The organism is Planktothrix sp. PCC 11201 (assembly GCF_900009135.1).
Taxonomy (GTDB): Bacteria; Cyanobacteriota; Cyanobacteriia; order Cyanobacteriales; family Microcoleaceae; genus Planktothrix.
Genome location: NZ_LT797701.1, coordinates 472,524 through 530,194, shown reverse-complemented (window position 1 = coordinate 530,194; position 57,671 = coordinate 472,524). Strand labels below are relative to the sequence as shown.

59 protein-coding genes, 1 rRNA gene and 1 pseudogene (2 of these 61 cut by a window edge) are annotated in these 57,671 nt (G+C 40.9%); 29 read left to right on the top strand and 32 right to left on the bottom strand.

Annotated features, from left to right (window positions below):
* Positions 1-1,258, bottom strand: the 5' portion of a protein-coding gene (locus PL11201_RS12575) for an aminopeptidase P family protein (protein ID WP_079679107.1). Its footprint begins 122 nt before the window's first position; the window shows 1,258 of its 1,380 coding nt (coding positions 1-1,258); its start codon is at positions 1,256-1,258; its stop codon lies off the left edge, out of view.
* A gap of 186 nt (positions 1,259-1,444) precedes the next feature.
* On the opposite strand from PL11201_RS12575, the gene PL11201_RS12570 reads away from it, so the two are divergent.
* Positions 1,445-1,879 (top strand): DUF4332 domain-containing protein, encoded by a 435-nt coding sequence (locus tag PL11201_RS12570; RefSeq protein WP_079679105.1) that lies wholly within the window; start codon positions 1,445-1,447, stop codon positions 1,877-1,879.
* A 7-nt stretch (positions 1,880-1,886) separates the two neighbouring features.
* Here the strand turns inward: PL11201_RS12570 and PL11201_RS12565 are convergent, their stop codons facing one another.
* The gene (locus PL11201_RS12565) at positions 1,887-2,495 is read right to left on the bottom strand and encodes a TetR/AcrR family transcriptional regulator (protein WP_079679103.1); all 609 of its coding nucleotides are present in this window, start codon (positions 2,493-2,495) and stop codon (positions 1,887-1,889) included.
* 290 nt (positions 2,496-2,785) lie between these two features.
* Between PL11201_RS12565 and PL11201_RS12560 the strand changes: the two genes are divergently transcribed.
* Positions 2,786-4,261: a M16 family metallopeptidase gene (locus PL11201_RS12560; RefSeq protein WP_339394363.1), complete on the top strand. Its 1,476-nt coding sequence runs from the start codon at positions 2,786-2,788 to the stop codon at positions 4,259-4,261.
* A gap of 61 nt (positions 4,262-4,322) precedes the next feature.
* Positions 4,323-5,804, top strand: a complete 1,482-nt coding sequence (locus PL11201_RS12555; RefSeq protein ID WP_079679100.1) for a M16 family metallopeptidase — start codon at positions 4,323-4,325, stop codon at positions 5,802-5,804.
* Here the strand turns inward: PL11201_RS12555 and PL11201_RS12550 are convergent.
* Both PL11201_RS12550 and miaA read right to left on the bottom strand, forming a co-directional pair.
* Positions 5,763-6,044: a hypothetical protein gene (locus PL11201_RS12550; RefSeq protein WP_144017740.1), complete on the bottom strand. Its 282-nt coding sequence runs from the start codon at positions 6,042-6,044 to the stop codon at positions 5,763-5,765. The two genes, PL11201_RS12555 and PL11201_RS12550, sit on opposite strands and share 42 nt — an antisense overlap.
* 251 nt (positions 6,045-6,295) lie before the next feature.
* Positions 6,296-7,213 (bottom strand): tRNA (adenosine(37)-N6)-dimethylallyltransferase MiaA, encoded by a 918-nt coding sequence (gene miaA / locus PL11201_RS12545; RefSeq protein WP_234996677.1) that lies wholly within the window; start codon positions 7,211-7,213, stop codon positions 6,296-6,298.
* Positions 7,214-7,396: 183 nt separating this feature from the next.
* Here miaA and PL11201_RS12540 point away from each other — a divergent pair, with 183 nt between their 5' ends.
* The 3 genes from PL11201_RS12540 to PL11201_RS12530 all read left to right on the top strand — a co-directional run bounded on the left by PL11201_RS12540 (position 7,397) and on the right by PL11201_RS12530 (position 12,594).
* Positions 7,397-11,707, top strand: a complete 4,311-nt coding sequence (locus PL11201_RS12540; protein WP_079679097.1) for an ATP-binding protein — start codon at positions 7,397-7,399, stop codon at positions 11,705-11,707.
* A gap of 201 nt (positions 11,708-11,908) precedes the next feature.
* Positions 11,909-12,244 carry a DUF5674 family protein gene (locus PL11201_RS12535; protein ID WP_079679096.1) on the top strand — a complete coding sequence of 112 codons (336 nt, stop codon included), beginning with the start codon at positions 11,909-11,911 and terminating at the stop codon, positions 12,242-12,244.
* Positions 12,241-12,594 (top strand): hypothetical protein, encoded by a 354-nt coding sequence (locus PL11201_RS12530; protein WP_079679094.1) that lies wholly within the window; start codon positions 12,241-12,243, stop codon positions 12,592-12,594. The genes PL11201_RS12535 and PL11201_RS12530 overlap by 4 nt, the downstream gene beginning before the upstream one ends.
* Positions 12,595-12,663: 69 nt before the next feature.
* Here PL11201_RS12530 and PL11201_RS12525 read toward each other — a convergent pair whose 3' ends face one another.
* The 5 genes from PL11201_RS12525 to PL11201_RS12505 all read right to left on the bottom strand — a co-directional run bounded on the left by PL11201_RS12525 (position 12,664) and on the right by PL11201_RS12505 (position 14,780).
* Positions 12,664-13,029: a pepsin/retropepsin-like aspartic protease family protein gene (locus PL11201_RS12525; RefSeq protein WP_369821838.1), complete on the bottom strand. Its 366-nt coding sequence runs from the start codon at positions 13,027-13,029 to the stop codon at positions 12,664-12,666.
* A gap of 55 nt (positions 13,030-13,084) precedes the next feature.
* Complete coding sequence (locus tag PL11201_RS12520) at positions 13,085-13,345, bottom strand: hypothetical protein (RefSeq protein WP_079679091.1); 261 nt, start codon at positions 13,343-13,345, stop codon at positions 13,085-13,087.
* A gap of 224 nt (positions 13,346-13,569) precedes the next feature.
* The gene (locus PL11201_RS12515; protein WP_079679089.1) at positions 13,570-13,902 is read right to left on the bottom strand and encodes a DUF5615 family PIN-like protein; all 333 of its coding nucleotides are present in this window, start codon (positions 13,900-13,902) and stop codon (positions 13,570-13,572) included.
* Positions 13,899-14,123, bottom strand: coding sequence for a DUF433 domain-containing protein (locus PL11201_RS12510; protein ID WP_079679087.1), 225 nt, complete (start codon positions 14,121-14,123; stop codon positions 13,899-13,901). The genes PL11201_RS12515 and PL11201_RS12510 overlap by 4 nt, the downstream gene beginning before the upstream one ends.
* A 309-nt stretch (positions 14,124-14,432) precedes the next feature.
* Positions 14,433-14,780, bottom strand: coding sequence for a hypothetical protein (locus PL11201_RS12505; RefSeq protein ID WP_079679085.1), 348 nt, complete (start codon positions 14,778-14,780; stop codon positions 14,433-14,435).
* 217 nt (positions 14,781-14,997) lie between these two features.
* Between PL11201_RS12505 and PL11201_RS12500 the strand changes: the two genes are divergently transcribed.
* The 3 genes from PL11201_RS12500 (at position 14,998) to PL11201_RS12490 (ending at position 18,144) form a co-directional block, all read left to right on the top strand.
* Positions 14,998-16,362, top strand: coding sequence for an NB-ARC domain-containing protein (locus PL11201_RS12500; protein ID WP_079679583.1), 1,365 nt, complete (start codon positions 14,998-15,000; stop codon positions 16,360-16,362).
* Between the two features lie 461 nt (positions 16,363-16,823).
* Positions 16,824-17,480, top strand: a complete 657-nt coding sequence (locus tag PL11201_RS12495) for a sigma-70 family RNA polymerase sigma factor (protein WP_079679083.1) — start codon at positions 16,824-16,826, stop codon at positions 17,478-17,480.
* A gap of 112 nt (positions 17,481-17,592) precedes the next feature.
* On the top strand, positions 17,593-18,144 hold the full coding sequence (locus PL11201_RS12490) for an anti-sigma factor family protein (RefSeq protein ID WP_079679082.1): 552 nt from the start codon (positions 17,593-17,595) through the stop codon (positions 18,142-18,144).
* Positions 18,145-18,199: 55 nt separating this feature from the next.
* On the opposite strand, the gene PL11201_RS12485 is transcribed toward PL11201_RS12490, so the two are convergent.
* Positions 18,200-18,607 (bottom strand): gamma-glutamylcyclotransferase family protein, encoded by a 408-nt coding sequence (locus PL11201_RS12485; RefSeq protein ID WP_200816760.1) that lies wholly within the window; start codon positions 18,605-18,607, stop codon positions 18,200-18,202.
* Between the two features lie 138 nt (positions 18,608-18,745).
* Here PL11201_RS12485 and PL11201_RS12480 point away from each other — a divergent pair, with 138 nt between their 5' ends.
* Positions 18,746-19,342: a VOC family protein gene (locus tag PL11201_RS12480; protein ID WP_079679581.1), complete on the top strand. Its 597-nt coding sequence runs from the start codon at positions 18,746-18,748 to the stop codon at positions 19,340-19,342.
* Between the two features lie 89 nt (positions 19,343-19,431).
* Here PL11201_RS12480 and PL11201_RS12475 read toward each other — a convergent pair whose 3' ends face one another.
* Both PL11201_RS12475 and PL11201_RS12470 read right to left on the bottom strand, forming a co-directional pair.
* On the bottom strand, positions 19,432-20,340 hold the full coding sequence (locus PL11201_RS12475; protein ID WP_079679080.1) for a diguanylate cyclase domain-containing protein: 909 nt from the start codon (positions 20,338-20,340) through the stop codon (positions 19,432-19,434).
* 317 nt (positions 20,341-20,657) lie between these two features.
* The gene (locus tag PL11201_RS12470; RefSeq protein WP_079679079.1) at positions 20,658-21,206 is read right to left on the bottom strand and encodes a DUF2854 domain-containing protein; all 549 of its coding nucleotides are present in this window, start codon (positions 21,204-21,206) and stop codon (positions 20,658-20,660) included.
* A 74-nt stretch (positions 21,207-21,280) separates the two neighbouring features.
* On the opposite strand from PL11201_RS12470, the gene PL11201_RS12465 reads away from it, so the two are divergent.
* Positions 21,281-21,547 (top strand): hypothetical protein, encoded by a 267-nt coding sequence (locus tag PL11201_RS12465; protein WP_079679077.1) that lies wholly within the window; start codon positions 21,281-21,283, stop codon positions 21,545-21,547.
* Between the two features lie 12 nt (positions 21,548-21,559).
* On the opposite strand, the gene PL11201_RS12460 is transcribed toward PL11201_RS12465, so the two are convergent.
* Positions 21,560-22,651, bottom strand: coding sequence for a saccharopine dehydrogenase family protein (locus tag PL11201_RS12460; RefSeq protein WP_079679076.1), 1,092 nt, complete (start codon positions 22,649-22,651; stop codon positions 21,560-21,562).
* A gap of 27 nt (positions 22,652-22,678) precedes the next feature.
* Entirely contained in the window at positions 22,679-23,467 is a 789-nt protein-coding gene (locus tag PL11201_RS12455) for a hypothetical protein (protein ID WP_079679074.1), read from the bottom strand.
* 190 nt (positions 23,468-23,657) lie between these two features.
* Here PL11201_RS12455 and PL11201_RS12450 point away from each other — a divergent pair, with 190 nt between their 5' ends.
* A complete protein-coding gene (locus PL11201_RS12450) occupies positions 23,658-24,089 on the top strand; it encodes a cobalamin biosynthesis protein (protein WP_234996676.1) in 432 nt (143 codons plus the stop codon).
* Between the two features lie 183 nt (positions 24,090-24,272).
* Positions 24,273-24,737 carry a hypothetical protein gene (locus PL11201_RS12445; RefSeq protein WP_079679580.1) on the top strand — a complete coding sequence of 155 codons (465 nt, stop codon included), beginning with the start codon at positions 24,273-24,275 and terminating at the stop codon, positions 24,735-24,737.
* A gap of 78 nt (positions 24,738-24,815) precedes the next feature.
* Here the strand turns inward: PL11201_RS12445 and PL11201_RS12440 are convergent, their stop codons facing one another.
* Positions 24,816-25,613 (bottom strand): Rpn family recombination-promoting nuclease/putative transposase, encoded by a 798-nt coding sequence (locus PL11201_RS12440; protein WP_079679071.1) that lies wholly within the window; start codon positions 25,611-25,613, stop codon positions 24,816-24,818.
* Between the two features lie 100 nt (positions 25,614-25,713).
* On the opposite strand from PL11201_RS12440, the gene PL11201_RS12435 reads away from it, so the two are divergent.
* On the top strand, positions 25,714-26,271 hold the full coding sequence (locus tag PL11201_RS12435) for a glutathione S-transferase family protein (protein WP_079679070.1): 558 nt from the start codon (positions 25,714-25,716) through the stop codon (positions 26,269-26,271).
* A 118-nt stretch (positions 26,272-26,389) separates the two neighbouring features.
* Here the strand turns inward: PL11201_RS12435 and PL11201_RS12430 are convergent, their stop codons facing one another.
* From PL11201_RS12430 to PL11201_RS12400, 7 genes are all read right to left on the bottom strand, one after another.
* Positions 26,390-26,527: a photosystem II reaction center protein K gene (locus tag PL11201_RS12430; protein ID WP_079679068.1), complete on the bottom strand. Its 138-nt coding sequence runs from the start codon at positions 26,525-26,527 to the stop codon at positions 26,390-26,392.
* A 208-nt stretch (positions 26,528-26,735) separates the two neighbouring features.
* The gene (locus PL11201_RS12425; protein WP_079679067.1) at positions 26,736-27,743 is read right to left on the bottom strand and encodes an alpha-E domain-containing protein; all 1,008 of its coding nucleotides are present in this window, start codon (positions 27,741-27,743) and stop codon (positions 26,736-26,738) included.
* 258 nt (positions 27,744-28,001) lie between these two features.
* The gene (locus tag PL11201_RS12420; RefSeq protein ID WP_079679065.1) at positions 28,002-29,435 is read right to left on the bottom strand and encodes a circularly permuted type 2 ATP-grasp protein; all 1,434 of its coding nucleotides are present in this window, start codon (positions 29,433-29,435) and stop codon (positions 28,002-28,004) included.
* Positions 29,436-29,706: 271 nt separating this feature from the next.
* The gene (locus PL11201_RS12415) at positions 29,707-30,480 is read right to left on the bottom strand and encodes an exosortase-dependent surface protein XDP2 (RefSeq protein ID WP_079679064.1); all 774 of its coding nucleotides are present in this window, start codon (positions 30,478-30,480) and stop codon (positions 29,707-29,709) included.
* Positions 30,481-30,968: 488 nt separating this feature from the next.
* Positions 30,969-31,742, bottom strand: a complete 774-nt coding sequence (locus PL11201_RS12410; RefSeq protein ID WP_079679062.1) for an exosortase-dependent surface protein XDP2 — start codon at positions 31,740-31,742, stop codon at positions 30,969-30,971.
* Positions 31,743-32,230: 488 nt separating this feature from the next.
* Complete coding sequence (locus PL11201_RS12405; protein ID WP_079679061.1) at positions 32,231-33,004, bottom strand: exosortase-dependent surface protein XDP2; 774 nt, start codon at positions 33,002-33,004, stop codon at positions 32,231-32,233.
* A gap of 443 nt (positions 33,005-33,447) precedes the next feature.
* Positions 33,448-33,657 carry an Hfq-related RNA-binding protein gene (locus tag PL11201_RS12400; RefSeq protein ID WP_079679059.1) on the bottom strand — a complete coding sequence of 70 codons (210 nt, stop codon included), beginning with the start codon at positions 33,655-33,657 and terminating at the stop codon, positions 33,448-33,450.
* Between the two features lie 122 nt (positions 33,658-33,779).
* On the opposite strand from PL11201_RS12400, the gene dapF reads away from it, so the two are divergent.
* Positions 33,780-34,628 (top strand): diaminopimelate epimerase, encoded by an 849-nt coding sequence (dapF, locus tag PL11201_RS12395; RefSeq protein WP_079679057.1) that lies wholly within the window; start codon positions 33,780-33,782, stop codon positions 34,626-34,628.
* Positions 34,629-34,671: 43 nt separating this feature from the next.
* Positions 34,672-35,838, top strand: coding sequence for a hypothetical protein (locus PL11201_RS12390; protein ID WP_079679056.1), 1,167 nt, complete (start codon positions 34,672-34,674; stop codon positions 35,836-35,838).
* 145 nt (positions 35,839-35,983) lie between these two features.
* Here the strand turns inward: PL11201_RS12390 and PL11201_RS27525 are convergent, their stop codons facing one another.
* Positions 35,984-36,067: a hypothetical protein gene (locus tag PL11201_RS27525; RefSeq protein ID WP_144017763.1), complete on the bottom strand. Its 84-nt coding sequence runs from the start codon at positions 36,065-36,067 to the stop codon at positions 35,984-35,986.
* On the opposite strand from PL11201_RS27525, the gene PL11201_RS12385 reads away from it, so the two are divergent.
* Entirely contained in the window at positions 36,038-36,439 is a 402-nt protein-coding gene (locus tag PL11201_RS12385) for a DUF4915 domain-containing protein (protein ID WP_234996675.1), read from the top strand. The two genes, PL11201_RS27525 and PL11201_RS12385, sit on opposite strands and share 30 nt — an antisense overlap.
* Before the next feature lie 76 nt (positions 36,440-36,515).
* On the opposite strand, the gene PL11201_RS12380 is transcribed toward PL11201_RS12385, so the two are convergent.
* From PL11201_RS12380 to PL11201_RS12355, 6 genes are all read right to left on the bottom strand, one after another.
* Positions 36,516-37,007: a YajQ family cyclic di-GMP-binding protein gene (locus tag PL11201_RS12380; protein WP_079679054.1), complete on the bottom strand. Its 492-nt coding sequence runs from the start codon at positions 37,005-37,007 to the stop codon at positions 36,516-36,518.
* A 95-nt stretch (positions 37,008-37,102) separates the two neighbouring features.
* Positions 37,103-37,606 (bottom strand): DNA recombination-mediator protein A, encoded by a 504-nt coding sequence (locus PL11201_RS12375; RefSeq protein WP_079679052.1) that lies wholly within the window; start codon positions 37,604-37,606, stop codon positions 37,103-37,105.
* 330 nt (positions 37,607-37,936) lie between these two features.
* Complete coding sequence (locus tag PL11201_RS12370; RefSeq protein WP_079679051.1) at positions 37,937-39,700, bottom strand: sensor histidine kinase; 1,764 nt, start codon at positions 39,698-39,700, stop codon at positions 37,937-37,939.
* 76 nt (positions 39,701-39,776) lie between these two features.
* A complete protein-coding gene (locus PL11201_RS12365) occupies positions 39,777-40,949 on the bottom strand; it encodes an RNA-guided endonuclease InsQ/TnpB family protein (protein WP_079679049.1) in 1,173 nt (390 codons plus the stop codon).
* A gap of 223 nt (positions 40,950-41,172) precedes the next feature.
* On the bottom strand, positions 41,173-41,400 hold the full coding sequence (locus PL11201_RS12360) for a type II toxin-antitoxin system CcdA family antitoxin (RefSeq protein ID WP_026788050.1): 228 nt from the start codon (positions 41,398-41,400) through the stop codon (positions 41,173-41,175).
* A 344-nt stretch (positions 41,401-41,744) separates the two neighbouring features.
* On the bottom strand, positions 41,745-43,559 hold the full coding sequence (locus tag PL11201_RS12355) for a transglycosylase domain-containing protein (protein ID WP_144017762.1): 1,815 nt from the start codon (positions 43,557-43,559) through the stop codon (positions 41,745-41,747).
* Between the two features lie 385 nt (positions 43,560-43,944).
* Between PL11201_RS12355 and tyrS the strand changes: the two genes are divergently transcribed.
* The 8 genes and pseudogenes from tyrS (at position 43,945) to PL11201_RS12320 (ending at position 49,854) form a co-directional block, all read left to right on the top strand.
* Positions 43,945-45,195, top strand: coding sequence for a tyrosine--tRNA ligase (tyrS, locus tag PL11201_RS12350; RefSeq protein ID WP_079679046.1), 1,251 nt, complete (start codon positions 43,945-43,947; stop codon positions 45,193-45,195).
* A gap of 88 nt (positions 45,196-45,283) precedes the next feature.
* A pseudogene (locus PL11201_RS27520) lies at positions 45,284-45,517 on the top strand (sulfatase-like hydrolase/transferase); the annotation flags it as partial.
* Positions 45,518-45,564: 47 nt separating this feature from the next.
* Positions 45,565-45,786, top strand: coding sequence for a hypothetical protein (locus tag PL11201_RS27420; RefSeq protein ID WP_144017739.1), 222 nt, complete (start codon positions 45,565-45,567; stop codon positions 45,784-45,786).
* A gap of 391 nt (positions 45,787-46,177) precedes the next feature.
* The gene (locus PL11201_RS12340; RefSeq protein WP_079679044.1) at positions 46,178-46,879 is read left to right on the top strand and encodes a V4R domain-containing protein; all 702 of its coding nucleotides are present in this window, start codon (positions 46,178-46,180) and stop codon (positions 46,877-46,879) included.
* Entirely contained in the window at positions 46,876-47,142 is a 267-nt protein-coding gene (locus tag PL11201_RS12335; RefSeq protein ID WP_079679043.1) for a hypothetical protein, read from the top strand. The genes PL11201_RS12340 and PL11201_RS12335 overlap by 4 nt, the downstream gene beginning before the upstream one ends.
* Before the next feature lie 133 nt (positions 47,143-47,275).
* The gene (locus tag PL11201_RS12330) at positions 47,276-47,737 is read left to right on the top strand and encodes a globin family protein (protein WP_079679041.1); all 462 of its coding nucleotides are present in this window, start codon (positions 47,276-47,278) and stop codon (positions 47,735-47,737) included.
* A 119-nt stretch (positions 47,738-47,856) separates the two neighbouring features.
* Positions 47,857-48,510 (top strand): V4R domain-containing protein, encoded by a 654-nt coding sequence (locus tag PL11201_RS12325; protein WP_079679040.1) that lies wholly within the window; start codon positions 47,857-47,859, stop codon positions 48,508-48,510.
* A gap of 183 nt (positions 48,511-48,693) precedes the next feature.
* The gene (locus PL11201_RS12320) at positions 48,694-49,854 is read left to right on the top strand and encodes a pentapeptide repeat-containing protein (protein WP_079679039.1); all 1,161 of its coding nucleotides are present in this window, start codon (positions 48,694-48,696) and stop codon (positions 49,852-49,854) included.
* A gap of 15 nt (positions 49,855-49,869) precedes the next feature.
* Here PL11201_RS12320 and PL11201_RS12315 read toward each other — a convergent pair whose 3' ends face one another.
* The 3 genes from PL11201_RS12315 to PL11201_RS12305 form a co-directional block, all read right to left on the bottom strand.
* On the bottom strand, positions 49,870-50,352 hold the full coding sequence (locus PL11201_RS12315; protein WP_079679038.1) for a globin family protein: 483 nt from the start codon (positions 50,350-50,352) through the stop codon (positions 49,870-49,872).
* 154 nt (positions 50,353-50,506) lie between these two features.
* Positions 50,507-50,998, bottom strand: a complete 492-nt coding sequence (locus tag PL11201_RS12310; RefSeq protein WP_079679037.1) for a 2Fe-2S iron-sulfur cluster-binding protein — start codon at positions 50,996-50,998, stop codon at positions 50,507-50,509.
* A 183-nt stretch (positions 50,999-51,181) separates the two neighbouring features.
* Positions 51,182-51,487, bottom strand: a complete 306-nt coding sequence (locus PL11201_RS12305) for a hypothetical protein (RefSeq protein ID WP_079679035.1) — start codon at positions 51,485-51,487, stop codon at positions 51,182-51,184.
* Between the two features lie 107 nt (positions 51,488-51,594).
* Here PL11201_RS12305 and PL11201_RS12300 point away from each other — a divergent pair, with 107 nt between their 5' ends.
* From PL11201_RS12300 to PL11201_RS12285, 4 genes are all read left to right on the top strand, one after another.
* Positions 51,595-53,532, top strand: coding sequence for a serine/threonine-protein kinase (locus tag PL11201_RS12300; protein WP_079679033.1), 1,938 nt, complete (start codon positions 51,595-51,597; stop codon positions 53,530-53,532).
* On the top strand, positions 53,529-55,247 hold the full coding sequence (locus PL11201_RS12295) for a hypothetical protein (protein ID WP_079679031.1): 1,719 nt from the start codon (positions 53,529-53,531) through the stop codon (positions 55,245-55,247). Before PL11201_RS12300 ends, PL11201_RS12295 begins: the two co-directional genes overlap by 4 nt.
* 92 nt (positions 55,248-55,339) lie before the next feature.
* Entirely contained in the window at positions 55,340-56,026 is a 687-nt protein-coding gene (locus PL11201_RS12290; RefSeq protein WP_079679029.1) for a GvpL/GvpF family gas vesicle protein, read from the top strand.
* A gap of 341 nt (positions 56,027-56,367) precedes the next feature.
* A 16S ribosomal RNA gene (locus PL11201_RS12285) occupies positions 56,368-57,671 on the top strand (it continues 187 nt past the right edge of the window).

Here is a 57,671-nt window from a genome sequence, read left to right as displayed (position 1 = left end):
ACTGTTCTAAACGTTCCCAATTAACAATATTTTGATATTGTTCTCGATTTTTAGGATCATTTAAAATAGCCGGAACTTGATAAAAACCTGGTTCTATTGTTACTAACATTCTGGGTTTTAAGGGACGATTTAACCGCAGAAAACACCAGCCAAACCGTTGACTTCTCACCCGTCCCAGTTCATATCCAGCTAAATCTCCCAAATCCTCCATGTCATGCACATCTAACCCTAATAAATGCCCGATTCCGTGAGGAAAAAATAAGGCATGGGCATCCTGTTCTACTAAATCCTCGGGATTCCCTCTTAATATTCCTAAATCTACTAATCCTTCGGCAATTATTGTTGCGGCAATTCGATGAATCTCTTGATATTCTATCCCTGGTTTGATAGAATTAATACAGCTATCATGAGCCTTTAAAACCACTTCATAAATATCTCGTTGCGTCGGGGAAAATATTCCCGAAACTGGCCAAGTTCGAGTAATATCCGCCGCCCATCCCATCGCCGTTTCTGCCCCCACATCAGCTAATAGTAAATCCCCTGGTCGTAAGGGATTATGATAATGTTGATTATGTAAAACTTCTCCCTGTATTGTCACAATACTATTATAGGAACAGGTCATATTATGACTAATAATTACCCCTTCCATCGCCCCGCGAACCTCCGCTTCTAACCGGGCTGTTTTTGTTACTTGCATCCCCCTTTTATGGGCTTTAATACTAACTTTTGTGGCTTGGCGTAACTCCTGTAACGCCAAATCATCATGGGTTAGACGCAAATAAATAATTGCCTGTGTTAATTCTAAATCAATTCCTTCGGGCTCTTGTGCTGATCTCAAAGGACAATTCAATAATTGACGTTGTTCGTTGGCAGTAATGGGATTTTGTACCACAATAGTCGCCGCATCTTCAAGATGATTAGATAATTCTGATAAGGGATAGGAAATATCTGCACCCATGAGTTCTGCAATTTGATTTCTGTGGGGGATTTCGACATGCCAAAGGGTACTACCTTGGGGGGCATCATCCATAAATAATTCTAAGCGACCTTCATACAAACGAATCGCTGCATTTTCTAAGGGAAATCCGGCAAAATAAAGAAAATGACTACTGGCACGAAAGGGATAAATATTAGCGGGAAAATTGCGAGAACTGGCACAACCCGACCACAAAATCGCCGGAAAATCAATTAAATAGCTGAGTTTTTGGCGTCGTTGGCGAAGGGTATCAATCAGAAATTGGGAATAATTAAATAACATGATTAAATCGAAATTTGGGTGATTTTAATTTAAGCGATGGTAGTGCTAGTATCATCGTTATCTCAAGTATAGGGTTTAAATCCTTAACAGCCTACCCTGAATTTTAGAAAAAAATAGGTTAGAATCAAACAGCACAAATTGAGGAGGATTAGACCGCCTCAACCTGAAACTAACAATAGCAAAACGATGACATCTTTTAAACCCAACTCCCATAACTCTATTCAAGGGGTTGATTGGCCGATTTCTCAACTGCCGGGCTTGAATTCGGACAATCAAACCCAATTAAACAATTATGGCATTAAAACCACCAGTCAACTGTTAAAACAAGGCAAAACTCCAGCCGAAAAAATGATTTTAGCCAATTTGCTCCAGATTAATATTAGAGATATTAACAAATGGATAGCAATGGCGGACTTAGCTAGAATTCCTGGCGTCGGTTGTCAATATTGTGGACTTTTGCTTCATGCGGGGGTGAGTTCAGTCAACCATTTAACCAAATTACCAATTCATCGTTTACATCAACAAATATTACGCTTTTATGTCGTTAATTTACAGCGTCGAGATCTATGTCCATCTGTTAATAAAATTCAAGAATGGGTACAACAAGCAAAATTTTTGTAATCTGTTTTTATTCTTTTGCTAACACTCCATTCAAGAAAATATCGGCTAATCCTTCAGCCATTTCTTTCATTTCTTGGGGGGAAGCATTGGGTTCAAGGAGAGTATTATAACTAAATCCGGCGATCGCAAACATTCCTAAAAAAACTTGGGCAACAATTTTAGGATTCATCGGACGATAAACTCCTTTTTGGATTGCCGTTTCAAAAAAAGCCTCGGTTACATCGATCATTTTATTAATAATTTCTGATTGAAGGCGATCGCGTAATTCTGGATGAAACTGAGCTTCTAAAAAACAAATTCGCATGATATCTGCATTTTTCTGTAGATTAATTAGACGTCGATGTAACAATTGTGCCACGGCTTTATAGTTACTCATCTCACTCAATTCTGTTAGTAAATCCGTTAAAATTTCCACCCATCCCTCAATCACAATGGCAGTCAAAATCGCTTTTTTATTAGCAAAATGTCGAAACAAAGTAGCTTCGGCGACCCCGGCGGCCGTCGCTAAATCACGAGTAGTGGTACTATCATAGCCTTTCTGGGCAAATAACCCCCGGGCTGCCAGTAGAATCTGGTTTTCTAATTCCGATGCTGTAGAGGAATGGAGATGCGACATAACTTTATTTATCTTATGTGGCTCTAATTTGAGCCTATCATTCATCTGGGAAGACTGATCGGAAACGATATAACTCTTAATGCTTTGATATTTTTTACGGTTAAAATTCTGATTTTGTGATATTTTAAGATAGATTAGACCTTAGTTGTTCTCGCATTTTTGTCAAGTTATACCGCTAAAAACCTATGTTTTGGGATTATTTTTTCCGAGGGAAACAAAGAACTCACAAACTATCCCCTGTGGGGAAACGTTTGTCCGTTGTGCTGTTAAGTCTATGTTTATTTTGGGTAATGGGATTTCAAGCCGTTTGGGGAGATGAAATTGCCCCTGCAAATTCTTCAATTCAACCGTATTTAAAACGAGTGCAGCGAGAAATTACCGAATTTACTCTTGATAATGGCATGAGATTTATTGTCTTAGAAAGACATCGAGCACCGGTTATTTCTTTCTTAATTTATGCCGATGTTGGAGGAGCCAATGAACCCGACGGACAAACGGGAGTCGCCCATTATTTAGAACATTTAGCTTTTAAAGGAACTCAACATATTGGTACAACCAATTATCAAGCCGAACAACCTCTTTTAGAAAAGCAAGATCAGATTTTTGCACAAATTAAACAAGCTAAAGCCGAAGGAAACCAGGAAAAATTAAAACAATTAATCATTGATTTAGAAACAGTAAGTCGCGAAGCCAATCAATATGTCAAGCAAAATGAGTTTGGTAGAATTGTAGAACAAGCTGGAGGTGTAGGACTCAATGCCACAACCTCCGCCGATGCTACCTCTTATTTTTATAGCCTTCCTGCTAACAAATTAGAACTGTGGATGTCCCTAGAATCTGAGCGATTTTTAGAACCCGTATTTCGGGAATTTTACAAAGAAAAACAGGTCATTTTAGAAGAACGTCGCTTGCGAACAGAAAATTCTCCCATTGGTCAAATGATCGAGGCATTTTCCGCCACAGCATTCAAAGCTCATCCCTACCGTCGTCCTGTGATTGGCTATGTACAAGACTTAGAAAATTTAACTCGTGAAAATGTTAAAAATTTCTTTGAAACCTACTATGTTCCTAATAATTTAACCGTAGCAATTGTTGGGGATGTTAACCCCACGGAAGTCAAACGTTTAGCAGAAATTTATTTTGGTCGTTATCCCGCCAGACCGAAACCCCCTGAATTGAATATTATTGAGCCACCTCAAACCGAAACTAGGGAAGTGACTTTAACCTTAAAAACTCAACCTTGGTATTTGGAAGGGTATCCCAGTCCGGCGGCTAATCATCCTGATTCTGTGATTTATGATATGATTTCCAGTCTTCTGAGTGATGGTCGAACTTCTCGTTTGTATAAATCCTTAGTTGAAGAACAACAAATTGCTTTAACCGCCCAAGGATCAAGTGGATATCCGGGTAATAAATACACCAATTTAATGTTATTTTATGCCATGCCCGCACCCGGTCATACCGTTGATGAAGTGGCAATTTCCCTCCGCAAAGAAATTGAACGACTGAAAACAGAATTGGTGTCTGAAACCGAATTAGACAGGGTTAAAACTCAAGCTAAAGCCAGTTTGTTAAGATCCTTAGATTCTAATATGGGAATGGCATTTGCTTTAGTGGGATATGAAGTCAAAACTGGATCTTGGATCAACTTATTTGAGGAATTAGAAAAAATTGATGCCATTACTCCCCAAGATATTCAACGGGTGGCTCAAGACGTATTTATTCCGCAAAAACGCACCATTGGCCGCCTATTATCCGAGGAATAAACTTTAACATCACCTAATTTTATCCTGACTCATTCTATCTTGATTAACCTTTCCATTCACTATGTTGACTTTGAAAACCCTAAACTTGAAAAAATCCACACTTTTTTTGGCTGGATTATTGCTAACGACCTTCTTTTTTACCGCGTTTAGCCATATTCCGGCAATTGCTTCTACGCCCAAACATTACACCGATTTAACTTTTTCTCCCTTACCAACCCTTAAACTTCCTGATTATGAACGCTATCAATTAGACAATGGAATTACAGTTTATTTAGTCGAAGATCATGAACTTCCCTTAGTAGGAGGAAGTGCGTTATTTCACACCGGAGATCGATTTGAACCTGCGGATAAGGTGGGTTTAGCAAGTATTACCGCCGAGGTGATGCGAAATGGAGGAACTCGTCAACATTCCGGCGATCAATTGAATCAATTATTAGAACAAAAAGCCGCCTCCGTTGAAGCCGGAATTTCTACAACTTCTGGTAGTGTTGGATTTTCAGGATTAACAGAAGATTTAGACTTGGTGTTTGGATTGTTTACGGATGTTATTCGCAATCCCCTGTTTCCGCAGGATCAATTAGACTTAGCAAAAACTCAAGCTAAAGGCGGAATTGCCCGTCGGAATGATAACCCAGGAGACATTGCTTCACGGGAGTTTGTTAAGGTGATTTATGGTGCAGATAGTCCCTACGCCCGCATCGCAGAATATGCCACCTTGAATAATATTAAGCGTGAGAGTTTAGTTGATTTTTATGAAAAATATTTTCATCCTGAAACTATGATTTTGGGAATTGTAGGGGATTTTGATCGAGCAAAAATGAAGGCGTTAATTGATGAAAAATTAGGAACTTGGAAACCGAGTCAAAAAGCCGTTATCCCTCCCCTTCCTGCGGTTTCTCAAGCTAATTTGGGCGGTATTTTCTTTGTTGATCAACCGCAACTTAATCAAAGTTATGTGGAAATGGGTCATTTAGGCGGGTTATTAAATGATCCCGATTATCCCAAATTGGCGGTTATGAATGGGGTGTTAAACGGGTTCGGTGGACGGTTATTTAATAATCTGCGATCGCGCCAAGGGTTAGCCTATTCTGTTTATGGATATTGGGGTGCAAGTTATGATTATCCCGGGGTTTTTAATGCCGGAGGACAAACCCGTTCTGAAGCAACAGTTCCATTCATTCAAGGGGTTAAAACTGAAATTGAACGGTTAAAAAAAGAACCAATTAAGTTGGAAGAATTAACCTATGCAAAAGAATCTACCTTGAATTCTTTTATTTTCAAGTTTGAAGATCCGGCTCAAACTTTATCCCGTTTAATGCAGTATGAATATTATGGCTATCCCAAAGATTTTATCTTTGATTATCAACGTCAAGTCCAAGCAACAACCATCGAAGATGTTCAACGAGTCGCTCAACAATATCTTAATTTCGACAAGTTGGTGATTTTAGTTGTCGGAAATAAAGCGTTGATTAGTCCAGATTTAAGTAGTTTAGATAATCAATCAAAAGTCACTACAATTGATGTGACAATTCCGGGTAGTTAATGTTAATATAAGGTGGGTTTTACCCACCTTAATCTCGTATAAGTCAAAATCTAAACTTTCTTTAATCTCAACATCATCATCATATCGTTCAATTATAAGACTTTTAGCAATTTCAGCAAAGTCAGAATCATCCTGAAAAACACCCGCAAATTTCAACCAAGGGTTTTCCAATTGTTGAGTAGATACTTCTTCAATTTCAAAAGGAATAATTTCTAGTTTATCAGAATAAGTATACAACAACGTTTTTAAATTTTCTAGGGCTTCTTCCTGTGTTGAAGCTTCAACCTGCTAGTTAGGAAGTTCTATAAAAGATGCGCGTATTTGCGTTGCATTTGAACGATCAAGCAAAATATGAAATTTCACAGGAAGCGACGGAGATAATTTCAGAGAGGAAAGATTAAGATTCATAGCATTTTTATTGAATATTTTTTAGTTCAATCATAGCATTTTTCTGTCACCTTGGGAAAATAAAGCAAATTTTCAAGATTATTTCACCCATCCTCAAGAATAGCTTGCCAAACCTGATCTAATAAATTAGAACTATCAGCATCAAACCATTGAATTTCAGAAACAGCCCGAAACCAAGTTCTTTGGCGTTTGGCAAATTGTCGGGTATGTAATACGATTAATTCCTGGGCTGTTTCTAAAGAAATATCTCCCGCTAAATATTGTTTAATTTCCTGATATCCTAAAGTTTCTAATAACGATAAATCAGTGCCATATTTCTGACATAACTGTTCAACTTCCTGCACAAATCCCCTTTCCATCATGTTTTCTGTCCGCTTTTTAATCCGATGAATTAATGCTTCTGGTTCACAATTTAAACCAATTTGTAAAATCGGATAATCGGGAGGATTTTCTCCTTGCTGTTCAGAAATCGGACGACCGGTGATATAATAAACCTCTAAGGCTCGTAGAGTTCTAAACTGATCATTGGCATGAATTTTCTGTGCCGCGATCGCATCGATTTGTTTCAACATCTGATAACATTGTACTTGCCCTAAACCTTCAAGTTGCGATCGCAATTCTGGATTAGGAGCAACCCGAGGAATTTTCATTCCCCGCACAATGGATTTAATATATAATCCCGTCCCCCCAACTAATAATATAGGAGCAGAATTAGAAGTATGATTAATCAATTCTCGCGCTTGATCCTGATAATCTGCTACGGTTAAAGTCTCCGTTGGTTCACAAATATCAATCAAATAATGGGGAACCCCCCGACGTTCTTCCAGGGTAGGTTTAGCCGTCCCAATATCAAACCCTCGATAGACCAAACGGGAGTCCGCACTCAAAACCACCGACCCCAAACGCTCCGCTAACTGAATCGCCAAACCCGATTTCCCCGTAGCCGTCGCACCACAGATGACGATTAACTGGGGTGACTGTGGTATTGTACAAATAGTCAACTTTCCTTCTCCTTGTGCCCATCACCAATAACCGGATATATCAACCCTGTCCAAATTTGATTTGAGAATGCCCTACGATCCTCTCTAACCTATTTGTGCTACAATTTTTGAAAGTTTTATCATTTTACTGTAAGAACGTCATAAGGGACGTTTTTACTCAACCAATACTGGAGTCGTGATCAAATGACCAGCAATTACAGCGCCGACCAAATTCAAGTCCTTGAAGGTTTGGAAGCCGTTCGCAAACGCCCCGGAATGTACATTGGTTCCACAGGGCCAAGAGGACTCCACCATTTAGTATACGAGGTTGTAGATAACGCGATCGATGAGGCGCTGGCTGGCTATTGCACCCACATCGAAATCGATTTCAACGCCAATGGTTCCGTCACCGTCACCGATGATGGTCGCGGTATCCCCGTCGATACCCATTCTAAAACCGGAAAGTCCGCTTTAGAAACGGTTTTAACCGTTCTCCACGCCGGGGGTAAATTTGGGGGTGGCGGTTATAAAGTTTCGGGGGGTTTACATGGGGTCGGGGTTTCTGTTGTTAACGCTTTATCAGAATGGTTAGAAGTTACGGTTTTTCGGGATAAAAAAGAATATTCCCAACGCTTTGAACGGGGGACTCCCGCCACGGAACTCACCTCAAAACCGATTAAAGAAGCCCGCACCGGAACTTCCGTTTCCTTTTTACCCGATACTTCAATTTTTACCACCGGAATTGAGTTTGATTGTGATACGATTGCCTCCCGTTTACGCGAACTCGCCTATTTGAATGCGGGAGTTAAAATTACTCTGACAGATAGTCGTTTAGAACTCTTAAATCGCGAAAATCCCCGGATAGAAACCTACCGTTATGAAGGCGGAATTCGGGAGTATATCGCCTACATGAACAACGATAAACAACCCCTCCATGAAGATATTATTTATACTTGTGGAGAACGGAGTAATGTTCAAATAGAAGTGGCTTTGCAGTGGTGTACCGATGCCTATAGTGATACGGTTTTAGGTTTTGCGAATAATATTAGAACCATCGATGGGGGAACCCATTTAGAAGGGTTAAAAACCGTTTTGACTCGAACTTTAAATGCGATCGCCCGTAAACGGAATAAACTCAAAGAAGGCGAGGCAAATTTAGGCGGGGAAAATATTAGAGAAGGTCTAACCGCCGTTATTTCTGCGAAAGTTCCCGACCCTGAATTTGAAGGACAAACCAAAACCCGATTAGGAAATCCAGAAGTTCGGGGAATTGTTGACTCCTTGGTGGGGGAAGCCTTAACCGAATATTTAGAATTTAATCCCGGGGTTGCCGATGCGATCATTGAGAAAGCCATTCAAGCCTTTAAAGCCGCAGAAGCCGCTCGACGAGCACGGGATTTAGTCCGTCGGAAATCGGTCTTAGAATCCTCTCCATTGCCAGGTAAATTAGCCGATTGTAGTACCCGAGATCCCCATGAATCGGAGATTTTCTTAGTCGAAGGGGACAGCGCCGGCGGTTGTTTGTTTAGTTTTACTTATATATCTCTTGCTGATGGATCAGAAAAAACTATCAAAGAAATTGTTGATGAGCAGGCTGAGGGGAAAGAGCATTTTTGCTACACCATTAATCAAAGTGGCAATATCGCCATTGAACACATCACCAATGCACGACTCACGAAGAAAAATGCCCAAGTCGTGAAATTAACTTTAGATAATGGAGAAACCCTGATTTGTACTCCCGATCACCCGTTTATGTTGCGTGATCGTACTTATAAAGCAGCCGCAGAATTAACCCCAGAAGATTCCTTAATGCCGTTTCATTACTTAGAAAATAATGGGGAATTAAAGGGAAATCAAAAGGTTTGGAATCCAGGTTCTGATCAATGGATTGATACCCATGTATTAGCTAATACCTATCAATTAAAACAACGGGAAGATCAAGAGCGTTTAGAATCTCAGTATCAAGCATCAAATCAAAGCGATTATGCTCGAACCCTAGCCTCACTTTATCAAATATATAACCCTTCAAACTCTCTTAAACCGCAAAAAGATCCGACCTTTAAAACCTTTTGCGATTGCTATTTTCAAGGAGATGAAGTCGCCACCAGAACTGCTATTCGGAACTACAATCATCGGGTCGTTTCTATCGAATGGTTAGAAGAACGACATGATGTTTATGATATTGAAGTTCCCCATAGTCATAACTTCGCATTATCGGCGGGTATATTTGTGCATAATAGCGCCAAACAAGGACGCGATCGCCGTACCCAAGCCATTCTTCCTTTACGCGGAAAAATCCTGAATATCGAGAAAACCGATGACGCCAAAATCTACAAAAATAATGAAATTCAATCCTTAATTACGGCATTAGGATTAGGAATTAAGGGAGAAGAATTCGATGCCGCCGGGTTGCGCTATCATAAAGTCATAATTATGAGCGTTGCGGGTGATGAACCCACGCTAGTAATGGAAGATACCGGAAAAACCGAATTTGTAGAAATTGGCAAGTTTATTGATGAGTGTATCGAAGGGAAACGCACCCCGGAACGCTATCAAGTGATTGCTTTTGATCCCGTAACCCATGCCACCCGTTTTCGTCCGATTAAAGCCGTAATTCGTCACGGGCATGAAGAACCCATGTATCAACTGACGACTCGCTATAATCGTCAAATTAAGGTCACATCTTCCCATAGTGTTTTTGTGTATGAAAATGGGGAAGTTAAACTCAAAAAAGGCAATGAAATTAAACCCGGAGATTGGTTAGTTGCCAGTCGTCGTTTACCCCGTTCAACTGAACCCCAAACCCGGATTGATTTACTCCGAACCTTCTATGAAGCGGGTGTGACTCAATCCTTATATTTACAAGGAGAAGATGTTCGTAAAATTGCCAGTCGGCGAATTTTAGCCAAAGTTGACAAACCGGAATTATTCAGTGAAACCCGGGTTGAATTAGATGCCGAAGGATGGCAAGAATTAATTGCCCAACGTCAAGCATTAGGCATGACTCAAAAACAATTAGCCACTGCTATTGGAGTCAAACAACCGATTACGATTAGTCACTGGGAACGGGGAATTAATCGACCCATTTTGTCTAATTTCTTAGATTATTTAGAGACAATTGGAGGTAACGAAAATATTGTTTACCAAACCCTTCCCTCTAAAATTGATCAACTCCTGACTCAAGATGACAGCAGTAAAAACGCCCGTTGGCGAGAAGTTAGTAATTATAAACCCATTGAATATTTCACACCCAGCGAGTTAATTCAGTTGGGGGATAACCTAAAAATTGTTCCTCAAGCCCACCAGAATAAAGCCTTTGATCGCTATTTACCCATTACTTCAGAATTGATGTGGTTTTTGGGTTGGTATGTGGCGGAAGGAAGCCTATCAAAACATCAAGTCAGCCTGAATTTAGGCACAAAAGATGAGCGATTTATTCCTGAGTTAATTGCAGCCATTCAAGAGGTATTTGGGGAAACACCACGCAGCTATAATGATCCCGAAAGTCAGGGGATTAAACTCTACTTTAATAGTGTAGTCGCTGCCCGACTGTTACAGGCTTGGGGATTAGGAAAAAAATCCCATGAAAAACAAATTCCCGATCTGGTTTTCTCGGTGACTGAACCTTTACAACTTGCCTTTTTAGAGGGGTATTTCTTAGGGGATGGAACAACCAGTGAGGCGAATATTTCTTGGACAACTAACTCCAATTCAATTAAGAATGGATTACTCTATTTATTCGGACAATTGGGATTAATTGCTAGTACCAGTGAACATCAACCTCAATTGAATCACACAGCCCCAATTCAAACCCGTTATCCCTACTATACCCTGACCCTTTGTGGCAAACAACAACTCGAAAGTTGTCGTTTAATTTGGCAACGTCATTTAGGGGCAGAAAAACTTAACACCTATCTACAACTTCCCACTCAAAAACCGATGGATTATTTACCCATTAGTGAAGATTTAATGGGATTAAAAGTTGTCAAGGCAGAGGAAATTGAATTAGTCGGAGAGTATGTTTATGACTTCTCCGTTGATGGGGATGAAAACTTTGTTTGTGGAACCGGAGGACTCTGCTGTCATAATACCGACGCGGACGTTGATGGAGCCCATATTCGGACTTTATTGCTCACTTTTTTCTATCGTTATCAACGGGAATTAGTGGATCAAGGCTATATTTATATTGCCTGTCCTCCCCTGTACAAAGTGGAACGGGGACGGAACCATCAATACTGTTACAATGAACAAGAATTGCAGGAGCATTTGAGAAGTCTACCCGCCAATGCTAACTACAATATTCAACGGTTTAAAGGGTTAGGGGAAATGATGCCCGAACAACTTTGGACAACTACTATGAACCCAGAAACTCGGATGATTAAACGGGTGGAAGTGGAAGATGCTGCCGAAGCTGATCGGATTTTCACTATATTAATGGGCGATCGGGTGGCCCCCCGTCGGGAGTTCATCGAAACCCACGCTCCCCGCTTAAATTTGACGGATTTAGATATCTAAGGGGTTTGGGATTACTTGAGGTATGCCCTAAAAACCCGATTTCGTGAAAGTTATCGGGTTTTTAATGTCTCTCCAATTGAAAACCACTATATTTTAGGCGATTAGTCATCGTCCAATAACGCATTTGCGATCGCGCTTTCTTTGCTAAATCGCTCTAAAGCTTTAGCTTATCTGGGGAAATAATTATCTGGAAGTTCAATAATGATTTATCTGATTGAAGAGCGTGGGACTAAAGAGCAAATAGAAGAAATGCTAGAAACTCTTGGCAGTTATATTAAACTGGCAGTGGATATTGAACGGCAAATTCTGACAGGTGGTGGAGAACTTCACGCCGATTGCGAAGCTGTTCTGTTGGAATACGGGAGCAAGCAGGTCGATATCTGGGGAGCAGACTGGTATCCGCTTACACAAGAGATAGGTTATGAATCTTTAATCAATATCCGTCCGCGTCAGAACAATCGCTCAATGGAAATTCAAGACCCGGTTATCAGAGAAAGGGTTGCTCAAATCGTTCAACGGTCATTAGGAGGATTATGAGAAATTGGAATGTTTTAAAGTCACGTTATTTGCAAGACGAACTACCCATTCGTTTAGGAAATTTGGCATCAAATTTAGCACGGATTAAATCTCGCTGTCAAAATTCAGCTAATGGCGAACTGGTTGAAAGTCTGCTGCAAGAAAGTAAGCTATTTATTGAGTGGACGGCTAAAGATGCAGAGGTAGAAATAGCTGCTGAGTTAGTTGAGCTACAAGTTCAGTTAGCTTGCTGGCAGTATTCTTGGGTAAGGATTTGGGATGATGCAGAACAACGAATGAGAATGGCGGAAGTAGCAAAGATTTGGTCTGAAAAAGTGCTGAATATGTCTGGTTTGTTGGCTGTGAATTAGATAAGGGCGATCGCTCTTTCATTTTAGGTGATCGCTCATCAGAAACAAGAAAGCGCGATCGCATATTGCTTAAACAATTCCTTTTTCCCTTGGGTAAAGCTCAAAAGCTAATTCGTGACGAAAAAAACAGACATTAAACTCCGAGAAAAAGTTGAGGTGTCCAAGGATTACAGGTGCATCTGTCGAACGAGTCCAAGCGAATGCCAGCAAGAGCGACGAAAACTGAGCAACTGTACCCGAAAGCACCAATCCCCGCGCCTCACTATGAGCTAAATTCCCACTCAATTGAATAGGAACGGTTTGCTGTTCCCATGTTGCCTCTAGTTGTAGACCAATCTGATAAGGCAAAACGTTGACACTTGCACCCGTATCCAACAATGCCATCACTTCTACGGAGTTGCTGCCGTTGGAGAGAGTGATTGGCAAATATGGCATGATACTTGATCGCCCAAGGGTATCAATTCGCTCTATAAATGGAAATCGCTGACTATTAAGCATGGGCTGATTGTTGAGCGGTAGCAAGAAGTTCTGATAATGCTTGAATTGATTCGGGATCTGCCTGTGGAGACCATACAACTGCACTCGTTGATGCTAGTTGATTCAAAAGTATATTTTCTGAATTAGTATCTTCAGCCGGTTCTAGGCTGCATCCTTGTTCCTTGGCAACTGCAAGTAGGAGAAAGTGAATAAGTCGCAGTTTATCTTGATGAGATAATTGACTAAGAGTGGGTAAAAGTTCGCTGAGAGGCATATCGCTTGTTTAAGAGTATATATATTTATTTTAACCTTTAAAATTGTGTTTTAACGGCGATCGCGCTTTCTTTTGGAGGGGCGATCGCGTGGGGGTGAGAAACCCGGTTTCTTAAGAAAATCGCGTTTTACTAAAGTCACATTAAATGCCGATGAATGTTGGGTTGACGGAGGAAATCTAAATGCGGGAGAGTATTGATGCCTTACCCTGGGTTCGCCTACGCACTAAATCAATACCAATATGCTTTCTACTTCGCTATTCCCAAATAGAATTATAGTGTCAAAATTATCTCTCAATATCTGAACAATCTTGGATGTTGGACTGTTACCAATACGAAGGTAAATAAATTTGGGTGGATGACCATAGAGCAAACTACGTTGATGAAAATCAGAATCCTTAGAAACAATTACGAAATCATTTGTATTAGCATATTCCCAAATAATTGAATCATCAGTATTGGTAAGTGCTAAAATTTTGACATGAGCAGAATCGGGATACAAGTCGATAATCCTGTGAATAATCCGGTCTGATAGGTTTTCATCCAGTAGTAGTTTCACAACGATACCACAAATAATTTTTTCTCTCGCTCAGCTGCAAAGGTAAGGCAAGCTTTGATGTCTTCTGAAGTTAGTTCCGAAAAATCTTCTAAAATTTCTGCCTCTGTCATACCACCTGCGAGATACTCTAGGATATCGTACACAGTGATTCGCATTCCCCGAATACACGGCTTGCCACTGCGTTTTCCAGGTTCAATCGTGATGATGTTATGGTATTCCATAATGTTTTTGAGAGTATTGCTTAAATCAACAATAGGTCTTATTTGCCTCAATCTCAACTGTTTTGACGAGGTTGTTAGCTAGTGAAGGAGGAAATCTAAGCTATGGGAGAGGTGCGATCGCGCTTTCTTTTGGTGGTGCGATCGCGTGGGGGTGAGAAACTGGGTTTCTGAATAAAATCTCGGCACAGACGGTTTAGTGATCTCAGAAACCCGGTTTTTTAAGAAAGACAATGCTTTACGAAAGTCACACTCTACCGCCTAAAGTCCTTTAAAAAGACTCTGAGCCAATTAACATCTTTTTCCACAAGCTTAGTGTGCGTGTACAACTTCCCTGAATCCTTTAAGAATTATTTGGGTTACTCCCGTACCTTCCGCAACTGTAGCAGTAGTCGTCAAAGATGGGCAAAAAGCTGCTAAAGTCGCAGCCGGAGCAAAAATTGGTGTAGCCAATGTAAGGGAGTAGCAAACCAAAATTCCTCCTATCATTACTCCAGCTCCATTCTTTATTCCTTCTATGAAGGAATCAGAATTTACAGGAACCTCGATTGGAGAAACCGATACTATATTTGAATCACCTGAGTAAGCATAGGCAGGCTTGGCGGTTCCTGCTATAGTAATAGCAAATGCAAGAAAAACAGCCATCAAAGCTCGTAACATTTTGACCTTCCTTTTAAATATCTACAAGTTACTTTTTATACTTCTTCTATAGTATTTAAAATTTACAGCATTGCCCACCCCAAAAATGTTCAATTTTGTTCCCATCGCAGTCCCCCACCTACCCGATTTTATCTACATTTTGTACAAAAAGGTGGGAAAATGTACTAAACTGTTCCTAAATGTGAACTATAATACAAAAAAACCTGTCCTGACCCCAATGAACTTAAAAGAAGCCTTAAAACTTGCTGATAAGATAGTCTTCGAGAAAACGGGTCAGCACCTTGACGACTTACAAGAAGCAATACTGCAAGGAACTATACAACGCGAGACATACAAAGAAATAGCTAAGGATTTTGACTGTTCAGAAAGTAGTGCCAGGAAAGTGGGATCGGCATTATGGGAAATACTTTCAGAAGAATTAGGGGAAGAAGTAAGTAAATCGAATGTTAGATCGGTAATGGGAAGGTTTATATTTGAAAATGTTTCTAATTTTGAAAACGTTGCAATTAGTAGTTTTAACACTTGTGAACAACCTAGACACCCCCCAAATACACCAAACTCACCCCCACCAAATCAAGAAACATCCAACACAAAACAACCTGAAACTCCACATCAAGATTTAAGCGAGATGCCTGATTTGGGTGCTTTTTACGATCGCACTCCTGAACTAGAAACCCTGACCACCTGGATTTTACAAGCACAATGTCGCCTGATTGCTATTACGGGTATTAGCGGTATTGGGAAAACATCCCTAGCAGTACAACTCGTACAACAAATAAAAAATCAATTTGATTACATAATTTGGCGCACTATAAACGTATCCCACACCCTAGACGAATTTCAACAGGAACTAATTCAGCTTTTCTCCCAGTCAGAAAAACTAGACTCCCCTACAACTAAACCGAAACCCTTATCCCTAATTAAGTATTTACAAAAGCATCGCTGTTTAATCATATTAGATGATGTTCACAATCTTTTCAGTAGTGGCGAATTGGCAGGAAAGTATAAACCAGAATATGAAGAATATCGCTTATTTTTTAAACAGATAGAAAAATTATCCCATCAAAGTTGCTTTGTTTTAATCGGTTGGGAACAACCCAGAGAAATCTCTCAAATTGAAAGCCAAAATAATCCTATTCGTACCTTACAAATCACAGGTTTAGATATTGTAGCCGCACAGGAAATACTCAGGGATTACGGGTTAGCAGAAATCGACTACTCAATACTTATTCACCGTTACCAAGGCAACCCTTTATGGTTAAAAAGTGTTGCAACTCTGATTCAAGAATTAGGAGTCAATGTTACTGATTTATTACAAAATGATACCATCTTATTACCCGAAGATGTTAAAGATATTTTACGGCAACAGTGCGATCGCCTGTCCGATAGAGAAAAACAAATATTGTCCATACTGGCTAGGGAAACTCAACCCCTAAAACTGGCAAAATTAATAGACAAACAACCCAATTTAGACTTAGAATTAGTTAATGTCTTACAATCTTTACAACGGCGTTGTTTAGTAGAAAAAATCGAGAATAGTTTCTGGTTATCACCTCTAATTAAGCAGTATTTACTCCTATAAAAAAGATGAAAATTAGAAAAATACCCAGGTTTAAATATCCCCTAGGATTAATCAGACAAGATTCATCTTGGGGCGAATTTTAAAATAACTAGGACTTACGCAGAATAACTAATTATACACCATCAGTAGGGGCGAACGGCCGTTCGCCCCTACTGGATATGGTTGTTTTGCGTAAGTCCTGATAACTTCTGTTTCCCAGAGATAAATTTTATTAACCCGCCAATTTTCCCGAAATTCAATCCGAGCAAACGTATCCTTTAATACAATGATGACCCGAATTTGATGAGAAATTTTTCATGACAAAGGGCAAAACTTCCACTAATATAAGGGAAAAACACCCGTTAGGTGAAAAAGCTCATCTCTAGCCCTGGTATCCTAACTAACAAGTTTGAACCCAGGAACACTATCAATCCGGGTCGCGTCAACCCTTAACGGAATCTTTCATCAACCAAGTTCCACCCATGAGCCAATCTATCCCCATCTCCTGGTCTAATGCTGAAGTCTCTATCCCCCTAGAGCAACTTCCCCTTGAACAACTCCCCAATACCGATTTAGTTCTGCGGTGTCAAGAGGGAGTCTGTCCAGATAAAGCAGCCTTTACAGAACTGCTTCGTCGGTATCAGTCCCATGTTGATAAGATTCTCTACCACCTCGCCCCAGACTGGCAGGATCGGGCCGACCTCGCCCAAGAAATCTGGATTCGGGTCTATCGTAATATTAAACGCCTACAGGAACCCGTCAAATTTCGGGGCTGGTTAAGTCGAATTGCCACTAATTTATTTTACGATGAACTCCGCAAGCGCAAACGGGTCAAACCCCCCCTGTCTTTAGATGCCCCTCGCAATATAGAAGATGGGGAAATGGATTGGGAAATCGCCGCCGATGGCCCAGGCCCGGATGAGGATATGGCAACCCGTGAATTTTATAGTCATCTTCATGAAGCGATCGCCGATTTACCCGAAGCCTTCCGCACCACAATTGTTCTGCGGGAAATTGAAGGATTAGCTTATGAAGAAATTGCCGAAATTACCGGGGTTTCCCTGGGAACCGTAAAGTCAAGAATCGCCAGAGCGCGTCAACGCTTACAAACCGATCTGCAAGTGTATCTCAATCCCTAAACTCTGGGTAGACGAGCGGGTGAAATTCCCCTTAATAGGGATATAATAGTTCTATAGGTTAAACCCCAATTTCTCATGTCTGATTTGATATTTGGTCAACGGGGGTGTTCCGATGAAGCATAATTTTGAGCCAGAACCACAAACTCACTTAACCATCGGGGGACATCTATCTGAGGAATACTCGGATCTTGACCCTAAAATCCAATTACTCAGTGCCTACCTGGACAATGAAGCGACGGTGACAGAACGCCGTCAGGTTCAGCTTTGGCTGGATACTGATCCTAAGATTAAAGCAACTTATCTACAACTCCTGCACCTGCGTTCGGGCTTACAAAACGCTCCTGTTCCTGCTTCTGGTACTTCGGTGCAGCAACTGACCACCCTGGTTTTCCAAAGGTTAAATCAGAGAACCCGTAGGATGGTGACTTGGGGAGGAACTGCGATCGCGGCTTTATTAGTCATGACCTTTTCTAGTGCTATCCCAGGCAATTCTGGGCGTTTTCCGATGTTTGCCCAGTCTGAAACAATGAACAATTCGGAACCCTTAGAAATTGCCTTAAATGAACCCTTGATCCCGATTATTACTCCGAATGCGGTTAGTATTAGCGTGGATCAACCGATTATTCCGATTCCGAAAGCTGCGGTTTCAAGACCGATAAATTAAAATAAGATAACCCCAGGGAAACTGAAATACAATATCCTTGGGGTTTATTTTAAGCTCAATATTGATTTTTCCAACAGCCATCAGGAATTAAAACCCCGGAATAAAACTCAACGGTTTTAATATCCATCAAATAAACCCAAACTAAGCCTAAAGGTTGATGCTTAAGATCAAAAACCGGAATCTGTTGTCGCTGATATTCGTTTTCTTCAGCCGGGCGATGGGGTTGGTAATCTTCTAATTGATCTAAATCCCAAAAAATATTAGGGTTTGCAAAGGATAAAATCACCCCCTGTACGATACCATCCCCAGCTACCATCCCCGGATAACCTAAAGATAGAGCATAGAGTTTTCCCAAGGCAAGGGCCCGACGCTGGGCTATGACTTGCCCCTGACAATAGCGTTGATAGTTATATCCCCCTGGCTTGAGCGTACCATAGACAAACACATCAATCTGATTATTCATAGTTCGATAGCAATGTCTAGTCTAAAAAGACATGATTGTACAGGAGTTGTCAAAACTTTTTGTTAACATAATCACTAGCAGATCGTCTCAGTCTTTGGGATGGCAGCGATTATTGGTTCCCTAGTCCTGAATCTATTCATGCTGATAGCCGTTAATTTTATGAATTTTCCATTTCATTTTTTACCGTTAAGTGCGTTTTTCCCTGAATTTCCGATTTTTGACGGGATTTTTTCCACTCAGGGGGTGATGGTGATGCTACTGGCAGCCTATGCCGTGGCTATGTGGATGTTTCTCACCAGCGCACCGAAGGTTCACACGATTATGGTTTCTGATTTGAATGTAGCCCGGGATTTTTATGAAGGTTTATTAGGACTGTCCGTGGCAGATGTGCCTTTACATTATTACTATAACTATGAACAAACATTAGGGGCTGGAATTGATCCCCTTTATCTTTCTGCTCCTGCGGGGAATGCTGTAACGTCTAAAATGCAAGGCACGGAGGGATTATGGTATCAACTGATGAAAAACACTCAGTTACATATTATTAGCGGGGCTAGTTATGGTTCAAAAGATCAAGAACGTCATGTTTGTTTTGATAAAGACTGTTTAGAACAAATTTTAATGCGGGTACAATTGCGTGGGGTAAAACATAAAATTCGCAGCGAAAGACCGTTAAATTTTTTAGTTAAAGATTTAGATGACCGTGTTATTGAAATGACGGAAGTTAAGAGTTAACAGGGGGGAGCAGGGGAGCAGGGGGAGCAGGGGAGCAGGGGAGGTAAAGTCTTTCTATTACCCATAACCTATTACCTATTGCCTATTCCCTATTGCCTATTCCCTATTCCCTCAAAAAAAACACAACGTTCTCCTGTAATTTTAGCTTGTTGTAGGGCTTGATTTATTCGGTCAATGCAGGCGCGATAGTGTTCATTGGGTTGAGCTTTTGTATATCCAATATAGATAGAACACTGAGTAGAACAGTTATTTTCAAGGGATTCTTCTTGATTAACCAAACGATCTAAAATTCGGTTGAGTGCTATTTTTGTTCCGGGCAATTCCGAGAAAATAGCTAATAGAAATTCATCCTTTTTCCAATGGGCGACCCAATCACTTTCTCGCAAAATTTGTTTTAATTCCTGCATTAGATGAATAATTTGGGAGGATGGAGTTGCTAAAAAATCTGAGTTTTCAGTTAACGTGCTGTCTTCGACACTAATTAGAGCAACGCATAGGGGTAAATGATGACGGTTGGCTATACTTAAACATTGGCGAAGATGAATTTCTGCGGTTTCTCGTTCCAGAACAATTTGCAGGGATTCTTCTCGATGGGATAGAATAATATTTTCGAGATCTAAAATCTTTTGTTCATTACTTTGAATGGCAAATTTAATCGCTTTGTAGAGTTGATTAATTTCCTGATAATGGCTCGGAGTAAATTCTGGAATTTCTCCTTGATTAAAATACACATTCAAGGATTTTGTTACTAACAATATAGACTGTTTAACCGAGTCAATATGTCGGTATAATAAAAAAACACCTGCGATTGTACCGATAAAAATAATAGTAAAAATATCCCCACTTAAAAAGGAATGAGCATAAAAAATTAGATAAAGTATATAAAAGATTAGGGGAAGGTTAACAGCCAAAATTCCGATGGAAAGGAGTCTGGTTTTATAAAAGTTTCTTTTTCCCCAAATATTGAACTTTTTGATGTGTCTAAAACCTTTGTTCATTTTAGTATAAATTGAAATATTTGCAATTAGATAGGAGGAGGTGAACTATAGCACTACCAACTAAGGTGTTTGACAATACTAAACCTTGTAACCTGCTCTGTTGCCCATTCCCGTTCGACAGGGTTCTCCTGAGCGGAGTCGAAGCCTGTCATGAGTTTGTAGAATGGGGGTTCATGACGCGGCCTGTTCCGGTATTCCCTGTTCCCTAGCGCGCAGTGCTACACCATAAAACCCAGTCATCGAGGGACAGCGTACCTTGAAAACTAGGGTTATGGGGTTTTGCATTACTTCAGCATACTATCTACTAAAGAACCAAACTAAGTTTGATCTGAAATTAAAGCAACATCAATCTGTTCTTCTCGGGGTTGGGTAATTTGAACCTGTAAATTAGGGCCAAAAAACTTAGCTATTTTATCTTGTTTTTTTTGCCAATTTTCCAAAGACATAAAGGGAGAATCAAACTCTAAAATCAAAGAATAGGAATCATTAATCAGGGTTTCTCGAATACCCTGGAGGAGGGGACGTTCTTCACGATTGGGGCTAAGTCCCAGACGTTCTAGGACATCGGATAAATGGGCTTCTTGGCCATAGCGATACCGGGTGACATCCTTGCGGACTTGATTTTGGGTGTCTGTAGCCTGTTGTTCTCGGCGGGCCAAGACCTCAGAGGATGTCGCTTGAGTAAATGGGATGGGTTTGAGTTCTGCCGCTTTTAGGGCTAACCCTCCTAATAATACGGGAATTCCATAGAAAAATCCAGCTAAGTTTAAGGTGGCATTATCCGCAAAATAGGCAGCAAAACCCACTACAGTTAAGATTCCACCCACCACTAAACCTAGGGCGCCCAAAGAAGTTTGACGTAACATATTAATCAAAAGTATTCTGCTAGAACTCACTCTGTTGATTCTAAACTGCTACGCCATTTTATTAAACGTTCAATATGACCACCAACGATGAAGATCAATCGATTTCTAGTATAAAACGCAAGCTCCTAGAACAGATTAATACTCTCAAGTGCGAAGATGAACGAATGTACAACATCCTAGCCATTGATGTTTGGGCTTTAGCGAAAACGATGGATGAGTTTCAACCCGGGTTTTGGGGGGCGTTTATGAAAAACCGTGAAAAAGCCTTAAAACGTTTCCTAGCTGAGTCGGCTAAAAATAAAACCGACACGGATACTAAACGCCCTCCGTTTTTGCGTTAGTCTGTTTAATTTCTAATTAAAATGGGTTTGAATATTAACGCCCCGTTGATTCAAGCCAGCTTCAAATAAGGGAGTCGAAAGTACCTGTTCTACTGGCCAAACTCCGGGCTTTTGTAGTTCACCCTTTAAGCAAAGTTTCGCAATTGTTCCGGTGCCAATTCCGGCAATTTTAGCGGTATTTTCATGAACAATGGTAGAACAAAAATCAACGGTTTTTCCCTGTTTAATTCCGGTCACACAGGAACGCACTGCTACTCCGATACCACTCCAAATATCGGTTACATTGGTCATCCGATAACTGACCTGGGATAAGAACTCAATCACGGCGGGATTTTTTAGCCAACTTTCTGGCCACCAATGGGCGACACTCCAAGTTAAATAATTATAAAAATCGGGAATAGTGCCAAATTTGGTAATCACAGTTTTAACGGGAAAAGAGTCTACTAAGGTGAAACATTCTGGCATATCAAACCAATAAACCCCGGTTTTTCCGTAGGGAGGAGGAAATTCAATGGTTTCTCGTTCGCTATAGGGTTTAATCGTTTGCCATTGTCCGTTTATCCACACTGGAAACGGAGATTGTAACCCGAGAAAGGTGGTTCTCATGACGGTGATTCCCGCCCCTCCAGACCCGCCAACTACATAACTTAAGTGGATTTTTTCCACCTGATCAAATTGTTCTGCACCTTGACGCACCATGCTATTAGAAATACCGGGGAAAATACCCGTATTAATAATAGCGGTAACTCCGGCTTTTTTAGCGGCTTCAGAATGGTCTAAAATCCGGCGGGTAAAGTCTCGATTATCACTGACATCAATATAGTTAACCTGATGTTGAATACAGGTTTTTAAAACTCCTAAATCTCGAGATTGAAATGGCCCGGCACAGTGGATGACTAAATCGGAATTAGCGATCGCAGTTTCTAATTTAGCTTGATCATTGAGATCTAATTCTAACTGCTGAAATCGGGGATTAATTCCTATATTTTCCGTCAGATTCCGTCCGGTAATGGTAATCTCGGCGGCGGTATGTTGGGCTAGATCTTCGGCAACACTATTGCCAATTCTTCCTCGGCCTCCTAGGATTAAAACTCGTTGACTCATGGGATGATCTCCTGTGCTTAATCAATTTTATTCTAAATACTGAAAAATGGCATTTGCCGTTAATAAATTAGTTGCAAATAAAACCTGTTGTAAGTCACATAATCGAGATAAGGCTTCAACGGATGCGGGGTTAGATTCGACTTTTACCGGATCTCGGAGGTACATAATGGCTTTAACTTGATCTAACAGAATTTGATGACCAATAGCTGTTTCACCCAAAATCAAACTCTGGGGTTCAATGACTTGACTAATGGTTAAATTTGTGTTTTTTTCTAAGATTATTTTTAATTTTTCGGAGGTGAAGATGGAAAATTTATTGATAATATGAAGATGATCTTTGATTAAATTAATCAAGTCTGAAAATAAATGATCATCGGCTAATAATACTAGGATTTCTGTATTGTCTTTTTTGTCATTTTTGCGTAAATTATTAACAAGATTATGGGTAACAAAATCAACTAATTTAACTGCTAAATAAGGGTGTTTGAGTTTGAGCTTTTCAATATCATCAAAGGTCATAATCGCGATCGCCCCATCACTCGCCGCAATAAAATCCGATCGAAAGCCATGAATAAATGCCATTTCCCCTAAGATATCCCCTTTAGTCCGACTGGAATTTTCTATTTTGTCATCACTGATGCTGACTTCCCCAGATAAAATAATCCCAAAGGAGGAATCCTGACCTGTTTGGGGCATAATCACCTGTAAATCAAAGAACTTATGAATCGAAAAATATTCGCTAATGGTTTCGATTTCTTCTGTATAAAATTCTTTAAGAATATCGAGTTTTAATAATAGTTCTGTTCTCTGATCCATTATAGATGCTCCGCCTTTTTACCTAAAATAAAAATTGACAACTGGCTCAAAATTTTGGGTCTGTTTAAGGATGCCCCCATACCCGATAATTGTATAAATAGGAGTTTTTTCCATTAATGATCATCAAAGAAACAATTTCTCTATCTTAATCGATTACTGTTACCTAATGAGTTTTTCCCCATGGCAGAAGATGGTAAGATTTGATACTCCTAAAACTCCGTGGTTTCCCAAGCTATTGTGGGTCGGTGTCGGTTGTGGACGGTTAACCCCTAGAAGTCTAATTGAAACCGCCATTCAGCAGGTTTTACAACAGTATAATTTAGAGGAAAATGCGATCGCCGGCATTGCCACTTTAGATAGCAAAGGGAATGAACCCGGGTTAGTAGAATTGTGCGAAGCCAAAAATTGGCCCTTACGCACCTTCTCGTCGGAGTTATTGCGGTCTGTGCAGGTTCCTAACCCTTCTGCTCGGGTGGGAACAGCAGTCGGAACACCGAGTGTAGCTGAAGCCGCCGCCTTACAAGCTGCTGGAGTCAAAACCTTACTGGTTTCTAAGCAAATTTATCGAGGGTCAACAGTGGCTATTGCTCAAGCCCAACCGAAAACCCCAGGGGTATTTTGATAAAGTTTGGTTAAATATTTTAGCAAAATGTGAAGCTTAACGAGTTTCACAATATCCCTATTGTTAAAGTCAGGTAAGGGTTTAGACCCTTTCAGGGTTTAATTCGGTTTGGGTGGGGAAGATCGGAACTTGGTACAATGCAACCAGCGAATGATTCTTGGAATTCTGAACCTTTTAATTTTTATGACAACTGCAACAGCTTATCCTAACGCCCCTGATCTCTCGACTGATGATTATGTCGTCATTGGTTTAGCGACCTGTTTTGTGAAAGAAGATGGGGAAGTTCATCAAGTAAAAGTGGTTGAACCCATTCCCTCAGCGGCTTTAGAAGCAATTCTTAAAGGAGTTCCGACTTCCTATGAAGTGGCTTTAGCGGTGACATTAGGTTCTATTTTGATGAACGCAGAGGCTAAAATTCCCGCAGAATTAACAACAGATGCCCATTTTTGTGAGAATTTTAGCGATCGCGCGATCGCCGCTACTCGCACTTACAAGAATCGACCCCAAGCTAAACTTCATATTCCTTTAGGAACCAGTTTTAAAGAATTTAATTACTCCTTAGAACGAAAACGGGTTTTAAATTCCGAGCGCATGATTCGGACGGAAGATAATGTCAAACAACACGCTTATACCCACCAAGTTCTGTAATTCTATTTAAGGGATTTTCATGGGGGCAAAATCCCTTAATGTTAGCTTGATTTTCAAGAAATTGCCTCCCATTTTTGTTTAATTATTTTGATTGTCCTGTTCTTGGGTTTGTTGTAACTCTTGAATTTGAGGAACAGTTAATTGTGTTGTTTCAGCAATTTGTTCTAAACCCATGCCCATTTTGAGTAATAGAATTGCCACTTGTTTTAAGGCGTCCGCGCGACCCTCAACACGACCCTGTTCTTTCCCTTGTCGTAAAATTTCTTGATACATGGTAGATTCTTGCATAATATCACTCCTGATAATCCGTTGAATGACTTCTGGTTCTAACACTAATCCGGCGAGAATTGCAGATGCAGCCATTAAATTACTTTGAACTCGCCGATCTGCAATTTGTTGAGTTATTTGGGAGATTTGAGTTAAGACCAGGGCGGGATCATTAGTCTGGCTTAATACCGCAAAAGGTAATAACCCAGGGATTCTCAAAAACTCCTCTGTGGGTTGTTCCCAAAGACGAATGACCTCAAATTCATGGGAGGTTTTTTCTAATCTAAAGGTATTTTGTTGAACTAAAGGGGATTTTGTTGGCTGTAAATAAATCACCACCTGACGCATTGACTTTTGCGGAAACCGTCGATATACCCTCACTCGATAATCTAACATCCGAAAGGGCATCATTACATCCGGTTGAGTTTGGAATTCCGTATGCAATACCAACTCATCAGATTGGAGTAAAATTAAGGAATCTGCGCGAATCGGTTCTAAGGATAACTCCGTTGGGCTCAGTTGTGCTAACTGAATCGGAAAACCTAATAACCAACTGGCTAAATCCTCGGAAAAATTCTCCGCTAGAAATTTGCAGATATTATCGAACACGTTTCTTTTTACTGGGTCTGGATATTAATTCTGTTTTATCTTTCTACTTTTATGATAAACTTTTTTAGAAAGTTCTCATCTTAAAAAAGGATAAAGATTCATGTTAAAACTGTATGGTGGTGCTCGCAGTCGGGCTTCAATTGTTCAATGGTATTTAGAAGAAATTGGGGTTCCCTACGAGTTTATTTTATTAGATATGGCGGCGGGAGAACACCTACAACCTGAATTTTTATCGATTAATCCGATTGGTAAAGTTCCGGCTATTGTGGAAGATGATTTTCAACTGTGGGAGTCGGGCGCAATTTTATTATATTTAGCCGAAAAACATGGTAAATTGCCCAATTCTGTTGAAGAAAGAGCCACAGTTACACAATGGGTATTATTTGGAAATGCTACCTTGGGAACGGGGATTTTTATAGAAGCGAATCGGGAAAAAGAAACCCCTCGTTTACTCAATCCTTTAAATAAAATTTTGAGTCAACAACCCTTTTTAATGGGTGATGAATTGAACGTGGCTGATATTGCTGTAGGTTCGATTTTGGCTTATATTCCCCTGATGTTGCAGTTGGATTTGAGCCCCTATCCGGCGGTTTTAGACTATATTCAACGCTTAAACGAAAGACCCGCTTTCCAAAAAACAATTGGGGGAAAAAAATAATATTAACGGGAACAGGCTATCAGCGTGAAGTTAAAAACATGGGGAGGTTAAACCCTAGATCGGGTTGAGAAAACCCCACAGGTTTCTAACTGGACGCTGATAGCTTAAACTTGTTTTCTTATTTGAATCCCACGGAGGCTTGCCAAACGAAAGCCAACAGCAGGAAAAATACGGGGATCACGGGCAGAATGTCAACAACCGGGCTAAAAATAGAGTAAGCTTCGGGTAACTTTGCTAACAGCAGTATTGCTTCCATGAATTAATATACCTCGGGGAAAAATTATGTGGGCGAATTTTTACACATTTTACCACGCCCGGTCATGGCAACTCACGAATTTTAAAAGTTGTCGCTCAGGCCTAATTTTGGCGATCGCCACGGTCAATTTCAGATCGGATCGGCCCGGAATGGCGGTGGCTATTGAAACCGAGGGTTTGAAAGTCTTGAGGGTTGCACCCGAGCCAAATCACCGAAGGGGATGGATCACCGAACTCCCTTGAGTCTGAGTCTGGACAAAGGGACTAACCACCGGTTTCAGGGCAAAAAAATCTTCATAAATTTGCTCACCAACATGATTCATCCGATTTTGTAAATCATCTAAAAATTCATGAATTCCCCTTTGCATAATTTCTTCAATAGTCAGATAATCGAGTTCAGAACGTAGCCGTCCTAACTCCCGTTCGGCAGGGTTTTGCCAGGTTCCGGGGCTGGTTCCGGTAATACATTGAAGCGATCGCTCCGCCTGTAATAAACAATATTCAATTGAACGGGGAAACTCCCGATCTAAGATTAAAAATTCCACCACCCGAGAGGGGGTAATTCGGTGTTGTTTGCGTTTCCGATACATTTCATAAGCACTGGCAGATTTTAACAAGGCAATCCACTGAATTTCATCAATTGTTGTTCCCACATCCTGTACTGAAGGTAACAGAATATAATACTTGACGTCTAAAATTCGAGAGGTTTTATCCGCCCGTTCTAATAATCTCCCCATATTGCCAAAATGCCACCCTTCATTATGGGACATCGTAGCATCCATCACCCCCGCAAACAGGTGTCCGCGCATTTTCACTTGATAGAAGAAATCCGCGAGTTGATAGGAACTATCTCCTAAAGCCGCATCTCTCACCATCATATAAAATTCATTCACCTGTTCCCACATTTCCGAGGAAATAATTTCTCGAACTGAACGAGCATTTTCCCGGGCGGCTCGCAGACAAGATAAAATAGAACTGGGATAATTACTATCAAAGGTCAAAAATCGAATCACATTTTCTGCCGTCGCTTCTCCATAGCGTTCTTTAAAGATTTCTAAGTCTCCTGTCGTAACAACAATTGGTTTCCACTGTTGTTGAACACCGGAGGGAGAATCTAATAATAAATTTTGATTAACGTCAATAAAACGCGCAATATTTTCCGCCCGTTCTACATAACGATTTAACCAATAAATAGAATCTGCAACACGACTTAACATATTAAAAATTGTTAACGGTTTACCGTTGAATATGATGAACCCGCCCCAAAAAAATCCGTGAAATCCGTGAAATCCGATCACAGATTTAAGAGGATTACGCAGATTAACACAGATTATATCAGTCGCGCCTGGGGTGTTAGGACATAGACTGATGCTAAAACCGTGCGCCGTACACCCATCTTTTCCTGCGGTGTTCCCTGTTCCCTGCTATAACACAGATTAAAATCCGTGAAATCCTCTTAAATCCGTGATCCAGATTTATTCACATAAAACCCAAGTATCCTTACTCCCGCCTCCTTGTGAAGAATTAACCACTAATGACCCTTTTTTCATCGCCACTCGGGTTAATCCCCCCGGATGAACATAGATATCTTCACCATATAAAATATAGGGTCTTAAATCAACGTGACACCCCTCAAAAGTATCTCCGAGTAAGGTGGGAACTCGGGATAAAGATAATGTCGGTTGTGCAATATAATTTCGGGGATTCGCCTTAATTTTTTCAGCAAATTCTTGACGTTCTATTTCGGTAGATTGGGTTCCGACTAACATCCCATATCCCCCCGCTTCATTGGCGGCTTTAACGACTAATTTATCGAGATTATTTAGCACATATTCCAGTTGTTTAGGTTCCCAACATAAATAGGTGGGAACATTGGATAAAATTTGTTCTTCTCCTAAATAATATTGAGTCATTTGGGGAACATAAGCATAAATCACTTTATCATCTGCAATTCCAGTTCCCAAGGCATTCGCCAGAGCAACTCGACCATTGCGATAGACTTCCGTTAACCCAGGAACTCCTAACATTGATTCGGGATTGAAAACTAATGGATCAATAAAAGTATCATCAATTCTGCGATAAATCACATCCACCCGTTTTAATCCCTTAGTGGTGCGCATTTGCACATAGCCATCACTCACCACTAAATCCCGTCCTTCGACCAATTCTACCCCCATTTGTTGGGCTAAAAAGGAATGTTCAAAGTAAGCAGAATTGTACATCCCCGGAGTTAAAACCACTACCGTCGGATTACTAATATGATCCCCGACTAAATTAAGCAAGGTATCTAATAAATGACTGGGGTATTCATCAACGGGTTGAATCCCTAATTTTGCAAAAAGTTGGGGAAATGTGCTTTTCATCACCCGGCGATTTTCCAAAACATAGGAAACCCCCGATGGACAGCGCAAATTATCTTCGAGAACGTACCATTTTCCCCCTTGATCTCTAACTAAATCTGTCCCTGTAATATGACACCAAATTCCTTGAGGTGGCTTTAACCCCATACAAGGTTTAAGAAATCCTTTAGAAGATAAAATTAATTCTTCGGGAATAATTCCATCTTTAACAATTTTTTGCTCCCCATAAATATCATCAATAAATAGATTTAATACATGAATACGTTGCTTTAATCCTCGTTCTAAATGAGCCCATTCTGAAGCAGAAACAATTCTAGGAATTAAGTCAAAAGGTAATATTCTTTCCGTGCCTTGACTATCATTATAAACGTTAAAAGTTGCTCCCAATTTCATCATTGCTGTTTTAGCCGCTTCCTGTCGAATTTCTAAATCTCCTGGGGATAAAGAATTAATTCGATCAATTAATTGGGCTGCGTAGGGACGAGGTTGTCCTTTCGCCACAAACAGTTCATCGTAGAATTCACCTGGATCGTAAGATTGAAATCGCACAGCCTTTTGCCCCTATTTTTTTTAAGGTAATTGAGATATAAGATTTTTAGAGAACGGTTAACTGTAACTTTTGATACTAATTTATCAGCCTTCATTTTAACTCACCGTCGCAAAGACTTCACCGTCGGGTTTTCTGGATGAGTATGAGTCAAATACCATGAGTCGTGCGACCGCTATACCCATAAAATTAAACCGCCCCATCATGTTTTCATTTCCTGGGGCGGCGGTTGATTTAGAGATGTCTAATATTAACTAATTCAAAAGATAGGTCTTATTGAGCTTTTTTGCGACGAGACATAGCTAAAGCAGCACCCACTAAACCTAATCCCAAAACAGTCGTGGGTTCAGGAACGGCCGTATTTAGACCCACCACTTTAAAATCAGGGCCAACATAACTAGATTTGCTGATTAACCGTAGACCACCAAAAGATTTGGCATCGGTCACTCCTAAATCAAACAAACTGACTCCTAAAGAACCTACTATTTGAGCTTCATCGATTTCTGTGGTATCGAGGCTATAACCCGCTCCCTGCCATTCTGATGAATATAGTTTAATGGAGTCTCCACCAATCAAAGCACCACTTTTATCAAAGGCCTGAACTCTGAGTTGACTGTTCTTGCCCCGTTCAAAAAACAGGAAATTATCCACAGGTTTACCAAAGAACAAGTCTAGGGTAAACTCGCCACTGTCTTCGGTATCAATAATATTGCTGAGGTTTAAATTGCCCAGAGAGGCTGCTAAATTACTTGCCGTTGGATTTTCTGCCTTAACCCCAGAAGCATTATCCCCTCTATCGCTACTGGCTGCGCCTGTATTGTCACCTGTCCAGAGATCGTTTTGGATGATGTTAACATCTTTGACCAGGGAGAAATTGCTGTAGGTTTTATTCTCAATTTTAACTGAATTTAACCAGATGTCACTTTTCCACTGACTTGTATCCGATGTGGTGTAGTTGGTTGTGAAGGTAAACGCTTGGGCCGAGGTCGCGCAAATCCCGGTTAAAGCTAGGGTTGAGATTAAGGTTGTGAGGAATGTGGTTTTCATTGGAACTCCTGTGTGTGAATATCCTACTGGTCACTTTGACCCCGAACTCGTGACTCTGTTTTCCTGAGTGTCTCTTTAGCAAGGGACATCTTAGCAACCAGAGTTATTACATACAAGTCGTTGATAACACAATAACAATATGGGTAGGATACGTCATCGGTATTGATCAAAATTTCTAAAAGTTTTACAGAACTTTTATACAGATCAGCTTTTATTTAAAGAATTGATGAAATCCCTATAAAAAAATAGGGTTGGTCTCTTATATGTATATTATATGGAATTCGGGTTGATTTAGGGGAGTTGGAGTGAATAGCTAAATAGTCCTGTTCTGATATTCCTTCCCATAATCTACCGACCGCCCCATCCACAAGGAGATAGGGTTTTCTCGGCAAATTTTATAAAATCTAACCCGCCCCATCCTACTTTTGTTTCCTGGGGCGGTAGTTAATTAAAGATGTCTAATGTTGGTTTTCTTCAATGGATATGCCTTATTGAGCTTTTTTGCGACGAGACATAGCTAAAGCAGCACCGACTAAACCTAATCCCAAAACCGTCGTGGGTTCAGGAACGGCCACATTTAGACCCACCACTTTAAAATCAGGGCCCACATAACTAGATTTGCTGATTAACCGTAGACCACCAAAAGATTTGGCATCGGTCACTCCTAAATCAAACAAACTGACTCCTAAAGAACCTACTATTTGAGATCCATCGATTTCTGTGGTATCAAGGCGATAACCCGCTCCCTGCCATTCTGATGAATATAGTTTAATGGAGTCTCCACCAATCAACTTACCACTTTTATCAAAGGCCTGAACTCTGAGTTGACTGTTCTTGCCCCGTTCAAAAAACAGGAAATTATCCACAGGTTTACCAAAGAACAAGTCTAGGGTAAACTTGCCACTGTCTTCGGTATCAATAATATTACTGAGGTTTAAATTGCCCAGAGAGGCTGCTAAATTACTTGCCGTTGGATTTTCTGCCTTAACCCCTGAAGCATTATCTCCTCTATCGCTACTGGCTGCGCCTGTATTGCCACCTGTCCAGGTATCGTTTTGGACAATATTAACACCTTTGACCAGGGAGAAATTGCTGTAGGTTTTATTCTCAATTTTAACTGAATTTAACCAGATGTCGCTTTTCCACTGAGTTGTATCCGATGTGGTGTAGTTGGTTGTGAAGGTAAACGCTTGGGCCGAGGTCGCGCAAATCCCGGTTAAAGCTAGGGTTGAGATTAAGGTTGTGAGGAATGTGGTTTTCATTGGAACTCCTGTGTGTGAATATCCTACTGGTCACTTTGACCCCGAACTCGTGACTCTGTTTTCCTGAGTGTCTCTTTAGCAAGGGACATCTTAGCAACCAGAGTTATTACATACAAGTCGTTGATAACACAATAACAATATGGGTAGGATACGTCATCGGTATTGATCAAAATTTCTAAAAGTTTTACAGAACTTTTATACAGATCAGCTTTTATTTAAAGAATTGATGAAATCCCTATAAAAAAATAGGGTTGGTCTCTTATATGTATATTATATGGAATTCGGGTTGATTTAGGGGAGTTGGAGTGAATAGCTAAATAGTCCTGTTCTGATATTCCTTCCCATAATCTACCGACCGCCCCATCCACAAGGAGATAGGGTTTTCTCGGCAAATTTTATAAAATCTAACCCGCCCCATCCTACTTTTGTTTCCTGGGGCGGTAGTTAATTAAAGATGTCTAATGTTGGTTTTCTTCAATGGATATGCCTTATTGAGCTTTTTTGCGACGAGACATAGCTAAAGCAGCACCGACTAAACCTAATCCCAAAACCGTCGTGGGTTCAGGAACGGCCACATTTAGACCCACCACTTTAAAATCAGGGCCCACATAACTAGATTTGCTGATTAACCGTAGACCACCAAAAGATTTGGCATCGGTCACTCCTAAATCAAACAAACTGACTCCTAAAGAACCTACTATTTGAGCTTCATCGATTTCTGTGGTATCGAGGCTATAACCCGCTCCCTGCCATTCTGATGAATATAGTTTAATGGAGTCTCCACCAATCAAAGCACCACTTTTATCAAAGGCCTGAACTCTGAGTTGACTGTTCTTGCCCCGTTCAAAAAACAGGAAATTATCCACAGGTTTACCAAAGAACAAGTCTAGGGTAAACTTGCCACTGTCTTCGGTATCAATAATATTACTGAGGTTTAAATTGCCCAGAGAGGCTGCTAAATTACTTGCCGTTGGATTTTCTGCCTTAACCCCTGAAGCATTATCTCCTCTATCGCTACTGGCTGCGCCTGTATTGCCACCTGTCCAGGTATCGTTTTGGACAATATTAACACCTTTGACCAGGGAGAAATTGCTGTAGGTTTTATTCTCAATTTTAACTGAATTTAACCAGATGTCGCTTTTCCACTGAGTTGTATCCGATGTGGTGTAGTTGGTTGTGAAGGTAAACGCTTGGGCCGAGGTCGCGCAAATCCCGGTTAAAGCTAGGGTTGAGATTAAGGTTGTGAAGAATGTAGTTTTCATTGGAACTCCTGTGTGTGAATATCCTACTGGTTACTGTGACCCTGAACTCGTAACTCTGTTTCCCTGTCTGTCTCCTTAGAGTGGGACATCTCAGCAACCAGAGTGATTACATACAAGCTGTTAATAACTACAATAGCAAACTTTATTGGTTTGTCACGCCTCTTTATAAAAAATCCTGGAAGTTTTACAGAACCTTTATAGAGATCAGTCTTTATTTAAAGCATTGACCCAATTCCCTATAGAGAGAGGGATAAACCTATATATAAATTATAGGAAATCTGGGCAGAGTTGGGGAATGATGTTGTTAATATTATCGAGTTTGAATCTCCGTAAGATCACGGGGTTTTGAAAATTACGCCACAATTTAGCACCGGGGCATCTCCAATCAGGAAGGAGGATTGGCTAAAACCGTCGTTGTATAACGGTTATGCTGAACAGGTCTCCTATTTGGGACGGATAAAAGCAATCGAATGTCGCCAAACCAATATTTGTAGGTTGTTTGGGTCTTGTAAACAAATACAGTTGGGATCTTGCCAGATAATCGTTCCTACGAGAAGATCATTCGTTAGCAGTTTAACTTCCACTAAGTTTTTATCCTTGGTATACCCTTGAACTTTGCGAATACTGGGTAAATCGGTATTAAATTCAGACATAATAGAGTTGTTTTTAATTCAACATTAAAACGATAATAGATAAGGTGTGAGGGATTTTCAACTTTTTGATTCACTCTCGCCCAAACGCCCAAATCACCCTAACGATAAAAGTGGAGGAATTCATGACCATTGCATTTACGAAATATCACGGTTTAGGGAATGATTTCATTCTGATTGATAATCGTCATCAGTCAGAACCCCTAATCACCCCAGAACAGGCCATAGAAATGTGCGATCGCAATTTTGGCATTGGTGCTGACGGCGTGATATTCGCGAACGGAGGAACCTCCAACACTGACTATACCATGCGAATTTTCAACTCCGATGGTTCGGAACCTCAGATGTGTGGAAACGGAATTCGCTGTCTGGCTAAATTTATCGCTGAACTGGAAAACCGCGATCAAATTACATCCCCCGTAAGCTACAAAATCCATACCTTAGCGGGTGTGATTACTCCGGTATTACAAGCCAACGGCCAAGTTAAAGTGGATATGGGAGTTCCGCGACTTTTAGCCCAGGAAATTCCTACCACCCTCGCCGCCACCGATGAGAAAGTGGTTGATGTTCCCCTATTGGTGGCCGGACAATCTTGGAATGTCACCTGTGTGAGTATGGGAAACCCCCATTGTATTACCTTTGTAGAGGATGTTGAGGAAATTAAACTCGCAGAAATCGGCCCCTTATTTGAGCATCATGCCGTTTTCCCTGAACGCACCAATACGGAATTTATTCAAGTGATTAACCGCAATTATCTCAAAATGCGGGTATGGGAACGGGGTGCTGGTGCAACTCTAGCCTGTGGAACTGGAGCTTGTGCTTCTGTTGTTGCCGGAATTTTAACGGGAAATTGCGATTTTGTTGTTACAGTGGAACTACCCGGAGGTTGTCTGGAGATTGAATGGTCGAATCAAGATCAACATTTGTATATGACCGGGCCAGCAGAACGGGTGTTTACGGGAAATTATCAATAACCATTAGAAATCACCGAATCTAGGAATTAAACAGGTAAATAATATGGGTGGAGGGATTTATCTCATTCAGGATGATGATCGGCTAGTTGAAATGATGGAACAGCCCTACGATTCTGAAGACCAAATACAGGAATTATTAGAGACTTATCCCAATCTTTTAGCCGGGGATGGAATGGAGCAAGTACATACGCGCCATGGTACGTCTGCACGACGGTGGTTATTAATTTCCCGGGACGTAACCCTTCCAGCTGAGGAAGATAATGGGAGTCGCTGGTCAATCGATCATTTATTTTTGGATCAAAATTCTATTCCTACACTGGTCACAGTTAAACGCAGCCGCAATGTGGAAACTCGACAAAAAATGATTGGTCAGATGTTAGATAATGCGGCAAATTTAGGATTATATTGGCCGATGGAATCAATTATTTCTCAATTTGAAGCCAATTGTCGAGATCAAGGTCGAGATCCTGAACAAGTGTTTGAAGAATTTCTGGGCTCGGATCTGAGTGAAGATGGATTTTGGCAAAAAGTTAAAACTAATCTGCAAGCGGGAAAACTGCGTTTAGTCTTTGTTGCAGATGATATTAATAGTTCCTTAAGACGGGTGGTAGAATTTCTGAATAAACAAACGGATTTAGTCGAGGTTTTGGCTTTAGAAATTAAACAATATGTCAGTCAAGATGGCTTAAAAACCTTAGTTCCTCGGTTAATTGGTCAGACGGCGGAAGCCCAACAAAAAAAATCTAGTGCGACGGGAGAACGCCGTCGTTGGGATGAAGTTTCCTTTTTTGAAGAACTCCAACTGCGTCGGGGAGAGGATGAAACACAAATAGCTCAAGAAATCCATAACTGGGTAAAACTTCAGGAACCAGAGGTTATTATACAGTGGGGAACGGGAGATGTTTATGGTGGGTTTACGGCTTTATTACAACAGAAAGAAAAAGGTCGAAAACAGTTAAAGTTATTTACCGTTGATATTTCAGGACGTTTAGAAATTTCTTCTAATAAATATGGTTCTCAACCTCCTTTTGACCAACGGGAAAAATGGTTAGAACTCCGAAATAAATTGAGTGCGATTGGTTTATCTCTCCCTTTAGAACCTACGGAATATCGAGAGCCAACATTACAGTTATCTAATTTAGAAGATCAAACCGTATTACAACAAGTCCTAAAAACCTTTGATTGGGTGATTTCGATTATTAAAGCCTGAAGGAGTAAACCCACCAAGGCCAAAAATTATCGAGAGTTAGAGAGACGCGCCGTGGCACGTCTCTACATTAATGACTGTTATCCGAAAACAAAATTGAATATTTTGTAGCCTAGAGTCCTTCTAGCAAGGCTTGTGGGCAAAAAAATTAAGTGCGTGACAGCTTATCATTGCCCTCATTTCCATCTACAAGGTCATTGGCTTGACCGCCATAGAGAGTGTCATTATCTATTCGGGGCGGGGAGAATTAGGATATGTGGATTTAGACACAGGGAAATTTGAAGCGATCGCCTTTTGTCCAGGCTATTTACGAGGACTAGCATTTTGGCAAAATTGGGCCATAGTCGGACTTTCCAAACCCAGAGGAAATGACAAAACATTTGGAGGTTTAGAATTAGATGAATTACTCACCAAAAAAGATGCCGAACCGCGTTGTGGTATGATGGTAATTGATCTTAATACTGGGGCAATTGTTCACTGGTTGCGTTTAGAAGGAATAGTCACAGAACTCTATGATGTGCAGATAATTCCCGAAGCACAAAAACCAACGGCTTTAGGTTTTCAAACCGAAGAAATTGCCCAATTAATTACTTTGGAATTGTAACCAATGATGGGGGCGAATATCCGCAGATAAATGCGGATGAGTGTTGATTTTGATTTAAGGGAGAGTGGCTTTTGTGTTACCTATAGTTTGTAAACTGCAATGCAGCCGGATAATCTTCTTCTTTCAGACGTTGAATTACTAATTGTAAGTCATCCTTAGATTTAGCTGAAATCCTAACCGAATCTCCCTGAATAGAGGCTTGTAATTTTTTAAATTCATCCTTAATCAATTTAGTGATTTGTTTTGATACTTCTTGAGTTAAACCCTTTCTGAGTTTAATTTCCTGTCTAACTCGATTCCCACTCGCAGATTCCACTTTTCCATAATCAAAAATCTTTAAAGAAAGATTACGTTTAGCCGATTTAGTTTGCAAAATCGTATGAATAGCATCTAGGGTAAACTCGCTATCGGTATTAACAATAATCGCCGTTTCCCCTAATTCCAAGGTAGTCTTAGTATCTTTCAAATCATAACGGCTTTTAATTTCCCGTTCGGTTTGATCAACAGCATTGACTAATTCCTGTCGGTCAAAATCACTAACAATATCAAATGAATAAGTAGAAGCCATAGTCAATTGCAATTATTTAATAAAAAATCTATCAGCGTAGAGACGTGCCAAGAGCGCGTCTGTACGAGTGACCGATTCAACATGGGTATTAACGGCTAATCCAAATAGAATAGAGTCACAATTTTGCGCTGATTTTCAGCTTCCTCGCAGGTACTTAGGAGGGTGACACTATCATGGTAGGCAAAACAGATTAACTGTTGGCACCGAGAAATAATCTCTTGGTTGCACAACCCACTGGCTTCGGCTAGGGATAAATCATCGCCCTTGGCATTTTCTACAACATGAATCACCTGTTCCAACTGCTGGCGAGATTCCCTGGGCTGACGTTTCATGCTTTGGGGCAAAATCACCGTCAACAAGTTGGGGTTAGCCCGCATTGCACCTCGAATGGCCGCCGCGTTCGTTCCCGTTGAACCCGATGTAATCAAATGATTCCCTTCTAAAACCAAGGCATAACTCATCATCTCAATCAAGTTTTGATGGGTTAGGGGAATATGGCGGGAACCCAACAAGGCAACACGCTTGGAGCCAGTTTGTTGAATGGCTGCCAATTCTTCTAAAAAGTCATCTACTTTCGGCAGATTGATAGATTGGTTCAAGGATAATTACAAAATATAATCAGGACAATCCTGTAGATTCTAGCAAATTCGGCGACAATTATTCGGGGTGCAACTAAAGTTTTTATCTAATTTGATTGACTGTGATTGTTATGAGAGCAACAACCGCCCAACCGACCTGGGGGAAACAGTTTACAACCCCTGGCACAGAATTCTCCCATACCCTGATCGATTTTGTTTGGACAAATCCCCCCGTTTAAGGGAATCTCTGGATCTGAATGGCCCGGAACTACGGAGATGGGGCTTGATAATTATAGCGCAAATGTCTATATTTGTCCATATTATCGTGGTTTAAATGCTATGATACGGGGGTTATTGATACAAAGGAACTGTAAATGTAACCGTTGATCCTAATCCTTCCCCAAGGCTATAAAACTTAATCGTTCCTCCCATGGTTTGGACTAATTTTTGGGAAATTACTAATCCTAAACCCGTTCCCCCATATTGACGAGTATAGCCCCCGTCCACCTGAGAAAAGGCTTTAAATAGTCGATCTTGTTTTTCAATCGGAACCCCAATTCCGGTATCCGCCACCCGAAATTCCACCACTCCTGGAAACTCTTGATTTTGAAATACAAAAGTTTGTTTAAGAATTCCCAAACTAATATTAATTCCCCCTTCATGGGTAAATTTAATTGCATTTCCAACTAAATTCAACATTACCTGTAGTAACCGTTGATAATTTCCATAGACAATGACTTCATCGTCATAAGCTGCTTTTTGGATGGTAAAAGTCAATCCTTTTTCTTGAATTTGCGCGCGGGTAAAATGTTCAACTTCATCTAAAAGTTCATTTACCTTAATTAAAGCTAAGTCAATCTCCATTCTCCCAGCTTCAATTTTAGCAATATCTAAAACATCATTAATCAAGTTTAGTAAGTGTAAAGCGGCTCGATGGGCTTCTTGAATAAATTCTTCTTCTTCTTCGGGATCATCCACCATCCCATCTAAAACTAACTTTAAAAACCCAATAATTCCATTTAAAGGCGTGCGTAATTCATGGGAAGTATTCGCCAGAAATTCACTTTTTAACCGAGAAAGAGCCACCGCCTCCATGCGAGCTTCTTCTAGTTCTTGATAGAGGGTAGCATGGGCAATAGCAGTTCCGACATGGGTGGCTAATTCTCGGATAAATTCCACTTCAGCCGATATCCATTGTCGAAAGCGATCGCACTGTTGCAAACTAATAATCCCATTGGGCTGATCTTGATAGGACGTGGCGATGACTAAAATAGAATAGCGTTTATAGGGGTCTTGATCCGGGGAGGTGCGTTCGACCACCACTGGTTCTAAGGTCGCTAAAGCCTGCGTCCAACCCAACTCATTGGCAATGGCTAAATCCAAACCCAACATCATAGGAAATTCTGATCGGCGATATTCAGCCACCACCTGGGTTTGTTTTAAACTCCAATTATCCTCTTTTTCAACTCGATAGGGACATAAAATACAACGACTTACCCCTAAAACCTGCCCTAAACTATTAACCGTTTGTTGCCAAATTTGCTTTAAATCTAAGGTTCGACGAATTTTTTGGGCAATTTGACTTAATAACCTTTGATAAATATGGGAACTGGGAGAAACTGCGCGACACATCGTTCCAGCAATTTGGATCAGCATTTTTTGGGGGATTTCCAAATTGGAAGGAAGGGAACGATAGGCAACAATCTCCGACATACTCAGGTCTAAATTTTCTTCGGGTTGTTCCAGAACACAGCCCATAACCAATACTCTATCTGGTTTTCCATTAGAGACTAAAACGGGAGTCATTGTCAGTTCTAATGGAATATATTGATCTTCATAAGCAAATGAATAAATAAATCTCTCAGGAATTAAACTGGTTAACACCCGGGTGATTCGCTCCTGATAGGGAGAAAGGATAACAGGTTTAAAGTATTCTCCCATAGACGATCCGACAATGGTATCCACAGGTAAAGAATAGCGATCATCTCGTTGCCAATGAAATGATAAATAATCACCCGTGGCATTTTGAATAAAAACCAAATCAGCACCCAAGTTCTGCCAGATCGGGTCAGCCGAAGTCGAACTTGCAAAATGAGAGTTCTCGTCTAAGTTCATTCGGATTAGCGACTACATAGTGAACTTGACACTCTCAGGTCTGAAGACACTGAGATTCTAACTTCAACCTAGATACTTACTCAACCAGACTTTCATCAAGCAGAGCAGAGGTTTCTAGTCCATTAGCGTTACTTCGGAGATGCCCTCTCCTAGCTTGTTGACCAAGATTCAGAATATTAATAGCGGCATTTGTATCTCTATGTAACTCACATCCACAACTACAAACATGGGTGCGCGTTGATAGAGATTTTTTTACTATTACCCCACAATTACTACATTTTTGCGAAGTGTAATGAGGTGTAACAGGAATTGCTAATTTATCAAATTTAGTCGCAAAATATTCTATCCATTGTCGAAATAAATACCAACTTGCGTCGCTAATTGATTTAGCCAAACAATGGTTTTTAACCAGATTCCTAACACTTAAATCTTCGTAGACGACTACATCGTTAGATGTGCATACGTTACGCGCTACTCTCTTTGCGTGTTCATTCCGTTGTCTACTTACTTTTAAGTGTTTTTTAGCATAAACTTTTCTCGTTTTCCGTCGCCCCGATGAACCCTTAACCTTTTTGTAAATTTGTCTCTGAGATTGCTTAATTGATTGTTCAGCTTTTCTCAAAAACTTGGGATTGGGTTCTTGATAGCCGTTAGAGTCTGTGTAAAACGACTCAATACCAACATCAAGACCAATTTCCCTTCCAGTTTTCGGTTGAATATCAGTGACATTAATATTCAGACAAAACTGTGCGTAATATCCATCGGCACGACGAATTAAACGCAGCCGTTTTATGTCTTTAACATTATAAGTTTGGATATCCCACTTCCCCAATAACTTGAGTTTGCCAATTCCGTTTTTGTCGGTAAAGGTAATCTGTCTTTTAGTTGAGTGTAGTTTCCATCCCGATGTTTTATATTCAACGGAACGACAATCTTTCTGGAATCGGGGATATCCTTTTTTGCCAGAAATTTGTTTCTTGCAGTTATCGTAAAAACGACTAATGGCAGACCATCCTCGCTCGGCGGCGGATTGGACTGCCATTGAATTTAGGTCGGCAACAAAGGGAAATTCTTTTCTGAGAGTCGTAGAATATTTATTTAAGGCAAATTTATCAATTTTTTCCTCTCTGGGTGCATCCATCCAATATCTAATCGCTTTGTTGCGAATAAATTGGGTGGTGCAAATGGCTTGATCAATCGCTTTGTATTGATCTATTTTACCTTTAATTTTGTATTCCAGAACTATCATTCGGATTTCCTTCTGTTTATTTTTCGACCCACTGATATACTAACATGAATTAATGAAATATTCACGGGGGTTTTAACCCCTTGAATCGCTTTTCCTCTCAAGTCTGAAGACACTGAGTTTTCAATCTCTCAGATGCTTCCGATAAATAGTTAATCAACTATTCACTTCTTGACTGATAACTGCTAGAGACGCGCCATGGCACGTCTCTACATTGATAACTGATTTAATCGTTCCATTCCCCTCGAGGCGGAACCGGAGGGTTTCGTTGGAGTGTCAAAGCTAGTTCATCCTCTGGACGCTCTCCTCTAAGCCATTGGCGCAGGGCTGTTTCAATCACCTTGCTAGGGTCATTGGTGAGATGTTTGATTTGATCGAGTAACTCAGAATCAATGTGAATTGAAACTTCCACTTTCTGAGTCACATTTGGCGAAGAAAATGTATTCTTTTCCATAACAAATTAGATCCTAACGTATAAAAAAAATTTCCAACAAGTAGGGAATAGTGACTAAAGCCAATTCCCAGACACTTATATAGCAGGCAATAGGGAACACCGCAACAGGCAGCGCCGTGAGCGTTAGTCGAACGACAACAGGGGGGAAAGACTTCGCCGTCAGATTTGCTGGGTCAATCTTTGTCCTAACCGTTGGGCGCGACTGCTATATCAAAAATTAAAGGAATAACTTTTCAGCCCATTCCCACAGAGCCAGACACAGGCATACTTAGCGAGTAGTGCTGCCTTCATTCTACTCTCCTCCAGGGAAAAATTATTGACCTGGGTCAAAACCCCATTCAGAATTAAGGTTTGGTATAGGCCGAAGGCGGTTTAAAAGAAGTTACCGGTTTTCCATCTAAGGCTTGTGACATAAAGTCACGCCAGATGGGAGCCACAATGGTTCCTCCGGTTGCTCCATAGGTTAGGGGAGTATAATCATCATTTCCCACCCAAACGGCCGTGGCTAAATCGGGAGTATATCCGGCAAACCAGATATCCCGTTCAGAAGAAGTGGTTCCAGTTTTTCCCGCCGCCGGACGTCCAATTTGGGCTCGGGTTGCTGTCCCCCGACTAATCACTCCTTGTAACACACTATTTAGGGATGCCACAGCCCATTGATCCAAGACTAATCGAGGTTTCGGGGTATTATCCAGTAGAATGTTGCCCTGACTATCGGTAACCTGGACAATAAACGTGGGTTCAGAGTGCCAGCCATCATTGGCAAAGGTGGCATAGGCTCCGGCCATTTCCATCGGGGTTAAATCCACCGACCCCAAAGGTAGGGAGATAACCGGTTCAATTGGACTCTTAATCCCCAGGACTCGACAAACCTCAATCACCTGATTTAGTCCCACCTCCTGACCCAGTTTGACCGCCGGAACATTTAAGGAATGTTCCAAAGCCGTGCGAATACTCACCGCCCCGGAGAAACCGCCTCCGTAGTTTTGCGGAGAATAATAGCCATAGCCATCGGGATAACTCACCGGGCTATCATAAACCGTGGAATCTGGCCCATATTTGCCAGTGGCAAAGGCTGCATAATAAACAAAGGGTTTGAAGGCAGAGCCGGGTTGACGGAGGGCTTGAATCGCCCGATTATACTGACTGGTTTTATAATCGGCCCCCCCCACCATTGCCTTGACAAAATGGGTGCGGGGGTCAATGGCTACCAGGGCAATTTGACCATTTTGTAAACTGTTATAAACCCCTTGATAGTACAAGTTCTCATGCCACTCACTGACGGTTTTCTCTGCCATCCGTTGAAAATTCATATCAATGGTGGTTTGAATCCGCATTCCGCCCTTGAGAACGGCCTCCCGACCAAAGCGTTCGGAAAGCTCCTGGACAACTGCCTCCGTCACATAGGGAAGACGGCTGCTGCTAAAGGAGGTAATTTTGCCCACCAGTAGGGTTTGTTTTTTGGCTTCGGCTTCTTCTTGGGGGGTAATCCATTGAAGTTCTCGCATCCGCTTCAAAACCGTTAACTGTCTCTGTTTGGCTTTCTTGTAATCCACAAAGGGACTATAATCCTCCGGTGCTGGAATCAGACCCGCCATCATTGCTGATTCCGCCAGGGTTAAGTCCTTCGCCGATTTATTAAAATAACTACGGGCTGCGGTTTCCACCCCATAAAGGTTATGACCCCAATAGACCTGATTTAGATACAGTTCTAAAATTTCGTCTTTTGATAAAATCTGCTCTAAACGAATCGCCATCACCGCTTCCGCGGCTTTCCGGCTCATGGTACGATTCGGGGATAAAAATAGGTTTTTCACCAACTGCATGGTCAGGGTAGAACCCCCCTCCACGGTGGAACCCCGTTCAAAGTTAGCGATAAACGCCCGTACAATCCCCGTCGGGTTAATTCCCTTGTGATAGAAGAAATTGCTATCTTCAATCGCGATTACAGCCCGTTTCAGATGGGGAGATATCTCGTTGAGGGAGACTACTTCACGATTGGCCTCATCATGGAGGCTGGCCAAAGGAACCCCCTTAATATCGTAGATATGGGTGGTTTCCGTGGGCACATAGTTCTGTAATACCCGCACATCGGGAAGGTTACGGAAACTGACCGCTAAACCGACTAACCCTCCAGCCACGACCGAACTGGTTAACATCGTAACGCCGAGCAAGGTTCCGGCCGTTACTTTGCTGACCGACTGCACAAAGTCAAACAACGTTGAAGGGTTGTTGACCCTAACATCGCGTGGGATTGCATTAGTTGATGACACGTTTAATTTACTCCCTCAATGAAAACAGGGCTACACAACATTTAGGGCTTGCAGACAGAAATATAACTTTTTTTAGCTGACAGTGATAGCATATAACATTAACATTATGCGGTTAAACCCTAAATGCACATTTTGTGCAAGTTGTGGATGGATCGGATTTGGTCTCTACGACCGTAGGAAATCATAAGAATCCTAGCCGGAAGATCAAAATTTCTAGTCCGGGATCAAGGTTAACGGATTTTACCCTAATTGGCAAAAAATTTTTAAGATCATGGCATTGAGTCAACCTTCTGTACCCCTGGAATCGGCGCTATCTCTACAGGATTCTCCCTCCCTTCGCCGCGGCGTGACTGAAATTTTCCCTGAAATTATCAACTCTGGGAACCCAGATGAAAATTTAGGTCAACGATTATTAACCACCAATCGACCCCTCAGAGTTAAATTTGGCATTGACCCCACGGCATCGGATATTCATTTGGGACATAGCATTCCGATTCGCAAGTTACGCGCTTTTCAAGATGCGGGTCATATCGCTGTATTGATTATTGGGGATTTTACCGCTAGAATTGGTGACCCCACGGGAAAATCCGAAGTCCGCCGCCAATTAACCTCGGAAGATGTACAGAAAAATGCTCAAACTTATTTAGAACAACTGCGTCCGATTTTAGATTTTGATACCCCTGGACGCTTGGAAATTCGCTACAATTCGGAATGGTTATCAAAATTAAATTTGCCTAAAATATTAGAATTATTGGCAACCATGACCGTCGGACAAATGTTAGCAAAAGAGGGTTTTTCCTTGCGGTTTGAACAGGAAAATCCGATCTATTTGCATGAATTTCTCTATCCGTTAATGCAGGGTTATGATTCCGTGGCGGTGGAGGCGGATATTGAAATCGGCGGCACGGATCAAAAGTTTAATTTAGCCGTGGGACGAGATTTACAAAGGCATTTCGGACAAAAACCTCAATTTGGTTTATTAATGCCAATTTTGATTGGGACAGATGGGGTACAAAAAATGTCGAAGTCCCTAGGAAATTATGTGGCGTTATCGGAAGATCCCTTAGCCATGTATTCTAAATTAGAGAAGGTTCAGGATAATCTATTAAACCAATATTTTGAACTGCTCACTAATCTTCCTTTGGATGAATTACCGGAGAATCCTCGGGAAAAACAAAAGTTATTAGGGTTGGAAATCGCGTCTCAATTTCATGGAAAAGAAGCCGCATTAGAGGCTCAAAAAGCGTCTTTAACCTTAGTTCAAGGGGATGCTAAAACCGCAGAAGCAGTCCCGGAGTTTTCCCTGGCTGAGATTCAATTTCCCGCTAAGTTATTCTATATTCTTAGTGCGAGTAAGTTGTGTAAAACCAGCAGTGAAGCGCGGCGAGAAATTCAAGGCGGGGCGGTTAAATTAGATGGCGATCGCATTTCTGAAATTGATTTAATATTTAATTCTAGTGATGAATTAAAGGGTAAAGTTCTGCAAGTTGGCAAAAAGAAATTTATCCGTTTAGTTCAGTAGGATATCAATATTATTTGTTGTAGTGCAAGAGGGCGGGTTGATTTTTGTTAATGATAATTAACGAAAATTCCGGCGAAATTCTAACGCCCTGGCCTGCATTACCGAAGGCTCAACGGGCTATCCTGGGGGAAATGGGAATATTCCGTTTGAAAACGGTTTTCTTTCAGAAATTTTACTCCAGAAGGGTTATAACACCTACGCCCTGGGAAAATGGCATTTAACCCCCTCAGAGCAACTTTCTGCCGCTGGCCCCTATGATCGCTGGCCCATTGGTCGTGGTTTTGAACGTTTTTATGGTTTTTTGGGCGGAGAAACCCACCAATATTATCCAGAATTGGTTTATGATAACCACTCCGTATCACGGCTGATGTGGAAATTCCCACGGGGGGAGCCGAAGGAATATTACTCGCCCATGGGGGAAATGATAGTGGCTATTCCTTCTATGTCCAAGATGGTAAACTCCACTGGGTTCATAACTATGTCGGGCGATCGCTGTATCATGTCCATTCTGTAGAGCCTGTCCCAGAGGGTCGTCACCAGTTACACTTTGAGTTTGAAGTGACAGGTCAACCCGATTTCTTGTTTAATTGATCAGAGGAAGTGGGTGAGCGATCGCCAACTTCCTCTTGATTTAATTTTTGAACCTATGGCGACTTAAACAAAAATTAATTCCAAAATCTGATACCCACTCCCCTCAACAGCGGTGTTGATTTCCCCATCTGTCAGTGACTCCTAAAAAATGTAGTGCTTCATGGCAAAGAATCGAGTTAAATTAGATACAACAGGTGCATTAATCAAACTGACTCAGAACATCCGCCAGGAGAATTAATCCCCTATAACTTGAATCCACCAAAGAAAGGGGCAAGAGGCAAGAGGTATACCCCTGTTCCCTATTCCGGTGTTCCCTACTGTTTGTCAGTCCTAGGTTGAGAAATTTGACCCCAATTTTGAACCCTGTAGATTAAAAAGGAGTATGCAGCTAATGGCTTCAAGCGCCGCCCCTCAACATCCTGTTGAGCATCAGTCCAAACTCAAAATAAGTAATCCTAAAGCCCATAATCATTATCGATTTCAAGATTTCTTCAGCTTTGATCCGTCTATGGGTACGGTCACGGACTGGAATCAAATGCGAAATATCTTTACCAGTGAAGATTTTATCATCGGTTTGGTCGAAGGATTAGAGGAAGAAGTCGGTAGTGCCTCCTCGGTGATCATGTATACCATTGGCAAGGAATGGGGCGTTAAGGATGCTGCCTTTTTCCAGCAGTGGTATGAAGCCGAATTTGGTCAAAGTATTCGACAGTCTAACCTGATGTTTCTCCTGGAAACTTGGTGGTGGCCTTTCACTGCCCAAGGTTGGGGACGCTGGGAAGTAGATATGAGCGATCGCAAACATGGCTGTATCTTTATTAACCTATTTGACTCAGCTGTTGCCCGGACGTTAGGGGATGTGGGAAAACCCGTTTGTCATATTTACGCCGGATTATTTGCCGGATTTTTTAGCAATTTGGTTAAGAAAAGCCTAAGTTGTATCGAACTGCAATGTTATTCCATGGGAGAAACCTATTGTAAGTTTCTTTTGGGAAACCCAGACCGGATCGATGCTGCGGGTTTTTGGCTGAATGAAGGAGCCACCGCCCGGGATATTCAGCGAAAATTACAGGATGGAGTGGTGTTGCGATGAACAATCCCCCGGGTTGGCTCAGTAATTCTGTTCAAGACTTTTTCAGTAACTTAAACTGGTTAGGCACACCCATCAGGGAGGAAAAGAGTCATGCAACTGCTTCATCACAGTCCAATTTAACCCTATCCGTCGCTGATTTTTTTCAACGGATTGATTGGGAAGGAGTTCCCCAGGTCGGAGTTATGCCGATTGTACCTGCTTCGGCTTCTAATACCCCGGATCAACTTGATGTCACCATCGACGATTTAATGGGTTTATTTTAAATCAGTCATCAGTTAACAGTCAACAGTTATCAGTTAAGAAGTTTACAGTTAATTTATTAACTCCTCAACTGATGACTGATGACTAGTAACTGATGACTGATGACTAATAACTGATTACTGATTACTAATTACCATGCAAGCTGAATTAAATGAATTATTAGTCAAAGCGGAAAATCGCTATCTTCAAACCGAAGAATTGTTGGGTTTTAAGAGCTATTCAGAAACTTTAGCCCAACGATTAAAAATTTACGAATTTCTTCGCGATCGAGAAGTGGTTATTTTTCAGCCCATTGCCGATCAAATTTCAGTTATATTTCCCCAGGAAAAACAAGAACGTTTAGAACAGATTTTACAACAATGGATTCTGATTTTGCGCCATAGTGCGATGGCGATGTTATTAAATGATTCAGAATACCTTCAGCGACGAGTGATTGATTGGTTATCAGGTATAGTTGAAGCCCATAATAGTCAAGCTATTGATACTCAAGTCTACCAGTTGCTTAATACCCGTTTAAATGAATTACTCTCAGCAAAGGCAATGGTTTTTATCCAACCCTTCCTGGAACAAGTTAAAAGTTACTTGCTAAAACCTTGAATCAAAAAGAGTTAATCAATTCTGATTAGCACTTTTATAGAAACCCTTGTAAAAAAATATCTGTTCATCACAACCGCGATTCGGTTAACCATCAACCGTCAATATCACCTGTTTAAATCATGATTGAAATCAACAATTTACTCATTAAACCTCAACTTCCAGGCAACTATTTTGCTTATGATGCCTATGTGAAAGGGGATCTGGAATTAGGGTTACTAGAAAATCGCCTCGGAGGTCGTCTACTGGGTCTTCCCTTAACCTTCCTTGAAGCAATTTATACCGGATTGGAACAAGAAACAGGTCAAGCTGCCCGCTTAGTCTTATTCAATTGTGGTCGCTGGTGGGGAAAAAATTTTTATGTCCGTTTTTGTGAAGAAATCAGCGAATATTATGACAAAACTGTGGCGCAAATGGAAATGATCGAATTCATTCAATGTTTACAACAATGTTGGAAAACCCATGGTTGGGGAACATTTGATTTAGATGCTCAATATACTAACACGGGATTTTTGATCCTGATTACCAAAAATTCACCTTTTGCTAGTATTGCTAAAGACTGGAACCGACCCGTTTGTTTTTTGGAAGCTGGAATTTTTAGCTCCTTTTTTAGTCAATTAACCGGACGAGATCTCCATTGTATTCAAACAACCTGTGAGTCAATGGGTGCAGATTCTAACCAATTTATTCTAGGTTTGAGTAATCGTTTACAATCAGTCGAAGCTTTAGTAGATCAAGGGAAAGATCATGACACTATTCTGAAAGCACTGGTATGAAATGTTAATTAGTTATCGGTAAACTAATAACTCACATAGACTCACCAATCGCCTGATCATAATATCCCTTGCGCCTTTGGTAAGTCTCCACACTGATTACTGATTGCTGATTAAAGCCAGTTATAAAAATATTCAAAGGAGATTGTTTGGGTTCATTGGAGACTCTCAACTTAGGTTTAACCCATGGATGCGATTGAACTACTGAGTCGATATGGAGATGGAGAACGGGATTTTAAGGGCGTGAGTCTGCGAGGTATGATTCTGAGTACCAACTCTTATCGACCCAATACCATAACAACTATGGGTTTAGCTAATATTCGAGAACCCCAAAATCGACCACATTTAATTGGTGTCGATTTAAGTCATGCTGACTTAAGCGAGGCCCATCTCAGTTTAGTTAATCTCAGTAAGGCTAATTTGACTGGAGCCAATTTAACCGGGGCTAATCTCAGTGGAGCTAGTCTCAGTGGTACGATTCTGACTGGAGCTAACCTGAGTCGGGTTAACCTCGAAGGCGCCCACCTGAATTGGGCAAATTTGCAAGAGGCGGATCTGAATCATTGCAATCTCAAAAGTGCTGATTTTAGTTCTGCAATTCTCATAGAGGCGATTTTGACTCAAGCTTCCTTAGTTAAGGCCTATTTAATTAAGGCAAATCTTCGCCAAGCTATCTTGAAAAATACGGATTTAACCCAGGCTAATTTGAAAGATGTAGACCTATCCGGTGCAAATTTAACTCAAGCTACTATTGTCCGAGCTAATTTAAGTGGAGCTAATTGCACCGGGGCTGATTTAACCAAAGCCCAAATGTTAAAAACTAATTTAAGACACGCTGATTTAACCGATGCTTTTCTTAATTCTGCAACTTTATTAGAAGCCGATCTGAATGAAGCTAACTTAACTCGTGCTAATCTGAGTAAAGCCAATTTGAGCAAAACCTATCTGAGAAATGTCTGTTTAAATGGTGCCCATTTAAGTGGAATTAATTTAAGTGGGGCTGATTTGGGTGGCATTGATTTAAGACAAAAATTATTAACGGGAATTAATTTAGCAGGGGCATATTTAAGTGAAGCCAACTTGGAGGGAGCTTTATTAATGGATGCTAACTTAAATGCCAGTAATTTAAGTTCTGCTAACTTGAGTAAATCTTGTTTAATTAATGCCGATTTAAGAAATACTCATCTGGGCAATGCTAACTTAGCCGATGCAAATTTAATGGGGGCTAATTTGAGTGGGGCTGATTTAAGAGGGGCAACTTTAAAAGGGGCAATTCTAGCCAATGCCGAAATTAAGGGTGCAAAGTTACATGGAGCTACATTACCGAATGGAAAAATTTATAATTAATTAAAAAAAGGGATTTTATAAAGGTCTTTTTTTACATAAAGTATTGGAAGTCAGTTCAATCAGAGGTAAAAATAGATGGTTTTCTTCTGGGGTTAAATAGCTTATAATCACATCGGTCATGGTTTTATAAGTTAATTGAGTTAGAGCTTGAACTTTAAAGGCTTGTAAAATTGTTGAAAACCAAATTAATAGGCGTTGTTGCAAATATTCGGGATCATCGATTAATAACGCCATGGCTGAATATCTTAAAACTCTGAGTGTATCTAAATGCCATTTTGATTTTAAATTAACTGAACCTTGTATAAAGATATCCGGGTTCATTTTTTCCAAATTCTCTTGAATTTGATTCATAATCGCTGATTCATTATTTTTAATTTTTTGATAGGCACTGATCCGATATTTAAACGTGCCAAAATAGGATTTTAAAAAATCCAGTTCTTCTGATGTTGCATAACGACCATCAACTTCCACACTCAAACGTTCTAAATTAGTAAACATAAATCAGTTATAGTAGGGAATAAGCAATAGGCAACAGGGAGAAAAAGACATCACTGTCTATGTCAGTGAACAGCTAAGGATTGAAACAAGCTATTAACTTTCAACTCTTATACTGATAACGGTTGACTGATAACTGATAACTGATAACTGTTTATTATTCATCTTTAGCATTCCGAGTTCGAGCTAAATATTCGCCCACTTGTAAACGAGTTTCTTTCAATTGATTCAGAATTGATCGGGTAATCAGTTTTCCAGTTTCAACCACAACTTGCCCAGTAATCGGATGCAGAAGTTCTTGTTCGGCTCGTCGCCCGACTAATGATTCTATATCTTCGATGGCATCAATATACATCCCAGAGGGTAATTCGACAACAATACCCTCCCCAAGAACATGAGCTTGACACGCCAAACGGGAATTGGGTTTAGCCGTTGTGATCACTTCCAAAGTTCTTTGTTCACGACGGCTGACTTTAGATAAACCATCCATGCCATCCTTAATAAAAACATGGCAGGTGGCACACATTCCCCGCCCCCCGCATTCTTTTAGGACGTGAAGTTCCTTAGTCATTAATGCCGAAAGCAAGTTAGAATTAGTCTTAACTGCCATTTCTTCCGCAATCGGTTCTAGTCGAAGTATTTTAGCCATTTGTAGTAAAAATTAGATTAGATAATCAATAGATCGCAAACAATGTAGATTGCACAAGTTAGCAGTTAGATTCAAGATTTCAGGGACATTAACATCCCATTATTGCGGCACATTGACACTTTCAGTATCCTTAGACACGCCTATTTTCTATCTCCCCTGTTATTTTCATAACAAATTTAGGCCTCAAGAACGATGAAGTTGAGCATTAGGCTCTTGCACCCAAATTGCATAACCTTTTGGAGTTTTGGTAATGACGGTGCTGTCTCCGACCTTTCCCAGTTTAGCAACGATTTCTAACGTTTTCTCAGCATCCTCTACCGCCTTAAAAAAACTGTAGTATTCCTGATCAACACAAACCGCAGCAATAGGTTGATCCAAATCCGGCACCTTGATCCGACAAGTGCGATATTGGTTTTGAGATTGAATGATTTTAGTTGGGGCTGGCCCTGTAACTGGTGTTGTAGAGTCTGATTCAACGGTCGAAAACATAAACACCCCTGGTCGCTGGATAAGGTTAATTTGTCAGTAATGCCCATATTTTAGGTATACTTCAATACTATCGGCAATAGCATTAACGAGGTGGTCTAAAATACACCATGCAGGCTTCTCGATACCGAATTTTAGGGTTAGTAGGACAAGGCCAGTTTGGTAAAGTTTACTGTGCTAGCGATCGCCGTACGGGACAACTGGTCGCGCTCAAAGAACTTAGTCATCAAAACGCCCCTACTCACCAATTTTTGCAAGAACTATGGTTTATTATCAGTTTACAACATCCTAATATCGCTGCTTGTTTAGGTCTTGAACATATCCAGACCGGACGCTATTTAGTCATGGAGTATTGTGAAGGAGGAACACTACGTCATCTTGTCGAACAACAAAACTCCCTACGTCTACAAGAAGCATTAGACCTGATCATCGGCGTTTTAGAGGGTTTAGACTACGCCCATCAACGGGGTATTATTCACTGTGATATTAAACCTGAAAATATCCTACTCACCCTCAAATCCCAAGGGTGGCAGCCAAAATTATCAGACTTTGGCATTGCTCGCCGTCTTCCCCTGGCTGGAAAACTGTCCCCTTCAGAAAGGCCCTCCACTTTTACCGGAGGATCTCCTGCTTACATGGCTCCAGAACGATTTTATGGCATTTATTCCCCTAGATCAGATATTTATGCGGTGGGGGTTGTCTTATTTGAACTATTAGTAGGGGATCGCCCCTTTCATGGCTTACCCGGTGAGTTGATGTCAGCCCACTTAAATCAACGGTTGCAGATCCCGACAGAAATTCCTGAAGCCCTAAAAACAATCATTCAAAAAGCCCTAGAAAAACTCCCAGCCCGTCGCTACAAAACCGCAGCAGAGATGGTAGAAGCATTGCGAAAAGCCATAGTTAATCCTCAAATTCAAAGTCTGGCTGACTCTATTATTTTGGGAAAACTTCCCGATGTCCCCGAAGACGAACAATTCTCCAAAGTTCGGGTTTCTAATTTGACTCTATCAGTTGATCATTCTATTCCGTTACCTGCGGTGGGAAATTCCAAATTCCCCTTAAATTGTATTACTAATTTTCCCTATCTTTACACAGGGTTTGGTCAAACATTAAAAATTTGGTCTCCCCCCAATAATTCTTCTCCGTCGCTTGAAGAAACTCAGGTTATTGCTCAAGCTCCAATTCATTTTCCCGAACCGATTTTAGCCATGCAAATGATGGGAAATGGGTGTTGTGTAATGACCAAAAATAAAATTTATTATGCAACTAATTTTCAAGACAATCCTCAATCTTTATTGAATTTAAGTGGGATTCAATCTCGTACATCTAATCATCAGGAATCACAAAACTCTGATCAAGTTAAAGCGGAAAAAAACAATCCTTTAACTCCTTTAAATCTAGCCTCATATAAAGATTTGTTATACAGAGTTGCCATTGAACCAAAGGGTGGTTATATGGCTTTAGCCTTTTCGGGACAATTGCGATTTTATTCCCTCACCGATAAACAGGGTTCTCCCGCTTTAAAACTGATTAAAAAATTATCTCTTTCTGTTCCTCAAATTCCAGAACTTATATTTTTAGACCGGAGATATTTACTCGGAGTTTGGCTAAACTTCAAACAAAAAAACTGCAATATGCTCAGGGTTTATACCCGCCGCGGAACCCCTATTGGCAACCTTAAATTATTCATTCCTTTAAAACAAATTATTCCCACTCCTCAACCCTATACTGTATTGGGTATTGGATGCGATGATCAACCTCAGCTTATTCTTTTACACTTAAAGCCCTTAAGTATTATTCGCATCTCTTTAAGCTCTCCACCCATAATCGCTTGCGCTACCTCTTGGGGATATGTTATAGCGGATCAACAGGGAAAATACACCTTCTTGAATTTAGAAGGAAAATTTTTAGGAGATTACCTTGGCCCAGTTAATTCTCAAGCCATAACTTCCTGGGGAAAAACAGGTTTAGCAATTCTTACCGCTTCCGAACCCCAGAGTTACCTACATTTTGTAAAATCTATTAATCTTGAGCAAGACCTATGAATAACAATCCATTAATAGGATCAATTGATTCCATAGAAGTTACGACAATAAATACTATCGAAAAATCATCGACAACTCAACCTCAAAAATTAGATGATTTTCTCGATCAAACCCTAATTAAATTTATTGATTCAGTTTCCTTTAATTCTATCTCTCACTCTCCTGAAATTCCCGCTAATTTAGTCCAAGCCATGCAAGAATTGATTCAAATTATTGCCCATTTGCGATCGCCTAATGGAGCCTGGCCAAGCAATTTACCCCAAACCCCTGAAAACCTAATTCCTTATGTTATAGAAGAAGTTTCTGAAGTTTTAACAGCTTATCAAGCTCACTCTGTTTCTACATCGGAGATTTTTCCTAATTCATCAGATCAGAAAGACTCAAATATTCAACCCCCAGTTATTTTATTTCTTAGTACATTAGTTCCTCAATTATTATGGAATTTATCACAGACTTCCTATCAATTTATGCGACTATTGACTGGAATTAATGCTGAAATTTTATTACCTAATCAAGATTGGACACCCGGAAAATTAAGATTAGTTGCCAGTTTAATCATTAAAACAGAGGATCTACAGAATTCAATCGATCTGGCAACCAGTTTTTTCCCTCCTCCTTTTATTCCGACTGAAGCCTATGTTCAATCTAATGAATGTTCCCTATGTCAGCATCCTTTAGAAGTTCAATCTTTGTTAACACAAATTACCCATCATATTCAAGATAATTTTAATCAGATTGATTTTTTGACTGATCCCGTAAATACTGAAATTATTTATCCTAAAAGTCAATGGGAACCAAGTCAAATCCATATAAAAATGGGATTTCAATTCATTTCTGATCCTGAAACATCAGAAGTTAGTCCCTTTTGTTATTCGTTAGAAAATGACCAAAAAGACGAAGAATTTTTTATCCCTACACCGATTCAAGATGTTGAATATTCGATCTTAGCTTCCGTTTCTCAAGCGTCTTTATTAAAAACACAAATTCGACTCACTGACCCAGGCATCATTCAACCTTATATTCAGAACCAAATTCAAAATTATGGTTTACACTGGCTTAAACAACAAAAACAATCCCATAATCTGAACCTTTCCGCCGAAACCATCTCAACCCTCGATCTTCAAGCCAAACAGTCCTCTTTAATCGACTTAATTCAAATTGCAGATGAATTAGTTGATATTATTTATAGCCCCCAATCTCCTTCCAGTTTGATGCGTCTTCAACCTGAAATGCCACTAATAGAATTATCCCTAAGATTACTATGGCAGATGGTTAAAAGCAATTATAATATTATGCAACTTATTAGTGGAATTAAAGTCAAAGTCCTACAACCTGGATTAGTTTGGCAAACCGGACACCTGAGATTATTAGCAGTTTTAAATGCAGAATTTCCCAACGATTCTTGGGAAGTAGATATTGCCAGTAGCCAACCGCTCAAATTTGACGTAAATCTCCTTATCCCTAACTCGATTATCCAGTCAGATAGCCATGAATGGTGTCGATTTCCTCAATTAATAGAATTTTTAAAACTGCAAATCATTAATTTATTAGAAACTACCCCTGAACTTAAAAGTTGGATCAAAGGAGTCAAAATAGATTGGGATAATTCCCCTGAAAATTTAAAACTATCTATTCCTTGGAAATCTGGATTTGCTCAACTTAGCTTTGATTTTGAATGGATTCCCGATCAGTTATCAGTAAAAAATCAGTTTTAATTCGTTTCTGATCAACAATGATTCTGAAACAATTAAGACTTAATTTATAATCATTAACTTTCAAATTAAACTCTTACACACTGATAACCTAAATGTATACCTATGCTTTTTTCAAAACACCCACATCACCCCTTAAACTACCTTCTGGGATTAGGGGTTGTTTAGAAATTATCAGTTTTCAAGGATTATCCGCCTTAGTAGAACCCGAATTAAAAGCTCAAGACCTTCCAGATACCGATGAACAATTAATACAAGCCGTTTTAATTCATGATCAAATTATCCGTTCTGTTTTTGAACAAATCACCCTCTTACCGCTACGCTTCGGAATTTGTTTTCGTTCTACCATCGCACTTTCCGAGCATTTAGCCCGGCATCAACAGGACTATTTACAAAAACTAGAGCAATTCCAAGGGAAGACCGAGTATTGTTTACAAGGCATTCCCCTCGAACCCACTCCAGTTCGTACTCCCCCCAACCCCATAAACTCATTCTCCCAGGGAGGACGAGAATACTTTTTAGCCAAAAAACAACTCCATCAGCTTCAAATCGACCATCAGCAGCAGCAAGCCCAGGAATGGCAACAGCTAGTTAACACCATTAGCCAAACCTACACAGAAATCCATTTCGCCCAGAGTCAACCCAACCGAGAACGCATATATATATTGACTCACCGAACCCAATCGCCCCAACTTCAAGAGAAACTCGAACAATGGCAAAATCAATCCCCCCATTGGCAATTAACCATTGGGGATGCCATACCCCCCTATCATTTTCTATAAACACAACTTTGAATGGCTTACCTGGAACAATATTCGTCCCTGCCATCTACATTGTTAAAGGGTGAGTCGTCTAAAAGGCTGATTATAGAAGGGATTCCCACACAAGGAAAAAAAGATGGAAAAAAGGGTTGACAAACCCTAGGAGGTTAGATATATTGGTAAATGCGCTCGAGAAACGAAAGCGACGAGGGCGCACCGAACCTAGAAAAAAGAATACGTTTGAAAGTCGAATTTACAAACTCCTAGTCAAAAAAACTAACAGAGGAGTCAACTGTAAAGTTGGTGAATCAAAAATAACATGACTAATTAAATTAGTCAAGATAAGAGCTAACAGATTCTTCAAAATGGAGAGTTTGATCCTGGCTCAGGATGAACGCTGGCGGTCTGCTTAACACATGCAAGTCGAACGGAATCCCTCGGGATTTAGTGGCGGACGGGTGAGTAACACGTAAGAACCTGCCTCTAGGACGGGGACAACAGTTGGAAACGACTGCTAAACCCGGATGAGCCGAAAGGTAAAAGATTTATCGCCTAGAGAGGGGCTTGCGTCTGATTAGCTAGTTGGTAAGGTAAAGGCTTACCAAGGCGACGATCAGTAGCTGGTCTGAGAGGATGATCAGCCACACTGGGACTGAGACACGGCCCAGACTCCTACGGGAGGCAGCAGTGGGGAATTTTCCGCAATGGGCGAAAGCCTGACGGAGCAAGACCGCGTGGGGGAGGAAGGTTCTTGGATTGTCAACCCCTTTTCTCAGGGAAGAACTCAATGACGGTACCTGAGGAAAAAGCATCGGCTAACTCCGTGCCAGCAGCCGCGGTAATACGGGGGATGCAAGCGTTATCCGGAATGATTGGGCGTAAAGAGTCCGTAGGTAGTCAATCAAGTCTGCTGTTAAAGAGCGAGGCTTAACTTCGTAAAGGCAGTGGAAACTGTAAGACTAGAGTGTAGTAGGGGCAGAGGGAATTCCTGGTGTAGCGGTGAAATGCGTAGAGATCAGGAAGAACACCGGTGGCGAAGGCGCTCTGCTGGGCTATAACTGACACTGAGGGACGAAAGCTAGGGGAGCGAATGGGATTAGATACCCCAGTAGTCCTAGCGGTAAACGATGGAAACTAGGTGTGGCCTGTATCGACCCGGGCCGTGCCGAAGCTAACGCGTTAAGTTTCCCGCCTGGGGAGTACGCACGCAAGTGTGAAACTCAAAGGAATTGACGGGGGCCCGCACAAGCGGTGGAGTATGTGGTTTAATTCGATGCAACGCGAAGAACCTTACCAGGACTTGACATCTCTGGAATCCTGCTGAAAGGTGGGAGTGCCGAAAGGAACCAGAAGACAGGTGCTGCATGGCTGTCGTCAGCTCGTGTCGTGAGATGTTGGGTTAAGTCCCGCAACGAGCGCAACCCTCGTCGTTAGTTGCCATCATTAAGTTGGGAACTCTAGCGAGACTGCCGGTGACAAACCGGAGGAAGGTGAGGATGACGTCAAGTCAGCATGGCCCTTACGTCCTGGGCGACACACGTACTACAATGCGAGGGACAGAGAGCAGCCAACCCGCGAGGGAGAGCGAACCTCTTAAACCCTGGCACAGTTCAGATTGCAGGCTGCAACTCGCCTGCATGAAGGAGGAATCGCTAGTAATCGCAGG

Excerpts from the sequence above, each read along its gene's own strand:
- PL11201_RS12570 (WP_079679105.1), top strand. The coding sequence starts at position 1,445 with ATGACATCTTTTAAACCCAACTCCCATAACTCTATTCAAGGGGTTGAT.
- PL11201_RS12565 (WP_079679103.1), bottom strand. The coding sequence starts at position 2,495 with ATGTCGCATCTCCATTCCTCTACAGCATCGGAATTAGAAAACCAGATT.
- PL11201_RS12560 (WP_339394363.1), top strand. The coding sequence starts at position 2,786 with ATGGGATTTCAAGCCGTTTGGGGAGATGAAATTGCCCCTGCAAATTCT.
- PL11201_RS12555 (WP_079679100.1), top strand. The coding sequence starts at position 4,323 with ATGTTGACTTTGAAAACCCTAAACTTGAAAAAATCCACACTTTTTTTG.
- PL11201_RS12540 (WP_079679097.1), top strand. The coding sequence starts at position 7,397 with ATGACCAGCAATTACAGCGCCGACCAAATTCAAGTCCTTGAAGGTTTG.
- PL11201_RS12535 (WP_079679096.1), top strand. The coding sequence starts at position 11,909 with ATGATTTATCTGATTGAAGAGCGTGGGACTAAAGAGCAAATAGAAGAA.
- PL11201_RS12530 (WP_079679094.1), top strand. The coding sequence starts at position 12,241 with ATGAGAAATTGGAATGTTTTAAAGTCACGTTATTTGCAAGACGAACTA.
- PL11201_RS12525 (WP_369821838.1), bottom strand. The coding sequence starts at position 13,029 with ATGCCATATTTGCCAATCACTCTCTCCAACGGCAGCAACTCCGTAGAA.
- PL11201_RS12520 (WP_079679091.1), bottom strand. The coding sequence starts at position 13,345 with ATGCCTCTCAGCGAACTTTTACCCACTCTTAGTCAATTATCTCATCAA.
- PL11201_RS12510 (WP_079679087.1), bottom strand. The coding sequence starts at position 14,123 with ATGGAATACCATAACATCATCACGATTGAACCTGGAAAACGCAGTGGC.
- PL11201_RS12505 (WP_079679085.1), bottom strand. The coding sequence starts at position 14,780 with ATGTTACGAGCTTTGATGGCTGTTTTTCTTGCATTTGCTATTACTATA.
- PL11201_RS12500 (WP_079679583.1), top strand. The coding sequence starts at position 14,998 with ATGAACTTAAAAGAAGCCTTAAAACTTGCTGATAAGATAGTCTTCGAG.
- PL11201_RS12495 (WP_079679083.1), top strand. The coding sequence starts at position 16,824 with ATGAGCCAATCTATCCCCATCTCCTGGTCTAATGCTGAAGTCTCTATC.
- PL11201_RS12490 (WP_079679082.1), top strand. The coding sequence starts at position 17,593 with ATGAAGCATAATTTTGAGCCAGAACCACAAACTCACTTAACCATCGGG.
- PL11201_RS12485 (WP_200816760.1), bottom strand. The coding sequence starts at position 18,607 with ATGAATAATCAGATTGATGTGTTTGTCTATGGTACGCTCAAGCCAGGG.
- PL11201_RS12480 (WP_079679581.1), top strand. The coding sequence starts at position 18,746 with ATGCTGATAGCCGTTAATTTTATGAATTTTCCATTTCATTTTTTACCG.
- PL11201_RS12475 (WP_079679080.1), bottom strand. The coding sequence starts at position 20,340 with ATGAACAAAGGTTTTAGACACATCAAAAAGTTCAATATTTGGGGAAAA.
- PL11201_RS12470 (WP_079679079.1), bottom strand. The coding sequence starts at position 21,206 with ATGTTACGTCAAACTTCTTTGGGCGCCCTAGGTTTAGTGGTGGGTGGA.
- PL11201_RS12465 (WP_079679077.1), top strand. The coding sequence starts at position 21,281 with ATGACCACCAACGATGAAGATCAATCGATTTCTAGTATAAAACGCAAG.
- PL11201_RS12460 (WP_079679076.1), bottom strand. The coding sequence starts at position 22,651 with ATGAGTCAACGAGTTTTAATCCTAGGAGGCCGAGGAAGAATTGGCAAT.
- PL11201_RS12455 (WP_079679074.1), bottom strand. The coding sequence starts at position 23,467 with ATGGATCAGAGAACAGAACTATTATTAAAACTCGATATTCTTAAAGAA.
- PL11201_RS12450 (WP_234996676.1), top strand. The coding sequence starts at position 23,658 with ATGGTAAGATTTGATACTCCTAAAACTCCGTGGTTTCCCAAGCTATTG.
- PL11201_RS12445 (WP_079679580.1), top strand. The coding sequence starts at position 24,273 with ATGACAACTGCAACAGCTTATCCTAACGCCCCTGATCTCTCGACTGAT.
- PL11201_RS12435 (WP_079679070.1), top strand. The coding sequence starts at position 25,714 with ATGTTAAAACTGTATGGTGGTGCTCGCAGTCGGGCTTCAATTGTTCAA.
- PL11201_RS12430 (WP_079679068.1), bottom strand. The coding sequence starts at position 26,527 with ATGGAAGCAATACTGCTGTTAGCAAAGTTACCCGAAGCTTACTCTATT.
- PL11201_RS12425 (WP_079679067.1), bottom strand. The coding sequence starts at position 27,743 with ATGTTAAGTCGTGTTGCAGATTCTATTTATTGGTTAAATCGTTATGTA.
- PL11201_RS12415 (WP_079679064.1), bottom strand. The coding sequence starts at position 30,480 with ATGAAAACCACATTCCTCACAACCTTAATCTCAACCCTAGCTTTAACC.
- PL11201_RS12410 (WP_079679062.1), bottom strand. The coding sequence starts at position 31,742 with ATGAAAACCACATTCCTCACAACCTTAATCTCAACCCTAGCTTTAACC.
- PL11201_RS12405 (WP_079679061.1), bottom strand. The coding sequence starts at position 33,004 with ATGAAAACTACATTCTTCACAACCTTAATCTCAACCCTAGCTTTAACC.
- PL11201_RS12400 (WP_079679059.1), bottom strand. The coding sequence starts at position 33,657 with ATGTCTGAATTTAATACCGATTTACCCAGTATTCGCAAAGTTCAAGGG.
- dapF (WP_079679057.1), top strand. The coding sequence starts at position 33,780 with ATGACCATTGCATTTACGAAATATCACGGTTTAGGGAATGATTTCATT.
- PL11201_RS12390 (WP_079679056.1), top strand. The coding sequence starts at position 34,672 with ATGGGTGGAGGGATTTATCTCATTCAGGATGATGATCGGCTAGTTGAA.
- PL11201_RS12380 (WP_079679054.1), bottom strand. The coding sequence starts at position 37,007 with ATGGCTTCTACTTATTCATTTGATATTGTTAGTGATTTTGACCGACAG.
- PL11201_RS12370 (WP_079679051.1), bottom strand. The coding sequence starts at position 39,700 with ATGAACTTAGACGAGAACTCTCATTTTGCAAGTTCGACTTCGGCTGAC.
- PL11201_RS12365 (WP_079679049.1), bottom strand. The coding sequence starts at position 40,949 with ATGATAGTTCTGGAATACAAAATTAAAGGTAAAATAGATCAATACAAA.
- PL11201_RS12360 (WP_026788050.1), bottom strand. The coding sequence starts at position 41,400 with ATGGAAAAGAATACATTTTCTTCGCCAAATGTGACTCAGAAAGTGGAA.
- PL11201_RS12355 (WP_144017762.1), bottom strand. The coding sequence starts at position 43,559 with ATGTTAACCAGTTCGGTCGTGGCTGGAGGGTTAGTCGGTTTAGCGGTC.
- tyrS (WP_079679046.1), top strand. The coding sequence starts at position 43,945 with ATGGCATTGAGTCAACCTTCTGTACCCCTGGAATCGGCGCTATCTCTA.
- PL11201_RS12340 (WP_079679044.1), top strand. The coding sequence starts at position 46,178 with ATGGCTTCAAGCGCCGCCCCTCAACATCCTGTTGAGCATCAGTCCAAA.
- PL11201_RS12335 (WP_079679043.1), top strand. The coding sequence starts at position 46,876 with ATGAACAATCCCCCGGGTTGGCTCAGTAATTCTGTTCAAGACTTTTTC.
- PL11201_RS12330 (WP_079679041.1), top strand. The coding sequence starts at position 47,276 with ATGCAAGCTGAATTAAATGAATTATTAGTCAAAGCGGAAAATCGCTAT.
- PL11201_RS12325 (WP_079679040.1), top strand. The coding sequence starts at position 47,857 with ATGATTGAAATCAACAATTTACTCATTAAACCTCAACTTCCAGGCAAC.
- PL11201_RS12320 (WP_079679039.1), top strand. The coding sequence starts at position 48,694 with ATGGATGCGATTGAACTACTGAGTCGATATGGAGATGGAGAACGGGAT.
- PL11201_RS12315 (WP_079679038.1), bottom strand. The coding sequence starts at position 50,352 with ATGTTTACTAATTTAGAACGTTTGAGTGTGGAAGTTGATGGTCGTTAT.
- PL11201_RS12310 (WP_079679037.1), bottom strand. The coding sequence starts at position 50,998 with ATGGCTAAAATACTTCGACTAGAACCGATTGCGGAAGAAATGGCAGTT.
- PL11201_RS12305 (WP_079679035.1), bottom strand. The coding sequence starts at position 51,487 with ATGTTTTCGACCGTTGAATCAGACTCTACAACACCAGTTACAGGGCCA.
- PL11201_RS12300 (WP_079679033.1), top strand. The coding sequence starts at position 51,595 with ATGCAGGCTTCTCGATACCGAATTTTAGGGTTAGTAGGACAAGGCCAG.
- PL11201_RS12295 (WP_079679031.1), top strand. The coding sequence starts at position 53,529 with ATGAATAACAATCCATTAATAGGATCAATTGATTCCATAGAAGTTACG.
- PL11201_RS12290 (WP_079679029.1), top strand. The coding sequence starts at position 55,340 with ATGTATACCTATGCTTTTTTCAAAACACCCACATCACCCCTTAAACTA.